A 55,737-nucleotide genomic window follows, 5' to 3' on the forward strand; every position below is an offset into this window, starting at 1 on the left:
CCCACCCCTGACCCCTCCCCGCCGCAAGCGGGGGGAGGGGACCTACCCACGCTGTCGTCTTCACCGCACCGGATCGCGATCGGATGTCACGCCATTCCCCTCCCACCGCTTGCGGCGGGGAGGGGTCAGGGGTGGGGGGAGTGCGGAGCCGCGCGTTCCGGTCGCTTGCGGCCGGTAGAGTCGTCAGTGTGACGTCGCCCTTAGCCCCGCCAGGTCCTGCGCCGGCAGCCAGAACACCTCGCCCTCGCTCTCCTCCGAATCCAGCCAGAGGAAGGGCAGGTCGAACTCCTCCTCGAGGATGTCGCGGCCCGTGCCGATCTCGCAGAGCAGGCCGCCATCCGGCGTGAGGTGGTTACCCGCTTCGCGGAGGATGCGGCGGACGATGTCCAGCCCGTCGGCGCCGCCGAGATGGGCCATGACAGGCTCGGCCTTGAACTCCGCCGGGAAGGCGTCGACCTCGCCCTGCGCCACATAGGGCGGGTTGGTGATGATGAGGTCGTAGCGTCGGCCCTTGAGCGGCGCGAAGAGGTCGCCCTGGAAGAGGGTGACGCGCTCGCCCATCTCGTGGTCGGCGACATTGAGCTTCGCCACCTCCAGCGCATCGCCCGAGAGGTCCACCGCGTCCACCGCGGATTCGGGAAAGGCCATGGCGGCGAGGATGGCGAGACAGCCCGAGCCGGTGCACAGGTCGAGGACGCGCTCCACCGCGAAGGGATCCGGCACGGGCCCCGCGCCGTCGCCGGCCAGCGCGCCGGTCATGATCATCTCGCCGAGATAGGAGCGCGGGATGATCACCCGCTCGTCGACGCGGAAGGGCACGCCCTGGATATAGGCGCGTCCCAGCAGATAGGGCGCCGGCTTGCGGGTGGTGACGCGCGCCTCGATGAGGCCGAGGAGCCTCTCGCGCTCGGGGCGCGTCAGCCGCGCCTCCAGCCAGGGCGCGAGGTCGTCGATGGGCAGTGACAGACCTTCGAGCAGGATGAAGGCAGCCTCGTCGAGCGCCGTCGTCGTGCCGTGGCCAAAAGCGATCTTCGCCGCGCCGAAGCGCGAGACGGCGTAGCGCAGGAGGTCGCGGACGGTGATGAGGTCGTCGGCGGGCGAGGCGGGCGTCGGGGCCATGGTGATCCGTCTGTGGTCCGAGGCAGCGGCCTCGCGAGGGGGTGCTAGCGGCTTCGTGCCCCTGGTTCAAGCATCGCGCCCGGCCGATCACAAGCGCGAGACCAGCCCCGTCGCCGCCGCAAAGGACGGGCAGGACGGCCACGGCCTCGCCCAAGTCCGGGGCGATGGTCGCCTTGCGGATCACCGGTTTCGGAGGCATTCTGACCCCGGTCCGCAGGCCCGTCCGGCGCGCAATCCGATGCGGCGCCCCCCTTTCCCATCGGGACACGAGAGAGCGACGAGTGAATATTCTGACCCCGATTCGCGTCGTGGCGCTCGCCGCCGGCCTTGCTCTCGCCGCGGTGTCGTCGGCCTTCGCCCAGTCCCGCAGCCAGACGTTCGAGCCGCTCGGACCGACGCCGACCTTCCGTGACGCGCTGCGCGCCTCGGTCTATGGCAATGTGCTGGCCGCCCGCCTCGCCTCCAATGTGCGCGATACGGCGACCGCCTCGGTCTACTGGCGCGCAGCGCTCCGCCAGGATCCGCGCAACAACGAGATCCTCGAGCGCGCCTTCATCACGACGCTGGCCGATGGCAATGCCGACGAGGCCATGCCGCTCGCCGAGCGGCTGATCCAGGTCGATCGCGCCCATCGCCTCGCCCGCCTCGCGCTCGCCATGCGCGCCATCAAGGCGCGGCAGTTCCAGACGGCGCGCACGCACCTGACCGCCGCGCCGCGCGCCAATGCCGACCTCACCTCGGCGCTGCTCATCGCCTGGACCCATCTCGGCTCGGGCGAGCCGCAGGCCGGCGTTGCCGCCCTCGATCGCCTCACCGGTGCCGACTGGTATGCGCTGTTCAAGAACTTCCATGCCGGCCTCATCCTCGACGCCGCCGGCCGCAGGACGGAAGCCGGCCAGCGGCTGGAAGAGGCCTACAAGCTCGACCCGACCATCCTGCGGATCGTCGATGCCTATGGCCGCTGGGCCTCGCGCGCGCGCAATGCCGATGAGGCGCGCCGCATCTTTGCGGCCTATGACAAGGTTATCCCGAGCCACCCGATCATCACCGACCTGCAGGAGAAGCTCGGCCAGCCCGGCGGCCTGCCGGTGCTGGTGCGCAACAGCCAGGCGGGTGCGGCGGAGGTCCTCTACGGGCTCGGCTCGGCCCTGTCGCGCCAGGGCGGCGAGGATCTCGCGCTGATCTATCTCCAGCTCGCGCGCTATCTCGAACCGCAGCACGAGATGGCGATCCTGTCGCTCGCCGACCTCTACGAGTTCCTCAAGCTGCCGCGCCGGGCGATCACCGCCTTCGACGACATGCCGGAGCGCTCGCCGCTCTACCGCAATGCCCAGATCCAGCGGGCGCTGAACCTCGAGCAGATCGACCGCACCGACGAGGCCCGCCAGGCCCTGTCCGAGCTGATCACCCGCAACCCGCAGGACCTCGAGGCCATCCAGGCTCTCGGCAATATCCAGCGGGCCCGCAAGCTCTTCGCCGAAGCCGCGGCGACCTATTCCAGGGCGCTGGCGCTGATCCCGACGCCGACGTCGCAGCACTGGATCTATTTCTACTTCCGCGGCATCGCCTATGAGCGCACCAAGAACTGGGACAAGGCCGAAGCGGACCTGAAGAAGGCGCTGGAGCTGATCCCCGAGAACAATGTCCGCGGCCGCGCCCAGGTGCTGAACTATCTCGGCTATTCGTGGGTCGACCAGGGCGTGAACCTCGAACAGGGCCTCGACCTCGTGAAGAAGGCGGTCGAGCTCACGCCGGAGGACGGCTACATCGTCGACAGCCTCGGCTGGGCCTATTACCGCATGGGCCGCTACGAGGAGGCGGTGGTGGAGCTTGAGCGCGCCATCGAGCTGAAGCCCGAGGATCCCGTCATCAACGACCATCTGGGCGATGCCTACTGGAAGGTCGGCCGGCAGCTCGAGGCGCGGTTCCAGTGGAACCATGCCCGCGACCTCAAGCCGGAGCCCGACGATCTCGTGCGCATCCTGGACAAGATCGCCAACGGCCTGCGCGAGATCCCGCAGGAAACGAGCCGCGCCTCCGGCGATGCCGCCCCTGCGCCCAAGCCGAACTGACGGTTGCGGTCGCCGCCATGGCTGAGGCCGCGAGCGTTGCGCGCGCGCCGGCGAAGGTGAACCTCACCCTCGTCGTCCGGCGGCGCCGCGAGGATGGCTATCACGACCTCGAAAGTCTCGTCGTCTTCGCGCGCTGCGGTGACGAATTGCGCTTTGCGCCGGGCGGCGAAGGGTTTCGCCTCGCCATGCGCGGGCGGACCGCCGCAGCAGCTGGCCCCGACAGCGACAATCTTGTGCTGCGCGCCGCCCGGGCTCTCGCCGCCACGGCACCCGTGCCCGGAGGCACTTTCACTCTCGTGAAGCGGCTGCCTGTGGCAGCCGGCCTTGGCGGCGGCTCGTCGGATGCGGCGGCCGCGCTCAGGCTGCTGGCGCGTGTGGGCGGTCTTGCCCCTGATGACGACAGGGTCCTCGCTGCGGCGCGCGCGACCGGCTCCGATGTCCCGGTCTGTCTCGATCCCCGGCCGCGATTCATGCGCGGCACCGGCCATGACCTGGGGCCACCCCTGTCGCTGCCGCGGCTGCCGGCGCTTCTGGTCAATCCGGGCGTGGCAGTCTCGACGCCGGCGGTGTTCCGCGCGCTCGGCCTTGCCGCCGGGACCGAACGCGAGGGAGACCCGGCGACGGTTCTTGAAGCCGGGCCCGCCGCGCCGCGCGCCGGCCTCCTGTCGCTCATCGCAGCCTCACGCAACGAGCTTGAAGCCCCCGCTGTGGCGCTGGCACCGGAGGTCGCCACCGCGCTCGCGGCGCTCCGGGCCGATCCCGGCTGCCTTTTTGCCCGAATGTCCGGGTCTGGAGCGACGGTGTTCGGGCTGTTCGACACCTGTCGTGCAGCGGCGCGCGCGGGGAAGGTGATCGCCGCGGCTCATCCGGGCTGGTGGGTGAAGCCGACCATGCTGGGGTGACGCGGAACGGGCGGCTTGATGCAGCCTCAGCCGCCGCGATACCGCCGCCATCCTGCGGCCCGCAGATCGCAGGCCGGGCAAGTTCCGCAGCCATGGCCCCAGTCGTGCACATGCTCGCGGTCGCCGAGATAGCAGGAATGGCTCTCCTCGCGGATGAGCTCGACCAGCCCCTCGCCGCCGAGCCGCTCGGCCAGCCGCCAGGTCTCCGCCTTGTCGATGAACATCAGCGGCGTGTGGAGCACGAAGCGGCTCTCCATGCCGAGGTTGAGGGCCACCTGCAGCGCCTTGATCGTGTCGTCGCGGCAGTCCGGATAGCCGGAATAGTCGGTCTCGCACATGCCGGCGACGATGTGCTTGAGGCCGCGGCGATAGGCGAGCGCCGCCGCGAAGGTGAGGAAGACGAGGTTGCGGCCGGGCACGAAGGTGTTGGGCAGGCCCTGGTCGGTCATGGTGATCTCGACCGACCGGGTCAGGGCCGTATCGGAGACCTCGCCAAGGGCGCCAAGGCCCAGCGTGTGGTCGGGTCCGAGGCGGGCGGCCCAGTCGCCGTTCACCCGCCCGAGGCCGTCCCGCACGGTGGCGCGGCATTCCAGCTCGACGGCGTGGCGCTGGCCATAGTCGAAGCCGAGCGTCTCGACATGGCCGAAGCGGTCCAGCGCCCAGGCGAGGCAGGTGGCGGAATCCTGGCCGCCGGAGAACAGGACGAGGGCGCCGCTATCGTCCATCGTCGCCACGGGCTCAGTGGGCCCGGGCGATGCAGAAGTCGACGGCCTGGACGAGGGCGTCCTTCATGGCGCTGTCGGGGAAGAGGGCGAGGGCGTCCTTCGCCATCTCGCCGTAGTGACGGGCCCGCTCGATCGTGTCGGTGAGGGCGCCGTGGCGGGTCATGAAGCCGATGGCGGTCTCCAGGTCCCCATCCGAGATCGCGCCGTCGACCAGCACCTTCTTCCAGAAGGCGCGCTCCTGCTCGGAGCCGCGGCGGAAGGCGAGCACCACGGGCAGGGTGATCTTGCCCTCGCGGAAATCGTCGCCGGTGTTCTTGCCGAGCTTCTGCGACTTGCCGCCATAGTCGAGCGCGTCGTCGACGAGCTGGAAGGCGATGCCGAGATTCATGCCATAGGCGCGGGCGGCGGCCTGCTCGGCCTTGGGCCGCTCGGCGATGACCGGGCCGACCTCGCAGGCCGCGGCGAAGAGCTCGGCCGTCTTGCCGCGGATCACCGCGAGATATTCGTCTTCCGTGGTCGAGGTGTTCTTGGCGGCGGCGAGCTGCATCACCTCGCCCTCGGCGATGACGGCGGCGGCGGTCGACAGGATGTCGAGGGCGCGGAGCGAGCCGACCTCCACCATCATCTTGAAGGCCTGGCCGAGCAGGAAGTCGCCGACCAGCACCGAGGCCTCATTGCCCCAGACCATGCGCGCCGCCGGCTTGCCGCGGCGCATGTCGCTCTCGTCGACGACGTCGTCATGGAGCAGCGTCGCCGTGTGCATGAACTCCACCGCCGCGGCGAGCTTCACATGGCCCTCGCCCTGGTAGCCGGCGAGGGCGGCGGTCGCGAGGGTCAGCATCGGCCGCAGGCGCTTGCCGCCGGAGGAGATGAGGTGGTTCGCCACCTCCGGGATCATGGTGACCTCGGAACCGGTGCGCGAAATGATCATCGCGTTCACCCGTTCCATGTCGGCCCTCGTGGCCCCGACCAATGCCTCGATCGAGGCCCTGTCCTTCTCGAAGGGGACGACGACTGCCACGCCATGCTCCACGAAACCCGCCCGCGCGGGAGCGCGGGTCGCCGCCCCGGGATAGGGGCGAAATGATGGCGGGACAATAGGGCGGTGGCGTGGTCTTCTCAAGCCGCGGCCGGTCACGAAACGGCGCGCAGGGGTGGCGAGAGGTCGCGGTGGCGGCCAATCGGCTGCGGCGGGCGGCGCCAGAGGAGGGACGGCTTGGAGGAGATCATCCGCACCGGCGATCCGGTCCTCGTCAGCGCCGTGGAGGCGCTGCTGACGGGCGAGGGGATCGGTTATTTCGTCGCCGACCGGCATGTTTCGGCGCTGGAGGCGCGGATTGCCGCCTTTCCCATGCGGATTCTCGTCGCCGGCGAGGACGCACCACGGGCCCGCCGCGCCATCGTCGATGCCGGCTGGGGCGACACGCTGAGGGTCGGCCCGCCCTGACACCGGGGCTCATTCCTTCGGCTTGACGTGCACGTCACGTGTTCATCCCCGCTGTATTGTATGCAACACTATGCATATGAGCGCACTCAGCGATCCGCTGCTGGACATCACGGCCGATACGGTGCTGGGCGGGCGCGTCCAGATCCACCAGCCGCGCGCCGGTCATCGCGCCGGCCACGACGCCGTGCTGCTCGCCGCTGCCGTTCCCGCCGTGCCGGGCGACCGGATCCTCGATCTTGGCGCCGGCGTCGGCACCGCCGCCTTCTGCCTCGCGGCGCGGGTGCCGCAGTGCTTCCTGACGCTGGTCGAGATCGACCCTGAACTCGGCGCCCTCGCCGAGCGCAATGCCAGCGCCAACGGCTTCGGCAACCGCAGCCGCGTCGTGGTGATGGATGCGCTGTCCCGCGGCACCTCGCGGGAGAAGGCAGGTTTGTTGGTGGGCGAGATCGACCGCGTCATCACCAATCCGCCCTTTCACGATGCGCCGCGCCACCGCGTCTCACCGGGCACGCGCCGCCGCCTCGCCCATGCCGGCGGCGACGAGGTGCTGGCGGGCTTCCTGCGAACCGCCGTGGCGGTGCTGCGGCCGGGCGGGACGGTGACGCTGATCCACCGCGCCGACCGGCCGGAGGCACTGCTGGCGGCGATGAAGGGCCGGTTCGGCGGCATCACCATCCGCCCGGTCCATCCCAAGCCCGAGGCCCCGGCGATCCGGCTGCTCGTCACCGGCACCAAGGGCTCGCGCGCGCCGGTATCGATCCTTCCCGGGCTGGTGCTGCAGGACTGCCTCGGCAAGCCGACGGCGGAGGCCGAGGCGGTGCTGCGGGGTGGGCGGGGGCTTTAGCCGCCTGCCTCAGCCCTCGATCTTCGAGAAATCGGCGACCGTCGCGGTGGCGGCGCGGAGCTGGCCGAGAATGCGCAGGCGGTTCTCGCGCAGCGCCGGGTCGTCAGCGTTCACCGTCACCTTGTCGAAGAAGGCATCGACCGCCGGGCGGAGCTCGGCGAGCGCCTTCATCGCCCCGGCATAGTCCTCGCGCGCCACCTGATCGCGGGCTTCGGCAGAGGCCAACTGGAGCTGCGAAAACAGCGCCTTCTCCTCGGGCAGGCCTTGTGTTTCGACGAGGGCGGCATCCGGCGCGCCGTCATGGGCGCGGCCGTCCTTCTTCTCCTCGATGCGCAGGATGTTGATGGCGCGCTTGGTGCCGGCGAGGAGGTTCTTCCCGTCCTCAGTGCCGAGGAGGGCAGCAAGCGCCTCGACGCGGCGGACCACCAGCAGCAGGTCGTCATTGCCCTCGCCGGAGGCCAGCACGGCATCGACGAGGTCGTGGCGCTGGCCCTGATCGCGCAGCAGGACCTTTAGACGGTCATGGAAGAAGGAGAGGAGGTCGGATGAGAAGCCGTCGATCTGACCGAGCGGGAACTTCAGGCCGTTGTCCGTCAGCAGGCGGATGACACCCAGGGCTGCGCGCCGGAGGGCGAACGGATCTTTTGAGCCAGTCGGCTTCTCGTCGATGCGCCAGAAGCCGGTGAGCACATCCAGCTTGTCCGCCAGCGCCACGGCCACGGCGACCTTGTCGGTCGGCACGCGGTCGCTCGGCCCCTGCGGCTTGTAATGGTCCTCGATGGCGGCGGCGACGCTGTCGTGCTCGCCCTGGAGGAGGGCGTATTTCCGCCCCATCAGGCCCTGCACCTCGGGGAATTCGCCGACGACCTCGGTCATGAGATCGGCCTTGGCGAGTTCCGCGGCGCGCTCGGCGAGGTCGGGATCGGCGCCGACCAGCGGCGCGATGTGGCGGGCGAGCGCCTTGATGCGGTCGACGCGCTCGCCTTGCGTGCCCAGCTTCTCGTGGAAGACGACGTTCAACGCGCGCAGCTTCGCCATGCGCTGGTCCAGCGGCTTGCCCTTGTCCTCGAAGTCGGGGAGGGCCTTCTGGTCGGTCTGCCAGAAATAGAGCGCGTCGGAGAGGCGGGCGCGGATGACGCGCTCGTTGCCGGCGATGATGGCCTTGCCGCCATCGCTCGCCTCGATATTGGCGGTGAGCACGAAGCGGTTGGCGAGGCGCCCCGTCTTCGGGTCACGCACCACGAAGCACTTCTGGTTGGCGCGGATCGTGGCGCGGATCACCTCGTCGGGAATGGCGAGGTAGCTCTCCTCGAAGGCGCCCATGAGCACGACCGGCCATTCGACGAGGCCGGCGACCTCGTTCAGTAGCCCCTCGTCCTCGACCAGCTCGAAGCCTTGAGCGAAGCAGAGATTGCACGCGTCGGCGAGGATGCGGCGCTTGCGCTCCTCCGGGTCGGCAACGACGAAGGCCTTGTCGAGGCTCGTCAGGTAATCGTCCATCCGACGGGCGCGGATGGTGGCGGGCGCCATGAAGCGGTGGCCGCGGGTCGTGTCGCCCGAGGCGATGCCGTCAACCGCGAAGGGCACCACCGCCGGCTCCTCGGTTTCGGGACCGAAGGTGCAGAGGATCGACTGGAGCGGGCGCACCCAGCGCAGCGACGAGGTCGAGGTGGAGGCGGCGCCCCAGCGCATCGATTTCGGCCAGGGGAAGGACCGGATCACCTCGGGCACGATCTCGGCGATGACGTCGGGCGTCGGCCGGCCGGGCTTCTCGATGATGGCGATGTAGCTGTCGCCCTTCTTCGGGTCGGACTGGATGACGGCCTGGTCGATGGAGGCGAGACCGGCGCTCTTCAGGAAGCCCTGGATGGCGGCCTCGGGGGCGCCGACGCGCGGGCCCTTGCGCTCTTCCTTCACGTCCGGCGAGGCGGGCGGAAGGCCATGGACGGAGAGGGCGATGCGGCGCGGCGTGACGACGACGCGGGCGCCCTCGTAGAGGCAGCCCTTCGCCACCAGCGCGTCGGTGACGGCCTTCTTCAGATGCGCGGCGGCGTCCGCCTGCATGCGGGCCGGGATCTCTTCGGAGAGGAGTTCGAGGAGAAGGTCGGGCATGTCAATCACGCATCTGCAGGAGCTGCGACAGGACCCAGGCCGGTTCATCGGAGCCGGCCACGTCGTCGATCAGCCAGCGGCCGTTCTCGAGGGCGAGGTCGAAGGTGATGGTGCGGGTCTCCGCCTCGGTCGCGAAGACCTTCACCGTCACCGCGACCTTGGCGCGCCGCTCGTCGCGGCTCACCACCCGGTAGACGTTGCGGGTGTGATAGTTGTCGTCACTGTCCTGGCAGCCGCAGGCGAAGCCGAAGTCGAGGCCCGGCATAACGTCGCCGCTGCGGCGGGAGCGGGCCTGCTGCTCGGTGTAGAGGCGGCGCAGCCGCGGGGTCAGGAAGGGATTGACCGAAGCCCGGCCGGGCTTGGCGTAGAACGCGCGCAGGGCGGCGACCGGATCGGCCGGCGGGGCAGCCTGCTGGGCGAGGGCGGGAGTCGCGGCGGCGAGCGCAGCGACCACGAGGGTGCGGCGGGTCAGGAGGGTCATGCTTGCGCTCCACCGGCTTCGGTCTTCAACCAGGCCGCGCCGCAGGCCTTGGCCAGTTCGCGGACGCGCAGGATGTAGCTCTGACGCTCGGTGACGGAGATGACGCCGCGGGCGTCCAGCAGGTTGAAGGCGTGGCCGGCCTTCAGGCACTGGTCATAGGCGGGCTGGACCATCAGGTGACGCTCGCCGCTCTCGCCCTTACCAAGCAGCGAGCGGCATTCGGCCTCGGCCTCGGCGAAGCGGCGGAACAGGGCGCTCGTGTCGGCATGTTCGAAATTGTAGCGGGAATATTCCTGCTCGGCCTGCAGGAAGACCTCGCGATAGGTGACCTTCTCGGCTCCGTCGCGGCCGTTGAAGTTCAGCTCCATGATGCTCTCGACGTTCTGCAGGTAGCAGGCGAGACGCTCGAGGCCGTAGGTCAGCTCGCCGGAAACCGGGGCGCATTCGATGCCGGCGACCTGCTGGAAGTAGGTGAACTGCGAGACCTCCATGCCATCGCACCAGCACTCCCAACCAAGACCCCAGGCGCCGAGCGTCGGGTTCTCCCAGTCGTCCTCGACGAAGCGGATGTCGTGCAGCTTCGGGTCGAGGCCGATCGCTTCCAGCGAGCCGAGATAGAGCTCCTGGAGGTTCGGCGGGTTCGGCTTCAGGATGACCTGAAACTGGTAGTAGTGCTGCAGCCGGTTGGGGTTCTCGCCGTAGCGGCCGTCCTTCGGCCGGCGCGAGGGCTGCACATAGGCGGCATTCCACGGCTTCGGCCCGAGCGAGCGCAGCATGGTGCCGGGATGGGACGTGCCGGCGCCGACCTCCATGTCGTAGGGCTGGAGGATGACGCAGCCCTTGTCCGCCCAGAACGTCTGGAGCGCCAGGATCAGGCCCTGGAACGAACGATCGGGCCGCATATGCGGCGGGAGGTCGGGTCGGGACATCGCGATGCGGCCTGTCGGGACGGTAAGCGTCGTCCCTTAAAGACCGGGTGCGAGGGGGTCAACCGCCGTCAGAACGGGCGATATTCGCCGGTCACGGGATCGCGCCGCAGGCGATGGACGGGTTTATCGACCCGCACAGGCTTCAGCTGTAGCTGGAGGGAGCGGCGGACCATCACGTAGGTCGCGATCACGATGCCTGCGACCGCGGCCGCCATCAGAACTGGAGCCATGATTCTCTCCGATCGCCCTCAATGCTGCGTCGCAGGATGACACGCCTGCATTGGGGCGAAAACGCGGCGCTTTGTCCCCCCTCACCGGCAGGTGATCACCTTGGTCGGCAGGCCCTCGAACAGACCGCGGGCCTGCGGCGAGGCATCGAGGCCGAAATCCTCCGCCGACAGGGCGCCCTTCTCGGCCAGCGGCACCACGGCGCGGCGGATGATGCTGGCCTCGGCGCGGCGCCAGAAGCCGGCATCGGCAGGGGCGGTGGTGTCGATCGGGGTGCGCGGCGCCATGAAGCCGCCGACGAAGAGGTTGATATTGGCGGCAGCGAGGTGGCGCAGGTGCCGGTCGCAGGGCGTGTAGGCGAGCGCCCTCAGGTCATTGGCGACAATGGCGGCGTGGTCATAGACCGCGTTGCCGCCGCGGCGTGGCCCGATGGGCGGGGGCAGGAGGCGGGGGCCGTCGATCTCGACATAGCCCTCGCGGCGGCGCAGCACGACCGGGCCGACCGGCGCATAGACTTGCGCCATGGCGGCGGGGCCGACCAGGGCCATGCCGGTCGCGGCGGTCGAGACCTCGCGGACGCCGGGCACCATGGACATGATCCGTGGGCCAGGTTCTGCCGGAGCGGCGGCGACGGGCGCCGGCGCACTCCGCCAGGGCGTTGCAATGGCCGGCAGGGCGGGAAGGGCGGCCGGGCCACCGATCACGCTGAAGCCCGCAAAGCCGATGGCGAGGCTCGCGCCCACCAACAGAAGAAGGGACGGGCCGCTTGCGGCCGCCGCCTCTTCGGCAGGACGGCCGCGGTTCTTCCTGAATGTCATGGCCACGTCGTCAGGCATGGTCACTCGCCGCAGAAACGGAAACTGCGGCCATCATGCCTGACCATCCGTGAGAGGTGACTTAACGTCAGCGGTTTCTTTGAAGCAAAAACCGGTGTGACGGGTAACGAGCGGTCAACGAGCCTGCCGCTTAGCCGACCGTGACCGTCGGCTGTCCGTGATCGGCGATGGCTGTCGCGACCCGGCCGCCGCAGAAGCGGGTGATGAGGGCGGCGGTATCGGCGGCCGCGGCCTCGACGTTGCCCCAGCCATTGGTCTGGACCGTGACGATCGCCCGCTGCGTCGCTGGCGTGATGATGGTGCGGGCGTCCTGCCGCCAGTTCCAGCGACGGCAGAGGACATGGCCTGCGCCGGCATAGACCACCTCGCCGTCCTTGGGCGGATCGTTCGGGTCCTCGCCGGCCTCCGCCGCCATGTCGATGAAGGTGTCGCCCTCGCGCGCGAAGCGGAAGGCGAAGGGCCCTTGCGCCTTGTCGCCATCGTCGGCACCGACGCAGGCGACGGCCGCGAGCGAGGCGGCGTTGTAGGCATCGACGAAGGCGTTGATGGCGGGCAGCGGTCGCTCGGCGAGGGCGTTCTTCATCAGGCGCTCGACCGAGCAGCGGTAGCTCGTCTTCTTGATGCCGAAGCCCTTATAGGCGGCCCGCCATGCGGCGATGCCGGGAATGGCGGCCAGATCGGTCCCGGCATAGGCCGCGCGGGCGGCGGCCTCGCGCTCGGCGATGAGTGCGTCGAGCGCCGGGGGGCGTATTGCCGGGATCGCCAGCCCCTCGCAGAGAAGCACGGCGACGCGGAAGTCGGGGAACCTGTCGGTGAGGTCTGCGATGGTGAGCGTGACGGCCATGGATCATCGCCTAGCCGCAGGCGAGGGGCGGGGCAAGTCGCGGCGCTGAACGTCGCGGCGGAGCGCCGGGCGCGCTAGGCTGCCGTCACGGATTCGCCGCAACGGCGATTACAGGATAGGTCATGACCCAGCGCGCGCCCCTCACCCTTCTCGCCCTTGCGGTTCTCGTCGGTGGCGTCCTGCCGGCCTCGGCCCAAGGACAGGGCAGCCAGCAGGGCGGCCAGCAGGGCGGCCAGCAGGGCCAGCGGCTGCGCGGCGCCGATTTCGCCGGGTTCTGGGCGGCGCAGCCGGGCGGGCGCGCCGGCGTCGAGATCCGCGTCACCGGTGCGACCATCGTGGCGCGCGAGCTGTTCCAGACCCAGGCCGCCGGCCGCTGCGGCACGGAGGGGCGCGGCCGCCTCACCGGCTTCACCTCGCGGCTCAACTTCCGCGGCCGCTGCGCCGACGGCAGCCGCACCTCGGAGACCTGGTGCTCGGTGACCCTGCAGAGCCGCGATCGCATCTCGTCGCGCTGCGGCAACGGCCACACGATGACGCTGCACCGAGTCAGGGGCTGAGGGATAGCGGCAGCTGCGGTTCCGAGTGCAGGCTGCGCCCTGCACTTGCCGGACTCCCGGCTCCAGCGGTCATCGGCTACGCCGCCTGAACCTTGCGGCCATGCCCAGGCGAGGCCCCGGCATGGCACGCTGGCCTCACATCCCCGGATAGTTCGGACCGCCGCCGCCCTCGGGCGTCACCCAGTTGATGTTCTGGGCCGGATCCTTGATGTCGCAGGTTTTGCAGTGGACGCAATTCTGCGCGTTGATCACGAATTTCGGGTCGGTCTTGGCCTCGGCATCGGCATAGACGACCTCGTAGACGCCCGCCGGGCAGTAGAGCCGCGCCGGCTCGCCGTAGGTCGGCAGGTTGTCGCGGATCGGCACCGCCGGGTCCTTCAGCGTGAGATGGACCGGCTGGTCCTCCTCGTGATTGGTGTTCGACAGGAACACGCTCGACAGCTTGTCGAAGGAGATCACCCCGTCCGGGCGCGGATAGACGATGGGCTTCACCTCGGCGAGAGGCTTGAGGGTCGCGTAATCGGCCTTGCCGTGCTTCAGCGTGCCGAAGGGCGAGGCGCCAAAGATCGAATTGATCCACATGTCGACGCCGCCGAGGATGACGCCGCCGATCGTGCCGAGCTTCGACCAGAGCGGCTTGACGTTGCGCACCGGCCAGAGGTCCTTGCCGATGGCGCTGGAGCGCCAACTCTCCTCATAGGCTGAAAGCTCGTCGTGGGAGCGGCCATCGGCGAGCGCCTTGGCCAGGTGCTCGGCCGCCAGCATCCCGGAATGGACGGCGTTGTGTGAGCCCTTGATGCGGGGAACGTTGACGAGGCCCGCCGCGCATCCGAGCAGTGCGCCGCCGGGGAAGGCGAGCTTCGGTACGGACTGCCAGCCGCCCTCGGTGATGGCGCGGGCGCCGTAGGACAGGCGCTTGCCGCCCTCCAGCGTCGGGCGGACCATCGGGTGCTGCTTGAAGCGCTGGAACTCGTCGAAGGGCGAGAGCGTCGGGTTCTCGTAGTTCAGGTGGACGACGAAGCCGACATAAACGAGGTTGTCCTCCGCGTGGTAGAGGAACGAGCCGCCGCCGGTCTTCATGTCGAGCGGCCAGCCGAAGGAATGCTGGACGAGGCCGGGCTGGTGGTTCTCCGGCTTGACCTGCCAGATTTCCTTGAGGCCGATGCCGTACTTGCCGGGCTCGCGGCCCTCGTCGAGCTTGAAGCGCTTGATGAGCTGCTTGGACAGGTGTCCGCGGGCGCCCTCGGCGAAGAGCGTGTAGCGGCCGCGCAGTTCCATGCCGCGGGTGAAGCGGTCGGTGATCTCGCCGTCGCGGGCAACGCCCATGTCGCCGGTGGCGACACCGGTGACGGCGCCCTTGTCGTCGAAGAGCACCTCGGCGGCGGCAAAGCCCGGATAGATCTCGACGCCAAGCGCTTCGGCGCGGGCGCCGAGCCACTTGGCGACATGGCCCAGCGAGCCGATGAAGTTGCCGTGGTTGTTCATCAGCTTCGGCATGCCGAAATTCGGCAGGCGCATGCCGCCGGCGGGACCGAGGAAGTAGAAGCGGTCGTCGGTGACCTCCTGCTTCAGCGGCCGGTCCGGGTCCTCGCGCCAGTCGGGCAGCAGCGCATCGAGCCCCGAGGGGTCGATGACGGCGCCGGAGAGGATGTGGGCGCCGACCTCGGAGCCCTTTTCCACAACCACGACGGACAGATTTTCGTCGATTTGTTTAAGGCGGATGGCAGCGGCGAGGCCGGCCGGGCCGGCACCGACGATCACGACGTCATAGTCCATGCCCTCGCGCTCGGGCAGGTCCATCGCTTCGGCCATCGAACATCCTCGTGACTGCGGAAAGCACAGGGCTTTCCTCGGTGTTTTGCAGGTTTCTAAAGCACGGCTTCCCGTCGAAGACAACGCGTCGAGCGGCCGAGGGGGGCCGTCCGCGATGCCGCGGCGGGAGCGTCCGTCGCACCGCGCGGCCGGCGTTAACCCTTCGGTAAGGTCCGTTAACGATGTCTTAACAACCCCTCTTGTGCCGCAAAGATTAACAGGAGATTAATGACCCCGGGTCGCAGGGCAGTCATCGTTGGTTCAGGGGTTTTCACCCATGGTTCGCTTTGCGTCCTGGTTTTTCATCGCTGCTTTTGGCATGGCCGGCATTGCCGTCGAGGCCGCCGCGCAGCAGCCGCAACAGCAGCAGCGCCGCGTCGCCTCTCTGGCCGCCGGCGCCTCCACCTCGGCGCCCATCGGCTGGGTGCAGTTCTGCAACGAGAACCCGGTGGATTGCGCCCAGCGCTCGCCGGCTGCCCGTAGCGTGACGCTCACCTCGGCCGCCTTCGCCCAGCTCGCCCGGATCAACGTCCAGGTGAACCGCGAGATCCAGCAGGTCACCGACCTCGAGCTCTTCGGCGTCGAGGAGTACTGGACCTATCCGGTGGACGGGAAGGGCGACTGCGAGGACCTGGTGCTTGAGAAGAAGCGCCGCCTCATCGCCCTCGGCGTGCCGCGCGAAGCCATGCTGATCACCGTAGTGCGCGATCTCAACGGCGACGGCCACGCCATCCTGACCGTCGTCACCGATCGCGGCGACTATGTGCTCGACAACTTCACCAACGAGGTGAAGCTCTGGCACGAGACCGGCTACCGCTTCATCAAGCGCCAGTCGCAGACCGATCCCAACCAGTGGGTCTCGCTGAACGGCGGCGCCGCCGGCCCGCAGCTGGTCGCCAATCCGCGCCGCTGAGTTTCCTCATCACAGCGTCATCTCCCCGGCGGTCGCAGCGGGTGGAGAGGCAAGGCCGGAGCGGGTCGCAGCGCTCCGGCCTTTCGCCTATGATGGGCCCATGACCCTGTCGCTCACCCCTGATGAGATCGAGGCGCTGCTCGTCTTCTACCGCGACGCCGGCGTCGACGTCGCGCTCTCGGAAGAGGCGGTGGACCGTTTCGCCGAGGCGGATGCCGAGCTTGCCCGCCGCCGCGAGGCCGCCGCCGCCCGCGCCGCGGAGATGGCGGCGCCGGCTGTCGCGCGTCCCCGACCGGTGAGCGCCGAGGGCGCGCCGCCCTCGCCCGATTCGGCGGTGGCCGCGGCGCGCGACGCGGCGCGGAATGCCACCAGCCTCGACGCGCTGAAGGCCATCGTCGAAACCTTCGACGGCTGCGCTTTGAAGACCACCGCCTCGAAAACGGTGTTCGAGGACGGCGCCCGTGATGCCCGCATCATGTTCGTCGGCGAGGCGCCGGGCCGCGAGGAAGATCTGGAGGGCAAGCCCTTCGTCGGGCGGTCGGGTCAGCTGCTCGACCGGATGCTCGCCTCCGTCGGCCTCGACCGGGCGACCAATGCCTATATCGCCAACATCATCCCCTGGCGGCCGCCCGGCAACCGCACGCCGACGCCGCAGGAGATCGCCATCTGCGAGCCCTTCATCCGCCGGCAGATCACGCTGAAGGCGCCGGAGCTCTTGGTCTGCGTCGGGGCGCCGTCGACCGAGACGCTGCTGGGCCTCAAGGGCATCATGAAGGCGCGCGGCCGGCTGATGCCCTTCACGCTGGAGGATGGGCGGGAAATCCAGGCCATAGCCACGCTCCATCCGGCCTATCTGCTGCGCAGCCCGATCGCCAAGCGTCAGACCTGGCGGGACATGCTGACCATCCGCAAGGCGCTGGGGATGTGAGGGGGATGGGGCGCCTTGCATCATGCAGGCCCTAGTCCTCCCTGATCTTTTTCAGCGAGCCGAAGGTCATGCGGTGGTGCGGCGAGGGGCCGTGGGCCTTCAGCGCATCGCGATGGACCTTGGTGCCGTAGCCCTTGTGCAGGTCGAAACGCCAGTGCGGGAAGGCGCCATGGACCTCCCGCATCAGCCGGTCGCGATGGACCTTGGCGAGGATCGAGGCCGCGGCAATGGAGAGAACCAGCGCGTCGCCGTCGACGATGGCCTCGCCCGAGACACCGAGAGGCAGGGGCGGCACGTCCCGGCCGTCGACCAGCACGTGGCGGGCGGGGAAGGCGAGGGCCGTCACCGCCCGGCTCATGGCGTGGAGCGTCGCCTTGCGGATGTCGGTCGCGTCGATCCGCGCGGGGCCGGAGGAGGCGATGGCGCAGGCGAGCGCCGAGCGCGTCACCGCCTCGTAGAGCGCCTCGCGGGCCGGTTCGTCGAGCACCTTGGAATCGGCGAGCCCCTCGGGGATCGCCTGCGGGTCCAGGATCACCGCGGCCGCCACGACCGGGCCGGCGAGCGGGCCGCGCCCCGCCTCGTCGACGCCGGCCACCGGCGCGAAGCCCTGGGCGAGAGCGCGGGCCTCGAGGCTGAAGGTGGGAATCAGGACGGCCATGTCCCTGTCTCGCCGAAGGGGCGCGGGGCGGCAAGACGGGCTTGTCGTTCCGATTCAACCTGCGGGGTGAAAGGCTAGTTCACCCAAGGGGTTGGTCGCAGGCGTGAAGAGCGAGAGTCCGGCGGTTGAGACGGTGAATCAAGCGCCTCACCTGGCGATTCAGGCCGCCGGCGGGTCTGGCGGCAGTTCCAGTGAGCCGTCCGGCCTGAGCGTGATGAAGGGGTTCCACGCGATCTCGATCGGGTGGCCGTCAGGGTCAGCCACATAGCTGGAATAGCCGCCCCAGAAGGCGTCGTGCGGGTCCTTCAGGGCTGTCGCGCCAGCGGCGAGTGCGGTGGCGAAGGCGGCATCCACCGCCTCCCGCGAGGGCAGGGTCCGTGCGAGCGTGATGCCGCCGAAGGGCGCGCGGGGCTCTGCCGGCAGCCCGGCATCCTCGGCGAGGGCGCCATGGCCATAGAGCGCGAGCACCGTGCCACCGGCGGCGAAGAAGCTGATGCTCGGCCGGCTCAGCGCCGCCGAGCGGCGGAAGCCGATGGCTTCATAGAAGGCGGTGGCGCGGGCGATGTCCGCGACCCCGAGGGTGATGATGGCGATGGCGGCGGACATGCGGGTCGCTCCAGGGTGGGGTTCGGCCGCGCGCGGCCCGTGACGTCAGAACAGGCTGAGCTGCTCGGCCGCCGCAAGCCCCTTGCGCGGAGGCGGCTTGAAGTGGCGCGTCTCGAGGCGCAGCGAGCGACGGTTGAAGCCGAGGCGCTCGCGGGCGATCTCGAAGCGGCGCCCGATCATCCAGGCGAAGGGACCGGTGCCCTTCTGCCTGAGGTGGAAGGTCGCGTCATAGTCCTTGCCGCCGCGGGTGTCCTGGATCAGCGAGAGGACGTGGCGGGCGGCATCCGGCCGGTTGGCGACAAGCCATTCGCGGAACAGGTCGCGGATCTCGTGGGGCAGGCGCAGCAGCACATAGCCGGCCTCGCGGGCGCCCATATGCCAGGCAGCGTCAAGGATGCGCTCCATCTCCGCGTCGTTCACCACCGGAATGATCGGCGCCACCAGCACCGCCGTCGGCACGCCAGCCTCGGCGAGCAGGCGGATCGCTTCCAGCCGCTTCGGCGGGGTGGAGGCGCGCGGCTCCAGCGAGCGCGCGAGCTTCGGATCGAGCGTCGTCACGGAGATCGCCACCTTGGCGAGGCCCTTCTGCGCCATGCGCGCGAGGATATCGATGTCGCGGGTGACCAGATGGTTCTTGGTGACGATGCCGACGGGGTGGTTCGCCGCCTCCAGCACTTCGAGGATGCGGCGGGTCAGCGTCCATTGCCGCTCGATGGGCTGGTAGGGGTCGGTATTGGTGCCGATGGCGATGGTGCGCGGCTGGTAGCCTGGCGCCGCCAGCTCCTTTTCGAGAAGCTCCGGCGCATTGGGTTTGGCGAAGAGCAGGGTCTCGAAATCGAGGCCGGGGGAGAGCCCCATATAGGCGTGGCTCGGCCGGGCGAAGCAGTAGGTGCAGCCGTGCTCGCAGCCGCGATAGGGGTTGATCGAGCGGTCGAAGTTGAGATCGGGCGACTCGTTGCGCGTGATGATCCGCTTCGCCTTCTCCTCGGTCACCGTGGTCGCGAGCGGGGGGAGGTCCTCGAGGCTGTTCCAGCCGTCATCCACCGCCTCGCGGCTCTCGCGCTCGAAACGGCCGGAGGGGTTGGTCAAAGTGCCGCGGCCGCGGCGGCGGTCCTGGGCGATGCCGCTGCCGCCGGTCACATCGAGTGAGCGAGCGGTGTGCAGCCCGAAGATTCGCGCTGCGGCGGCCTCCATTCCGGTGCCGTTCATCAGCTCGGGATCAGGATCGGGACGCGTCGAGGGGGCGGGGCGCGGCATGGCCGGACGCTAGCAGCGGGCGGCCCGAGTCTCAAGAACAAAGGCGGAACAAAACAAAGTGCACGTGGGGATCAGGTCCGAGAGGCTCTTGCGTTTGGCGATGAGCGGGCATAAAGATATCTTTATATGTGAGTGAATGATGTGACGACCCCTGCCACCACGACAGCCCGCGCGATCCAGCCCGGCTACGGTTTCGACGACGCGGTCGCGGTTCTCCGGGCCGTCGGCGAGCCGACGCGCCTGCGCCTGATCGCCCTGCTGGTCGAGGCGGAACTGACCGTCACCGACATGGTCGACATTCTCGGCCAGTCGCAGCCGCGCATCTCCCGCCATCTCAAGCTTCTGCTGGAGGCCGGTCTCGTCGAACGGGTGAAGGAGGGCTCCTGGGCCTTTTTCCGGGGCGCGGGTGAGGGGCCGGGCGCCCGCACGGTCGATGCGCTCGCCGCCCTGGTCGATCCTGCCGACGCGATCCTTGCCAGCGACCGCGACCGCCTCGCAGCGGTGCGCGCCAAGCGTTCGGCCGAGGCACAGGCCTTCTTCAGCCGCCATGCCGCGGACTGGGGCCGGTTGCGGGCCCTGCACGTGCCGGAGGAGCGCGTCGAACGCGCCGTGCGCGAGGCGCTTGCCGGTGGTCCGCTGCGCTCGCTGCTCGATCTTGGCACCGGAACGGGGCGGATGCTGGAGCTCTTCGCCCCGGAGATCGAGCGCGGCCTTGGCATTGATGCCAGCCCCGAAATGCTGACGCTCGCCCGCGCTGCCCTCGACCGCGCCGGCATCCGCCATTGTTCGGTGCGCACCGGCGATATCTATTCGCTGGCGCTGCCGCGCGACGCCTATGACGCAGTGATCATCCACCAGGTCCTGCACTTCCTCGACGACGGCGCCCGCGCCATCCGCGAGGCGGCGCGGGTCCTTCGCCCCGGTGGGCGCCTGGTGGTGGTCGACTTCGCACCGCACGAGCAGGAGTTCCTGCGCGAGGCCCATGCCCATCGCCGCCTCGGCTTCGCCCGCGACGTGATCGAGGGCTGGATGGCCGCCGCCGGGCTCACCCCCACCCGCTTCCAGAACCTCGTTCCCGACGAGGCCGGTAGCGGCAAGCTCACCGTTTCCGTCTGGGTCGGCCGCGACCCCCGCATTCTCACCGATGCCCCGGTTCCCCCGGCGGCCAAAGCCATCGAGGTCGTCTGATGTCCTCCGCCTACAAGCCGAGCCGCTATGTCTCGCGCTCCCGTCTGAAGGTCTCCTTCGAATTCTTCCCGCCGAAGACCGAGGAGATGGAGCAGACTCTGTGGGAATCGATCGAACGGCTCGCCCCGCTTGAGCCCTCCTTCGTCTCGGTGACCTATGGCGCCGGCGGCTCGACCCGCGAGCGCACCCACGCGACCGTCTCGCGCATCATCAAGGAGACGGCGCTGAAGCCGGCGGCGCACCTGACCTGCGTCGCCGCCACCAAGGCCCAGGTGGACGAGGTCATCCGCGACTATTGGGCGGCCGGCGTGCGCCATATCGTGGCACTGCGCGGCGACCCCGTGGGCGGCGTCGGCACGGCCTATGAGAGCCATCCCGGCGGCTACGAGGGCTCGCCCGAGCTCATCGCCGGCATCCGCGCCATCGGTGATTTCGAGGTGTCGGTCTCGGCCTATCCGGAGAAGCACCCCGAGAGCCCCTCGCTCGACACCGACATCGACATGCTGAAGCGCAAGGTCGATGCGGGTGCGACGCGGGCCATCACCCAGTTCTTCTTCGACAATGACGTCTATCTCCGCTACCTCGACCGCGTCCGCGCCGCCGGGATCACCATTCCGATCGTGCCGGGCATCGTGCCGGTGCAGAACTTCAAGCAGACCGCGGGCTTTGCCGCCCGCACGGGGGCCAGCGTGCCGGACTGGCTCGCCAAGCGCTTCGAGGGCCTGGAGAACGATCCGGCGACCCGCAAGCTCATCGCCGCGGCAGTGGCGGCCGAGCAGGCGCTCGATCTCGTCGATCGCGGCGTGACCGAGTTCCACTTCTACACGATGAACCGGGCGGACCTCGTCTATGCGGTCTGCCACCTCCTCGGCCTCCGGCCGAACGAGGCGGTCCCGAGCGCTGTTGCGGCTTGAGACGGAACGCGAAACCTCTGGAGCCTGCCCGATGACCCAGTTCCCGCACCACCACGCCGATGGCGCCGAGGTCCTCGCTGCCCTGACCAAGGCCGCGAAGGAGCGCATCCTGGTGCTCGACGGCGCCATGGGCACGATGATCCAGCGCTACAAGTTCTCTGAGGCCGATTTCCGCGGCGAGCGTTTCGCCCACTGGACCCACGACCTCAAGGGCAACAACGACCTGCTGATCCTCACCCGTCCCGATGTGGTCGAGGCGATCCATCTCGAATATTTCGAGGCGGGCTCGGACATGGTCGAGACCAACACCTTCTCCTCCACCTCCATCGCCCAGGCCGATTACGGCATGGAGTCCCTTGCCTATGAGCTGAACTACGAGGGCGCGCGCCTCGCCAAAAACGCCGCGCGCCGCGCCGAGGCCAAGGACGGCCGCCGCCGCTTCGTCGCCGGCGCCTTCGGGCCGACCAACCGCACCGCCTCCATCTCGCCGGACGTCAACAATCCCGGCTTCCGCGCCATCACCTTCGACCAGCTGCGCGAGGCCTATGCCGAGGAGGCCCGGGGCCTCATCGATGGCGGCTCCGACATCATGCTCGTCGAGACGATCTTCGACACGCTCAACGCCAAGGCGGCGCTGGTGGCGATCGAGGAGGTCTTCGAGGAGCGCAAGGTGCACCTGCCGGTGATGATCTCCGGCACCATCACCGACCTCTCGGGGCGCACCCTCTCGGGCCAGACGCCGGAAGCCTTCTGGTACTCGCTGCGCCACGCCAAGCCCTTCTCGATCGGGCTCAATTGCGCGCTCGGCGCCAAGGAGATGCGCGCCCATATCGCCGCCATCTCCAAGGTCGCGGACACGCTGGTCTGCGCCTATCCCAATGCCGGACTGCCCAACGAGTTCGGCCTTTACGACGAGAGCCCGGAGGCCATGGCGGGCATGGTCGGCGAGTTCGCCACGGCGGGTCTCGTCAATGTCGTCGGCGGCTGCTGCGGCTCGACCCCGGACCACATCGCCGCCATCGCCAAGGCGGTGGCCGGCGTGAAGCCGCGGCCGATCCCCACCCTCGAGACCAAGCTGCGCCTGTCCGGTCTCGAAGCCTTCGAGTTCGCGGCGTGATGCGTCGCGCTCCCCTTTCTCCTGCCCTGAGTGCCCGATGACCACCCCCGTCGCGTCCTTCATCAACATCGGCGAGCGAACCAATGTCACCGGCTCGGCGAAGTTCAGGAAGCTGATCACCAACGGCGACTATGCGGCCGCGCTCGACGTCGCGCGCGAGCAGGTCGAGAACGGCGCCCAGGTCCTTGACGTCAACATGGACGAGGGCCTGCTCGATTCCGAGAAGGCCATGGTGACCTTCCTCAACCTCATGGCCGCCGAGCCCGACATCGCGCGCGTGCCGGTCATGGTCGACAGCTCCAAGTGGGAGGTGATCGAGGCCGGCCTGAAATGCGTGCAGGGCAAGGCCATCGTCAATTCGATCTCCATGAAGGAGGGCGAGGAGAAGTTCATCGAGCAGGCGAAGAAGGTCCGCCGCTACGGCGCGGCCGTCGTCGTCATGGCCTTCGACGAGGTCGGCCAGGCCGACACGTTCCAGCGCAAGATCGAGATCTGCGAGCGCGCCTATCGCATCCTCGTCGACCAGGTCGGCTTTCCGCCCGAGGATATCATCTTCGATCCCAACGTCTTCGCGGTGGCGACCGGCATCGAGGAGCACAACAATTACGGCGTCGACTTCATCGAGGCGACCAAATGGATCCGGCAGAACCTGCCGCACGCCCATGTCTCCGGCGGCGTTTCGAACCTGTCCTTCGCCTTCCGCGGCAACGAGCCGGTGCGCGCGGCGATGCACTCGGTCTTCCTGTTCCACGCCATCCGCGTTGGCATGGATATGGGCATCGTCAATGCCGGCGCCCTGCCGGTCTATGACCAGATCGACCCGGAGCTGCGCGAACTCTGCGAGGATGTCATCCTCAACCGCCGTCCCGACTCCACCGAGCGGATGGTGGATGCCGCCGCTCGCTTCAAGGGCGATGGTTCGGCCCAGCAGGACAACAAGAAGGACATGTCCTGGCGCGAGAAGCCGGTCGGCGAGCGCCTGACCCATTCGCTCGTCCACGGCATCACCGAGTTCATCGAGCAGGATACCGAGGAGGCCCGCCAGCAGGCGGTGCGCCCCCTCCACGTCATCGAAGGCCCGCTGATGGACGGCATGAACCATGTCGGCGACCTGTTCGGAGCCGGCAAGATGTTCCTGCCGCAGGTGGTGAAGTCTGCCCGCGTGATGAAGCAGGCAGTGGCCTATCTCCAGCCGTTCCTCGAGCAGGAAAAGCGCGACATGGGGCTGGTGGACAAGCCGGCCGCCGGCAAGATCCTCATGGCGACGGTCAAGGGCGACGTCCACGATATCGGCAAGAACATCGTCGGCGTCGTGCTCCAGTGCAACAATTACGAGGTCATCGACCTGGGCGTCATGGTGCCGGCCCAGCGCATCCTCGACGAGGCGCGCAAGCACGAGGTCGACATGATCGGCCTGTCGGGCCTCATCACCCCCTCGCTCGACGAGATGGTGCATGTCGCCTCCGAGATGGAGCGCGAGGGCTTCAACATTCCGCTGCTGATCGGCGGGGCCACCACCTCGCGCGTCCACACCGCGGTGAAGATCCACCCGAACTATTCGCGCGGCCAGACCGTCTATGTGCTCGACGCCTCGCGCGCGGTGGGCGTTGCCTCGGCGCTGCTGTCCGAGGAGCAGAGGGGCGGCTACATCGCCGACATCCGCACCGAATATGCCAAGATCGCCGAGGCGCATCTGCGCGGCGAGCAGACCAAGCAGCGCCTGCCGCTGGCGGATGCCCGCGCCAATGCGCTGAAGCTCGATTTCGAGGCCTACAATCCGCCGAAGCCGCGCTTCACCGGCACCCGCGTCTTCGAGGATTACGACCTCGCCGACCTCGTCTCCTGCATCGACTGGACGCCGTTCTTCCAGACCTGGGAGCTGAAGGGCCGCTATCCCGTCATCCTCGACGACGACACCTATGGCGAGGCCGCGCGCAACCTCTTCAAGGACGCGCAGGTCATGCTGCAGCGGATCGTCGGCGAAAAGTGGCTGACGGCGAAGGCCGTGGTCGGCTTCTGGCCGGCCAACCGCGCCGGCGACGACATGGTGCTCTATGCCGACGAGACCCGCCGCAAGGAGATCGCCCGGCTGCACAGCCTGCGCCAGCAGATCGCCCGGCGCGAGGGTCGCGACCGCGCCCATATGGCGCTGGCGGACTACGTGGCGCCGGCCGGCAAGGCCGACTGGATCGGCGGTTTCGTCGTCACCGCCGGCATCGGCGAGGAGGCGATCTCGAAACGGTTCGAGGACCAGAAGGACGATTATTCGTCCATCCTCGCCAAGGCGCTGGCCGACCGCCTCGCCGAGGCCTTCGCCGAGCGGATGCACCAGCTCGTCCGCAAGGAGCTGTGGGGCTATGCCACCGACGAGGTGCTGTCGAACGAGGAGCTGATCCTCGAGCAGTATCGCGGCATCCGCCCGGCGCCGGGCTATCCGGCACAGCCCGACCACACCGAGAAGGACACGCTGTTCCGCCTGCTCGATGCCGAGCGCGCCATCGGCGTCCGCCTCACCGAGAGCCGCGCCATGTGGCCGGGCTCCTCGGTCTCCGGCCTCTACTTCTCCCATCCGGACAGCGAGTATTTCGGTGTCGGCCGGGTCGAGCGCGATCAGGTCGAGGACTATGCCGCCCGCAAGGGCTGGACGGTGGAGGAGGCCGAGCGCTGGCTCGCCCCAGTGCTGAACTACGATCCGGCCCTGCTGCGCAATCTCAGCCAGGCCGCGGAGTGAAGCGGTGACGGCCGGTTCCACCCCCGGCCGTCGCTTGGCATCCCCGGTGGCCCGTGCTTTGGCCCGCGATGCGTGGCGCAGCGGCCAGGCCCTTGCGCGTAGCGTCCGATCAAGCCGCTCAGCGAAGCGCCGCCGCTTCCCGGGCTCGAGCCGTTGAAGCGCCTCTGGCCGCCGGCGGGCTTCCCACCGCGGCCCTGACCCGCCTCAGATCGTCACCTGCGTGCCGACCTCGACCACCCGTCCTGTCGGCAGGTGGAAATAGTCCGAGGCCGAATTGGCGTTCACTGCCATGCCGATGAAGATGTAGTCCTGCCACAGCGGCATGCCGAGCTTGCCCGAGGCCTTGAGGTGCCGGCGCGACAGGAAGAACGAGGTCGACATCATGTCGAACTTCAGCCCCAGCTTCTTGCAGGCGATGAGCGCCTTCGGCACGTGCGGCGTCTCCATGTAGCCGAAGCGCACGGTGAGGCGGGAGAAGCGGTCGTTGATCTTCTCGTAGCTGACGCGCTCGCTGTCGGGCACGCGCGGCGTGTCGACGCTCTTCACGGCGAGGAAGACGTTGTGCTCGTGCAGCACCTTGTTGTGCTTGAGGTTGTGCAGCAGCGAGGCCGGCGCATAGGACTGGTCGGAGGTGAGGAACACCGCGGTGCCCGCGACCTGGTGCGGTGGCCGCTTGTCGAAGCTCTTCAGCAGGTCGACCAGCGGCACCTCGATGCGGCGCGTCTTCTCGGCGAGGATTTCGGTGCCCTTCCGCCAGGTCAGCATCAGGAACATGATCACCGCGCCTATGACGAGCGGCACCCAGCCGCCGTCCACAAGCTTCAGCATATTGGCGCCGAAGAAGATGAAGTGGATGACGATGAGCGGTACCATGATGGTGATAGCCAGCGCCATGTTCCACTTCCACAGCTGCCGGACGACGAACCAGGCCAGTACGGCAGTGATGAACATGGTCGCAGTGACGGCGATGCCATAGGCCGAGGCAAGGCTCGACGAGGATTTGAACAGCAGCACCAGCGCCAGCACACCGATCAGCAGGCCCCAGTTCACCGCGGGCATGTAGATCTGGCCGGAATGTTCCTCGGAAGTGTGGCGGATCGCCATGCGCGGCAGCAGGCCGAGCTGGATCGCCTGCCGCGTCAGCGAGAAGGCGCCGGTGATGACGGCCTGGCTGGCGATGATGGTGGCGAGGGTGGCGAGCACCACCATCGGCAGCAGTGCCCATGAGGGAGCGAGGAGATAGAACGGGTTGGCGAGCTTTGTTGGATCGGCCAGAACCATGGCGCCCTGGCCCAGATAGTTCAGCGTCAGCGCCGGGAAAACGAGGCAGAACCAGGCCCACTGGATCGGCTTGCGGCCGAAATGGCCCATGTCGGTGTAAAGCGCCTCGCCGCCGGTCACTGCCAGGAACACAGCGCCAAGGGCGAGCAGGCCGATCGTGCCGTGATTGGCAAGGAAGACGATGCCGTAATAGGGGTTGAAGGCGAGGAAGACGCCAAAGTCATCGGCGATGTGGATGAGCCCGATAAGAGCCATCGCCACGAACCAGACGACGCAGATCGGCCCGAAGAAGCGGGCGACGCTCGCAGTTCCGTGGCTCTGGACGGCGAAGAGGCCGACGATGATCACCACGGTGAGGGGCAGGATGTAGGGCTCGAAGACGGGGGTGACGAGCTTCAGGCCCTCGAGCGCCGAGAGCACAGAGATGGCCGGGGTGATGGCCGCGTCGCCGTAGAACAGGGCGGCACCCGCCATGCCGAGCAGCGCAACCGCATAGCTTCGCTTGCCGATGGCGCGCTGGGCGAGCGCCACCAGGGTGAGGATGCCGCCCTCGCCCTTGTCGTCGGCGCGCAGGAGCAGAAGGACATATTTGCCGGTGATGATGAGGATCAGCGACCAGAGGATCAGCGACAGGACGCCGAGGACGATCTCGCGGCTCGGTGCCCCCGCACCATGTCCCGTGGCTGCCATCACCGCCTCGCGGAAGGCGTAGAGCGGGCTGGTGCCGATGTCGCCATAGACGACGCCGATGGAGCCGACGAGCAGGCCCCAGAAGCTCGCCTGCGTGTGGGCCGGGCCGCCATTGTGGCCATTGGCATCGACGGCATGCGGCGCGTCGCCGGCGACCGGCGCCTTCGCTGCTGCTTCACCGCCCTGTTCGACCGGCGCGGAACCGGTCGTCCTGTCGTGTGCCATTGGTGTGAAACCTTGTAGGATCGGTCGCTTTACCGGTCATGCGTCGAAGGTGGGACCGAACCACCGGGTTCGGCAAGTCTTGGCCCCGCGGCGAACGGGACTAGTCTCCGGATTTCGCATCGACGGCGGATTGTGGCGGTGCCCCCTGGCCATGCCACGCCCCTGCGGTCAGGGCGCAGGCTTCTACCGCAGCGGCGGGTCACGATCAATGGGTGGCATCGACGCGGCACGACGGAGTCAGGGCAGCGCTGCGCTGCGGCTCTGGCTGATGTCGATCACCCTGACCGGAGCGTTGCTGGCCGGCGTCACCGGGATGGAGACGGGGGAGGGCGGCGACACCGTGCCGGCATCGGCAGAACGGGCTGGAAAGCGGGTCGAACCGCTCGTGGCGAGCCCTGCCTCGATCTCATCGACCCGGCGGCGCAGGTCGGCAGGAAGGCGCCCATAGGCGCGCGCCGAGACGAAATCCTGGGCTCTATAGGGGAAGCGAGCGCCGCCGCGAAACACGCGCGCGCCCTCCTCGGTGACGACGACGTCGCCGGGGCGCAGCGTCGGGTCGTGTGTGACGGGCAGGCGGGCAAGGCCGCTGGTCGCCATGCTCTGGCAGGAACAGGAGCGCTCGATGCTCTGGCGGAAGCGGAAGGCAGTGCGCAGCGCCGCATAAGGCTGGCCGCGGGCATTGGTCGCTTCCTCGATCGTGCCCTGCCGCGCGACCGAATAGAGCACCGTCTCGGCGCCGGGACACATGGCATTGCAGCTTGCCTGCTGGGTATCGCGCGCGGCGCCGGAGGTCGCCGGACCCATGGGGAAGAAGAAGCCGTCGCAGGTGCGCACGCAGTAGGCGCGCGGACCGCCGACATTCTCGCCGGTATCGCTGCGCGACTGTTCTGCATTGTCGCGCGGGCGCTGGTCGCGCCCCTCGCGGGGGCGGACGATGATTTCGGGCGTCTCGCGGCGTCCGCCACCGCCGAAAAGGCCGAACGGGTTGAAGCCACCGGAGGGCGTGGCGGCGACGGGGCGCCTGCCGCTCTCGCCGCGGGCGATGCGGTAGAACTCGTCGCTGTCCTGTGCGCCCGCCGGACCCGTCCCGGTGAGGACGCCGCCAAGGGCGAGGACTGCCAGGGCCATGCCGGCCCTTGCGGAGATGAAGGCGATCATCGGCCGATCCTCCCGTGGATCGCCGATGGGACTACCCGGCCACCATTGCACGCCGATGTCGCGGCGTGGCCTGCGACCGGAAACATCCGGCATGGTGAATGAGATGATGAGCGGGTGACGCGACAGGCTCGGCGGCGCGGGCCGCCCATGCGCAATGCGGTGGAGGCCGGGACCGGCCTATGAGATGTCCGGGTCAGAACGCTCCCAGGACGATGGCGCCGACGAAGGCGAATGCGGCGCACGCGGCAACGATGTTGACGTGACGCACGTAAACCACGGCTGACCTCCCTTTCAGGAACCGGGAAATGAAGCGTAAGGCCGGACTCCGGTGCCGGCCAAGCGGAATCGTCGTTTCCACAGGCCCCCATGACCGAATGCCGCGCCACGCCGCTGCTCCCATTTGACAGGATTGATGAATCCTCGCTGGTCAACGCCAGCCGACGGGTGAGGGTTCCTGACCTTTCGCCGGCGCAGGGCCATGTGACGCGTGCCTTGACGCGGCGGTGTGAAAATGTCACGGATCTTCACATCATGGCATCCGAACCCGACAAGACCCTCGCCGAGCGGCGCGGCTACCATCACGGCAACCTGCGCGAGGTGCTCCTCGAGGCGGCGCGGCGGCTCATCGCCGAACGCGGACCGGCGGGCTTCACGCTCTCCGATGCGGCCAAGCTCGCGGGCGTCTCGCCGGCGGCGCCCTACCGCCACTTCAAGGACCGTCAGGCGCTGCTGCGCGAGGTGGCCTTGCAGGGCTTCGGCGAACTCGGCCGCAGGCTTGGTGCTGCGGCGGCCGCGGGCGGCAAGGATGGCTTTCTATCGATGGGGCGGGCCTATCTCGCCTTCGCCCGCGAGGAACCGGCCTACTACGCCGCCATGTTCAATACCGGCCATCCCGGTTCCACGCCGAGCGGGGACGACCCCGGTTTCGCGGCGCTGGAGCGGGCCGTCGGCCAGTATCTGGGCAGCACGGATCCGGCGAAGGTCCGGTCGGCGGCGCTGCTGGTCTTCGCGCTGACCCATGGGCTTGCCTCGCTGTCGTCGCCGGATTCGATCGCGACACCGGGCGGCCTCGCCGAGCCGGAGCATCTGCTCGATATCGGCGTGACGGCGCTGCTGCGCGGCCTCTCGACCCTCACCTGACCGCCGGCCGCCTGAGGCCGCCCTTCAGGCTGCGAGCCGCATCAGGCCGATGATCCCGCTCACGGCACCGCTGGCAACAGCGGTGCCGAATTTCAGGGCGGTGAGCCAGGGCAGCACCGGCGCCATGTCGGCGAGGCCGGCATAGGCGACGGCCAGCGCGAGGTTTTCGAGAAGGTCCGCCGCCGCATAGGCCAGCGGGATGCCGACGAGGAGCGCTTCCGTGCGCTCGCCCAGAGGGATGCCGCGGCGGGCGAGCCCGGCGCCACAGAGCAGCGCGGCCGTCACGGCGGCGATCAGCGGCAGGTCGGCAAGCACCCCGAGAAGGGCCCTGTGCCGCAGGCCCCAGACGGCATCAAGATAGAGGCGGAAATCGGCGGCGCCGTAGCCGCCATGGCGGGTGTCGGGCCGGGTCGGGCGCAGGCAGTCGAGGCCGGCGCAGGCGCCATCGCGGATCGCCGCCTCGATCGGGGCATGGACAAGAGCGACGAGCGCATAGGCGGCGAGGACGGCCAGCAGCGACAGGGCGAGCCGGGCCGGCGTCGCCGCCGCCGCGAAACGATCCGCTGCGGCCAGCGGCCCCGTCACAGGCCCCGCGCCTCGAGGAAACCGACGATCCGCCCGGTCAGCCGCTTCGCGATGGGGATGGCGATATAGGCGGCGACCGCTGCAGCGGGCCAGGCGATGACGAAGGCCGTCAGCCATTTGCGCAGGTAGTCCGGCGGAAAGCCGAGGTTCAGCCAGGTGATCAGCGCGGTCATCAGAAAGGCCATGACGGCGGCCATGAGGATCGGCTGGATGATGGCGGCTTTGGAGGGCATCACAGGCTCCGCGGGACGGCTCGATGAGGTCCCATCCCCCGGCGCGGTGCAAGAGGCAAGCCGGCCGCCGGCATGGCAGGGCGGCTGTGCGTCAGTCCTGCTCGTTGAGGCGGCGCAGCAGCTTGCGGTTCTGCAGTTCGAGCAGGCGCAGCTTCTCGGTGAGGCTGTCGGCCGCCGTTCCGGTGGCGGCGACAAAGGCGACGCCGATCTCCGGGAGGCGACGCCAGATCACCTGGCACGGGAAGGTCTCGCCCTTCTGCGGGATTTTCAGGTCGAAATGGTCGGGAATGTCGCCAACGCCGCCGCAGTCGAGCCGGGCGCCCTGGGTCGTGAAATTGCGCACCGTGCATTCGGTCGAGCGCAGGCCGCCGGGGAACAGGATTGTTCCCTTCCAGAAGGTGCGCGACCGCTGGACGGTGCGTCGTTCCGGGGTGGCGGCGGTATTCACGTAGGCTCCGCGGATGGAGGGCGAACCGCGACAGCCTAGCCTGCCGGCCTTAACCGTCCGTTGCGACCGCAGCCGGGGCGAACATGCCGCGATAGGCCTTGGGCCGCGGCGGGGCATAGCCGCAGGCCTTGGAGGTCTTCAGGCCAAGGGCATGGAGGCTCTCGGCGAGCTTCACCGCCGCCGCCACGCCGTCGATGACGGGAATGCCGTGTTCGGCGGAGAGCCGCGCGGCGAGATCGGCCATGCCGGCGCAGCCCAGCACGATGGCCTCGGCGCGATCCTCCGTCTTGGCGCGGGAGATCTCGGCGGAGATCAGTCCGTAGGCGCCGGAGGCAGGATCCTCGAGCTCGAGCACCGGCACCTCGCAGGAGCGGACGCGGCCGCAGCGATGGGAGAAGCCGTATTTGTGGACGTTGTGCTCCAGCGCCGGCACCGAGACGGCGAGGGTGGTCACCACCGAGAATCGTCCGGCAACGAGGGTCGCGAGGTGCATCGCCGCCTCGCCGATGCCGATGACCGGGGCGTCCATGAGGGAGCGTGCGGCCTCAAGCCCCGTGTCGTCGAAACAGGCGATGACAAAGGCGTCGGCGCCCGGCCGCGCCCGCATCTCCGCGAGCATGCCAGGAATGGCATGGACCTCGTCGTAATAGCCCTCGATGGAGGCCGGCCCGTGCTCGGGATTGACCGCCTCGATCACGGTTCCCGGCGCTGCGACCGCGCGGGCGGCCTCGCCAATGGTGTGGGTCATGGAGGCGGTGGTGTTCGGGTTGACGATGGTCAGGTGCATGGGGCTCGAGGCTCGGCGGGTGATCACACATGCTGCCACGCCGCAGCCGACGTAATGAAGCGGAAACGCTCCGCATCCAGAACCAGATCATCGCAACCCATCCGGGAGTTCGCGGGCGTGCGCATTCCGATCATCGTCGCTTTCTGTTGTCTGCCCATTGCCGCCCTGGCGGAACCGGCGGAAGGCGACTGCCGCTCCGAGGTCTTCACCGCACAGGCGGGGCTGGAGGCCGCGCTGGTGCGCAACGAGGGCGCCCGTCTCAACTTCCTGAAGAACGCGACCGACCAGGCGGGTTGCCCGTCATCGGAAGAGGCCTGCCGCGAGCGCGCCTATCTGGTGCCCGGCAATGGCGTCATTGCCGGCCGCCGCCACGAGGCCTTCCGCTGCGCCATGTACCTCGCCTCCAACGGCCAGGCGCGCACCGGCTGGTTGCCCGAGGCCGGGCTCATCACCCTGCCGCCGGCCAATGATCCGGACTTCGTCGGCAAGTGGCGGTCCGGGCCTGAACAGTCCATCGCCATCCGCCGCGACGGCGCCAACTGGCAATTGGACGGGCAGGCGACCTATGGCGCCCAGGACCCGGAGCGGCTGCGGCGCGGGGCGGTGAATATCGGCGACTTCTCGGCGACGGTGCCGCGCACGGGGAGCGACGGGCCAACACGGCTCGCCTTTACCGAGGGAGCGGACGGCACGCTGCCCTATGACAAGGGCGAGGAGACCGCCTGCAAGATGCGGATGCAGCTCGTCGGTCCCTGGCTGCTGGTCAGCGACAACCTGCGCTGTGGCGGTGCCAACGTCACCTTCTCTGGCATCTACCGGCGCACGCCCTAGCCGACGCGCGCGTGCGAGAGTCGCTGCGACGATCCGCGGCGGGGCGCGCCGCCCTCCATCTGGCATGGTCCGCACCGGTTTGAGCGGAGGATGGCTGGCATGCCGAAGATTCAGTATCGCGGCGGCTGTCTGTGCGGCGACGTCCGCTTCGAGGCGACGGGGACCGCGCTCAATCCGCATACCTGTTCGTGCCGCATGTGCCAGCGGCACACCGGCGCCTTGACCGTCTGCTGGGTGGAGTTCCCCCGCGAGGCGATCGCCTGGACCGGACCGGCCGGCCCGCCGGCGACGTTCCGGTCCTCAGCCGGCTCCAGCCGAGCCTTTTGCCGGACCTGTGGCAGCACGCTCGGAGCCATCGACGACAAGCCGACGGTCGCCCTGCTGCTCGGCGTCTTCGACAAGCCGACCGCGAGGGGGTTGCGACCCACCGGTCATTCCTATCGCGGCGGCCGGCCGCGTTGGTGGCACGTCGACATTGAAGGGGCGCGGGACGGCGAGGCCCGTTGAGGCCGCGTGTCCAAAACCTCAGGCCGGCACCGGCGCCGTCGCCTCGGTGCGGAAGCACCGGGCCATGTGGCCGGAGCCGACCTCGACGGGATCGGGCGTCGACTCGCTGCAGGCGGGCAGAGCCAGCTTGCAGCGCGGCGCGAAGGAACAGCCCGGCGGCAGGTTGGCGAGGTCCGGCGGCGAGCCGGGAATGGCGTCGAGCCGCTGGCCCTTGGTCATGGCGCCGTGGGCGCGGCTCTTCAAAAGGCCGATCGTGTAGGGGTGGCGCGGCGCGTTGAGGATGTCGCGGATCGGCCCCGTCTCGACGATGCGGCCGCCATACATGACCGCCACCCGGTCGGCGACCTCGACGGCGACGCCGATATCGTGGGTGACGAACATCACGGCGATGCCGAACTCGCGCTGCAGCTCGCGCACCAGCAGCAGGATCTGGATCTGCACCGTCGCATCGAGCGCCGTCGTCGGCTCGTCGGCCAGCAGGACCTTCGGATTGCAGGCGAGGGCGAGCGCGATCATGGCCCGCTGGCGCATGCCGCCCGACATCTCGTGCGGATAGTTGTCGAGGCGCCGCTCGGGCGAGGGGATGCGGACGCGCTCGAACAGGTCGAGGGCGCGCTTGCGGGCATCGTCCCAGGACCCGCCGTCATGCTTGACGATGGTCTCGGCGATCTGATGGCCGAGCGTATAGACCGGATCGAGGGCGAGCGCCGGCTCCTGGAAGATCATCGAGACGTCGCGGCCGCGGAAGGCCTGCAGGTCCTTGGAGCCGAGGGCGAGCACGTCCTTGCCGCCGACGGTGATGGAGCCTTCGACCTTGGTGCGCTTCTCGGGGTTGAGGCGCAGCATGGCGCGCAGCGTCACCGACTTGCCCGAGCCGGATTCACCGAGGATGGCGAGGGTCTCACCGCGCTCGAGGCTCAGATCGACGCCGTTGATGGCGCGGATCGGCTTCGGACCGCCGGTGAAGGTGACGTGCAGGTCGCGGATATCGACGAGGGGAGGAATGGCCATGATGTCTCCTCACGCGGCCACGGCGGGCGCGGCGCTGTGGCCGGAGCCGGGTTCGGAGCGCAGGCAGGCGACGTCGTGCAGTTCCGCGGCGCGGGTCAGCACCGGCTCGCGCTGGGCGCAGACGCCTTCGGCCAGCGAACAGCGGGTGTGGAAGCGGCAGCCCGGCGGCGGATCGATGGGGTTCGGCGGATCGCCAAAGAGCGGTGCCTCGTTGGTGCGGTTGTCCGGGTCCATGGTCGGCATGGAGCGGGTGAGCGCCGCCGAATAGGGATGGAAGGGGTCGTCGAAGATCGCCTCCGACGGGCCGATCTCCGCGACCTTGCCGAGATACATCACCATGACCCGGTCCGACATGTAGCGGACCACGTGGAGGTCGTGGGAGATGAAGACATAGGTGAGCTTGAACTCGTCTTTGAGATCGAGGAGCAGGTTCAACACCTGCGCTTCCACCGACTTGTCCAGCGCCGAGACCGCCTCGTCGAGGATGACGATCTTCGGCCGCAGCGCGAGCGCCCGGGCGATGTTGATGCGCTGGCGCTGGCCGCCGGAGAGCTCGTGCGGATAGCGGCCGGCGAAGCGCGAGGGCTCGAGGCCGACCTTGGCGAGGAGGTCGCGGGCGCGCTCGATGGCTTCGCGCTGCGGCACGCCATGGACCTGCGGTCCGAAGGCGATGGAGCTCTCGATGGTCAGGCGCGGGTTCAGCGAGGCGTAGCTGTCCTGGAAGACCATCTGCACCTGGCGGCGATACTCCGTCAGCGACAGATCGGGCGTGCCGACCTTGGCGCCGTCAAAGAGGATCTCGCCGGCGGTGGGGTCCATCAGGTGCATGAGCAGGCGGGCGGTGGTCGACTTGCCGCAGCCGGACTCGCCGACGATGCCGAGCGTCTCGCCATCCATGACGTCGAAGGCGATGTCATCGACGGCGCGCACCACCTTCTTCGGGCCGAAGAGCCCGCCGGCAATGGGGAAGTGCTTGACCAGGCCGCGGACCGTGAGCAGGGGCTTCGTCATACCTTGACATCCATGGCGTTTCGCAGGCCATCGGCCAGGACGTTGAAGGAGATGGAGGTGATGAAGATCATCATGCCGGGCAAGGCCGCGACCAGCGGCTGGTTGTAGATGGCGGTGCGCAGCGTGTTGAGCATCAGGCCCCATTCAGGCTCGGGCGGGCGGACGCCGAGGCCGAGGAAGGACAGGCCCGAGGCAAGGATCATCGACACGGAGATGAGGCCGGTCGCATAGACGAAGATGGGGCCGAGCACGTTGCCGAGGACGTGGACGCGGATGATGGTCAGCGCCTTCGCACCCGAGGCGCGCGCCGCCTCGACATAGTCGCGGTTGCGCACCTGCGTGGTCACCGCCTCCGCCACGCGGGCGATGGGCGGGATGAAGACGACGGTCAGCGAGACCAGGGCGTTCTGGATGCCGGCCCCGAGCGCGCCGGAGAGCGCCACGGCCAGCAGCACCGAGGGGAAGGCGTAGAACACGTCGATGGTGCGCATGATCGCCGTGTTGGTCTTGCCGCCGACATAGCCGGCAATGATGCCGATGAGGCTGCCGATGCCAAAGGCCATGATGACCGGCGCCACGCCCATCATCAGGGAGTAGCGGGCGCCGTAGATGAGGCGCGAGAGCATGTCGCGGCCGAGTTCGTCGGTGCCGAGCGGGAAGCCATCGGTGCCGACAGGGCGCAGGCGGCGGATGGTGCGGCCGGCATAGGGGTCCATCGGCGCGAGCAGCGGCGCGAAGACGGCGATGAGCAAGAGGATGAGCACGACGATGCCGGCGGCGATGGCAAGCTTGTCCTTGCCGAAGCGGCGGATGACGCCGGCCCAGTAGCCCGGCGATTTCTCGATCGGGGCGATGGTCTTCGCCGGGTCCTGCGGCATGAGCGAGGAGAGGGACGTCATGGCTCAGCTCCTCTGGATGCGGGGATCGATCGCCGTCTGCACGACGTCGACGATGAGATTGAGGAGCACGAAGAACAGAGCGAGGACGAGGATTGTCCCCTGCAGCAGCGGCAGGTCGCGCTGGAAGATGGCGGCGTTGAGCAGGAAGCCGGTGCCCGGCCAGGAGAACACCGTCTCGATGAGGATCGAGCCGCCGAGGAGATAGCCGAGCTGCAGGCCCATGACGGCCAGGGCGGTCGGCGCGGCATTCTTCACCACATGGCCGAAGATGCCGAGTTCGGAGAGGCCTTTCGCCCGCAGCGCCGGCACGAAGTCCTGGCTGAGGATGTCGGCGACGAGGGCGCGGATGGTGCGCGCGACGATGCCCATGGGAATGACGCTCATGGTCACGGCGGGCAGGATCAGGTGGCGGAAATGCGCCCAGTCAGGCCGCCATTCCGCCGAGCCGCCGGGGCCGGCTCCGGTGGGGGGAAGCCAGTTGAGCTGGGCGGAGAAGATGATGACCAGCACCATGCCGAGCCAGTAATGCGGCACGGAGACGCCGATGACCGAGAGGATCGAGGCGATCTTGTCGATGGCGCTGTTGCGGAAATAGCCGGCGACGAAGCCGAAGAGCAGGCCGAAGAAGAAGCCGATGAAGGTGGCGACGACCGCCAGCAGCAGGGTGTTGCGCACGGCCCGCATCACCTCGCTCGCGACGGCGCGGCCGGTGGCGATGGAGGTGCCGAGATCACCCTGGATGGCGCGCCAGCACCACAGGAGGAACTGCTCGTAATAGGGCCGGTCGAAGCCGTAGGCCTTCATCATCTGCTGCTTGAGCTGCTCGGAGGCGTCCGGCGGCAGCACGGAGACGAGCGGATCGCCCGGCGCGATATGCACCAGCGCGAAGCAGACGATCGACACGCCGATGACGATCGGGATCGTGTAGACGAGCCGTTTGCCCAGATAGATCAGCATGCATCAAGCCTTGCGGTCGGCGTCATCCGAGGGTGACCTGGACGATGTCCTGGTACCAGTTCTGTGCCTGCACGAAGCCCTTCACGCGGGGTGAGAGGGCGCGGGGCGCGACGTCGTGGGCGACGAAGAGGAAGAGGGCCTCGTCGACGATCTTCTCATGGGCCCGCTGGATGGCGGCGAGCTGGGCGGCCGGATCGAAGGCGGCGCGGATGGCGGCGAAGCGCGCATCCATGTCGGCATCGAGATAGTAGCCCCAGTTGGTGCCGGCGGGCGGAACCAGCGTGGTGTCGAGGTGGCGGATCAGCGCGGTGAAGGGGTCCTGGCTGAAATAGGAGGAGTTGGTGGAATGGGCGCCGCGCGAGGAGGCGTGCTTCGCGCCGGCCCGCCAGGAACTCACCAATGCGTTCCAGTCCATCACCTCGAACTCGACCTTGATGCCGATCTCCTGGAGGTTCTGCTGGATGAGCTCGTTCATGGCGAGCGGCTGCATCTGGCCGGACCCCGAGGGCGAGATAATCGCCTTCACCGAGAGCGGCTTCGCCGGGCTGTAGCCTGCCTCCGCCATCAGCTTGAGGGCGGCGGGGATGTCGGTCTTGGCCTCGAAGGAGGGCTTGCCGAACCACGGGCTCTGCGGCGGCACGAGGCCGCGGGCGGGGAGCATCATGCCGCCGAGCAGCTCGACCATGCCGGCGCGGTCCACGGCAAGGTTCGCCGCCTTGCGCACGCGGATGTCGTTCCAGGGCGATCCCTCCACCCGGGAGAAATGCCAGGTCCAGTTGTGCGGATAGACGTTCGAGGTGATCTGCATCCCGCGGGCGCGCAACTGCTGCAGCGCGTCCGGCGCCGGGGCCTCGATCCAGTCGACCTGGCCGGCGAGCAGGGCGGCGGTGCGGGCGTTCGGCTCGGGCATGGGCACCAGCACGACACGGTCGAGCTTCGGCCGCCGCGCCGGGTTCCAGTAGGCCGTATTCGGGGTGAGCTCGAGGCGCTCGCGCGGTGTGTAGCGATCGACCTTCCAGGGACCGGTCCCGGACGGGCTCCTCAGGAAATTGTCCCAGTTGCGGCCGACCTTCTCCCACTGGGCGGGGGAGGACATCAGGATCCAGGAGATCTCGTAGGGAAAGAGCGCATTCGGCGCCGCGGACACGAACTCGACCGTCATCGGGTCGATGGCGCGGTAGCTCTTCACCGAGGGGATGCGGGTCCGGCCCTGTCCGGCCTGGCGCGGGTCGTGCTGGGGGGAATCGGCCTTGAGGATCTTGTCGAAGTTCCAGACGACCGCCGCCGCGTCGAAGGCCGAGCCGTCATGGAAGGTGACGCCGGGGCGCAGGGTGAAGATCCACCGGGTCGGGTCGGAGGGGTCCACGCGCCATGCCGTGGCAAGGCCCGGCACGAGGCCGCCTGGCGCGTCGGCCTTTGTCAGGTCCCAGAGAATGAGGCTGTCGAAGACATTGTAACCGACGAAGCGCATGCCCTCGGCGCCCTGGTCGGTCTGGCCGTTCGGCAAGGGGATGTCCGACGCGGTCATCGCGATCCGCAGCGTGCCGGAGCCCTGGGCCCGGAGCCCCGTCAGGTCGAGGGTTGAGGCCGCGGCGGTGCCGAGCATGCCGGACATCATCGTCCGGCGGTCGAGCAGAACCATGTGAGCCTCGCTGTTCGGGGGAATGGAACCGGGCGGCGGCGAGCCGCCGCCCGGTCGATCATGTCGCTCGGGATCAGGACCCCGGACGGATGTCCATCGTGGTGATGTCGATAAACCAGGAGCGCGGCTGGACCACGCCGGTGACGCGGGCCGACATGGCGCGCGGGCCGACGTCATGGGCGACCCAGAGGAACGGCGCCTCTTCGACGATCCGCTTGTGGAGCGCGGCGAGCGCCCGGTCGCGGCCGGCATCGTCGAAGGTCGAGCGTGCGGTCGCGGCGAGCTGGTCGAACTCGTCGAAGTTGAAGAAGCCCCAGTTGTTGGAGGCCGGCGGGTTCGCCTGACGCGTCACGAAACGCATCATGCCGAAGAACGGGTCCATCGCAGAGAAGGTGACGTTCGTGGCATTGGCGCCGCGCGAGCCGGGCGAGCCAGCACCCTCACGCCAGTTGTTGAAGACCGCATTCCACTCGGCGACTTCGAGTTCGACGTTGAAGAAGCACTCCTTCAGCGCCTGCTGCAGCCACTCGTTCATCACGATGGGCTGCATCTGGCCGGAGCCCGATGCAGAGGTCAGCACCTTCACATTGACCGGGCGCTGGGCGGAGTAGCCAGCTTCGGTCATCAGGCGACGGGCGGTGGCGAGGTCATACTTGATCTCGAAGGTCGGGTTGCCCCACCACGGATGGCCCGGCGGGTAGGTACCGCGCGGCACCTCCATCAGACCGCTCAGCAGAGTCTTCAGCTCATCGCGGTTGATGCAGAGATTGGCGGCATGGCGCACGCGGCGATCGACGAAGGGCGAGCCCTCGCGGAAGGAGAACTGCCAGGGCCAGACGTGCGGCTGGGCGTTGGTGTACATCTTGAAGCCGCGCGACGTGATCTGCGCCACGGCGTCAGGCGCCGGAGCCTCGATCCAGTCGACCTGGCCGGAGAGCAGCGCCGCGGTGCGGGCATTGGCCTCGGGGAGCGGCAGCAGCACCACACGGTCCACCTTCGGGCGGCGCGCCGTGTCCCAGTACTCCTTGTTGGCGACCATCTCGAAACGCTCGCGCGGCACGAGACGCACGCCGCGGAACGGGCCGGTGCCCGACGGCGTGCCGGCGAACGCCGTCCAGGCCGCGGCGGCGCGGGCCTTCGGGTCGGTCACCGAGGCGGGGACCTCGCCGAGCAGCTTCTGCCAGTGGGCGGGCGACGCCATGAACAGGTTGGTCAGGTTGATGGGGAGGAACGAATCCGGGTTGCGCGTCGTCAGCTCGACGGTGAGGTCGTCGATGGCGCGGGCCGAGAGGAGGTTCGGCATGCGCGAGACCGTGACGCCGACCTGGCTCTGGTCGAAATGGGCGGCGTTCTGGTCCAGGACCTTCTGGACGTTCCAGACCACGGCAGCCGCATTGAAGGCCGAGCCGTCATGGAACTTCACGCCCGGACGAAGCTTGAAAACCCACTTGTTCTTGTCGGTCGCATCGACCTCCCAGGAGAGGGCGAGGCCGGGAATGATGACGGAGGGGCCATCGGTCTTGGACAGGTCCCAGTTGACCAGCCCGTCATACATCGGGATGCCGGTGAACCGGTTGCCCTCGAAGCCCTGGTCGGGCTGGCCGTGTGTGCGCGGAATATCGGCGGCAGTCATGCCGATCCGCAGGACCTTCTCCTGGGCCATGAGCGACGTGGTCGTCATGAGTGCGCCGGCGATGGCGAGCGCACCGGCCAACAGGACGGGGCGGAACATGGTTCGCATACGAAGTCTCCCTGATGCTTCCTTGACGGATGCTGGCAAGCCACATGCCAGCCGACCCGTACGGCCGGTTGGTCCGGCCTTCATGCTCCTGCCTCAGCGTCGCACTGGCTTTGTTGCCGGAGCGTCGGGCAGAATGCTTAATCCTTGAGCAGAAACGCACGGGGTTCAAGGTGCCACGGCAAAGCCTCGGTGGAGAACCTCGTTCTCCCCGGGGCGCCAATGGGCAAACTGGTGCGAAAGGCGTCAGACGGGCAGGGGAAGCGGTCCGCCAGCAGCCTTTTCGGCAGCGCGGGCGATGCGCAGGGCGCGTGCGTCACAATAGCGTGGGGTGACGACCTGGTAGCTGATGGGCAGACCCGCAGCGGTCTTGCCCACGGGCACCGAGACGCCGCACCATTCGAGATAGTTCACGAAGCGGGTGAGGATGCCGGGCAGGCCGGCCTCGTCGATCGCGGTGAGGGGCTGGGCGGCAATGGGCGTCGTCGGCAGCACCAGCGCGTCGATGCCGCCTTCGGCCAGCAGCGCGTTGGCGGCCGCCGTCCGGGCGCTGCGCGTCTCCACGCCTGCGAAATAGCGTGTCGCCGGAATGTCGAAGCCGCCGCCGATGCGCTTCGCCGCCCAAGGGCTGAGGCGCAGCGGATTTTCGCGCGCCAGCGCGCCGTGGCGATGGGCGCCCTCGACCATCATCAGCTCGCCGCAGTCGGTGGTGTAGGTCGCGAGCGTCTCCGGCAGCCGTACCGTGACGAGCCGCGCGCCGGCCTTTTCCAGCGCCGCATGGGTCCTCGCGATCGCTGCCGCCACCTCCGGATCGACCGCGATGGACGCGTCGAGCTCGACGACGCCGAGGGTGAGGCCGGCAACGCCCGCCTCGAGGCCGGCGAGGAGGTCGAGGCCCGGTGCGCCGGTGGTCGAGGGGTCGGCGGGATCGGAGCCGAGCATGACCTGGCTCATCACCGCGGCGTCAGCGACGGTGCGGGCGAGCGGCCCGATCGTGTCGAAATGCAGGGCGAGCGGCACGACGCCGGCGCGGCTGACGAGGCCCATGGAGGTCTTGTGGCCGACCGTGCCGCACCAGGAGGCTGGCAGGCGCACCGAACCGCCCGTATCGGTGCCGAAGCCGATGGGAACGAGCCCGGCGCCGACCGCGACGCCCGTGCCGGAGGAGGAGCCACCGGGATTGCGCGGCGTCGCGCGGTCGTGGGGGTTCACCGGCGTGCCGGCGATCGGGTTCGTGCCCCAGCCGCCGAAGGCATATTCCACCGTGTGGGTCTTGCCGACGACGATGGCGCCGGCCGCGCGCAGCCGCGTGACGCACCAGGCATCCGCCGTCACCGCGGGGAGGTGGTCGCGGGTGACCGAGCCGGCGCGGGTCTTCTGGCCGGCGACATCGATGATGTCCTTCACGCCCACCGGCACGCCGTGGAGGGGCCCGCGGCTCTGGCCGCGCGCCTGGACGGCGTCGAGCATGTCGGCCTCGGCGCGGGCCTCGTCGGCCATGACGGCGATGAAGGCGTGAAGCCGGTCGTTCTCGGCGGCGATGCGGGCGAGCGTCGTCTCGACGACCGCCCGGGCGCTGGTCCGGCCCTCCCGGATGGCGGCGGCGGTGGCGAGAGCGCCCTCGGCGAGAACGGCAGCGGCGTCAGTCATGGCACGGTCTCCAGGGCGGGCAGGTCGAGGCGGCTTGCGACGAGGTCGGCGATGGCGAGGGAGGCGGTGAGGCCGGGGCTCTCGATCCCCAGGAGGTTCACGAGACCCGCCGTGCCATGCAGCTGAGGCCCGTCGATGCGGAAGTCGGGCATCGGCGTGCCGGGTCCGTGGAGCTTCGGGCGGATGCCGGCATAATCGGGCTGGAGGGCATCGTCCGGCAGGCCCGGCCAATAGGCGCGGATCGCGGCGTAGAAGCCCTCCGAGCGGCGCGGATCGACGACGAGGTCGCTCTCGCTCTCCACCCATTCGACATCCGGCCCGAAGCGGCAGCGGCCCTGCAGGTCGACGGTCGCATGAACGCCGAGGCCGGCCGTGTCGGGCATGGGATAGACGAGGCGGGAGAAGGGCTGGCGACCCACCAGCGAGAAGTAATTGCCCTTGGCGTACCATTGCTTCGGCACATGCGCGGCGGGAAAGCCGTCGAGGCCCGACAGGAACTTCGGGGCGAAATGGCCGGCGGCATTGACGACGATGCGGGCCTCGATCTCCGCCGGCTCCGCGCCGCCGGTGACGATGCGGATGCCGGTCGGGGTGACGGCGGCGGAGACGACGGGGGCCTCGAAGGCGACCATGCCGCCGGCCTCCTCGAGGTCGCCCTGCAGCGCCAGCATGACACCGTGGCTGTCGACGATGCCGGTGGTGGCCGAGAAGAAGGCCTTCACGCAAGCGACCTCGGGCTCCATGGCCCGCACCTCGTCTGGCGTCATCCAGGTCAGGCCGGTCACGCCGTTGACATGGGCCTGGTCCCAGATGGCCTGAAGCTTCGGCAACTGGTCGTCGGAGGTCGCCACCATCAGCTTGCCACAGGCCAGCGCCTTGACGCCGCGCGAGGCGCAGTAGCGGTACAGCAGGTCCTTGCCCCTCAGGCAGGCCGTCGCCTTGATGGAGCCTGTCGGATAGTAGAGCCCGGCATGGATGACCTCGCTGTTGCGCGAGGAGGTGCCGGTGCCGATGGCGTCCGCCGCCTCGATGACGAGGGTCTCGAGCCCCGCCAGCGCCAGCCGTCGCGCTGTGGCGAGGCCGACAACGCCCGCTCCGATGACTACGGCGTCGATGGACCAGGTCATGCGGCGGTTCGGGGATCCATCGGTGGACAGGGTGCGGCGATCTGCAAAGTCATAAGGCGAGGCGCCTGCTTCGCCTAGCCGCGCCGCGGGGCGGCATGGCGCCCATGCGCGGGGTCGTCAGCGGATGAGGACGATGACCGATCCGGCAAGGCTCCAGAGCCCGACGCTCGTCAGCAGCGCATAGCGCCACATGCCGCTGACCGGCGGTGCGGCCTGCATGGGCAGTGTGACCCTCGCCGAGGATTGTCGAATGCGCGGCACCAGCATGATGGAATCAGTCCCCCATGCCAAAGGTAATCAGGGACCAGCACGCGGCGCCATAGGCCTTACCGCCAGCGGCGATGCAGCCACAGCCATTGCTCGGGATGCTCGCGCACCCAGCCCTCGACGACGTCGGTCATCATCTGCATGGCGCCCTTCACGTCGATGCGGCCTTCCGCGTCGCGGGGCAGGTCGAGCGCCTCCGTCGCCTCCAGGCGGAAGCGGTTGCCGGGCAGGCGGATGACGCGCACGCCATGGACCGGGCAGTCGAATTCGCGGGCAAGGCGCGCCGCGGTGGGGTTCGCCTTGGCCGGGCGTCCGAAGAAGGTGACATCGACGCCGCGGTGAAGGTGCTGGTCGATGAGCATGCCGACATGGTTGCTGGCCTCGAGCTCGCGGGCGAGCTGGAGGACGCCGCCCCCGCCGGAGGCGACGAGCTTGCCCATGGTGCGGCCGCGGATGCGCTGGATGGCGCGGGCGACGAAGCGGTTGTTGGGCATGCGGTAGAGCGAGGTCGTGTCCAGCCCGTGGGCCGCGGCGGCCACCGCCGGCATCTCCCAGTTGGCGAGATGGGCGGCGAAGAAGATGGCGGGCTTGCCGTCGTCGCGGAGGCGCTCGTAGAGCGGCACGTCGTCGGTGACGATGCGGCCCTGGTTCGGACGGGCGGGGTCATAGTCCCACAGGTCGTCCATGCAGGCATATTCGAAGGACGTGCGGCCGAGATTTGCCCAGACGCCGCGCAGGATGGCGCGGATCTCGGCCTCCGGCTTATCGGGATAGGCAGCCTTCAGATTGGCATAACCGGTGCGGTTGGCGCCGATCAGCGGGGCGAGCCGCGGCAGGATCCAGGCGCCGATGTCGCTGGCGCGGTCGGGCCCGAGCGCGCGGATGCCGGCCATGGCGCCGAGCACCAGCATGCCGATGATCCAATCGAACGGCACCATGAGTGCCGGGACACGATGGCGAATCCAGCGGACCAATGACCCGGCCTCAGATGTGCACGAGGATCTTGCCGAAGACCTTTCGGCTCTCCAGCCGCTCCAGGGCCTCGGCGAAGCGGGCCACCGGCAGTTCGGTGTCGATGACCGGCGAGACGCCCGCCTCGATGCGCTTCAGGCCGTCGGCAATGGCGCGGATGGGGGCGCCGAAGGAGCCGAAGATCTTGTACTGCTGCTGGAACAGCTGCATCAGGTTCATGGAGATGGTGGCGCCCGAGGTGGCGCCGCAGGTCGCGAGGCGGCCGCCGCGCCGCAGGCAGAACAGCGACTGGTTGAAAGTGTCGGCGCCGGTGTGCTCGAAGACCACGTCGACGCCCATCTTCTTGGTGATCTTGCGGACGACGCCCTCGAAGCGCTCGGTGCGGTAGTTGATCGCATGGTCGGCGCCGATGGCCAGCGCCTTGGCCGCCTTGTCGTCGTCGCCCACCGTGGTGATGACGGTGCAGCCCATGGACTTCGCCAGCTTGATGGCGATGGTGCCGATGCCTGAGCCGCCGGCCTGGACGAGGACGGTCTCGCCGGGCTCGAGGCGGCAATTGTCGATGAGCATGTGCTCGACGGTGGAATAGGTGATGGGGGCGGTGGCGGCATCGCGCAGCGACACGCCGGCCGGCACCTTGAGCACGTGGCGGGCTTCCATGGTGACGTGCTCGCAGGCGAAGCCGTCGATGTGGAAGCCCATAATGCCCTGCACGTCGGTGCACAGGTTGTCCTGGCCACGCAGGCAGAACCGGCAGGTGCCGCAGGTCTTGGCGCCGAACATCACGACATGGTCGCCGGGGGCGAAGGCGGTGACGCCCTCGCCGATGCTCTCGATGGTGCCGGAGGCCTCGGCGCCGACGACGAGGGGCATCTTGCGCTTGGCGAAGGCCATGCCGCGGAAGCCCCAGACATCGATATGGTTCAGCGCCACGGCGGCGACGCGGATGCGCACCTCGCCCGGACCGGGGGCGGGGGCATCCTCGATCTCCTCGATGCGGAGGTCACGATCACCGTGAAGACGCAGGGCGCGCATGGCACGATCCTCAGGTTAAGGGGCGGGGGCGACATAGCCCCGCGGCCGGCCCTGTCAGCGGGCGGCCGAATGGAACCGCAGAGCGCCGCTGCCTAAAGGCCCCGGGCGGGATCGTCAAATCCGGCCCTGGTCCGCCGGGAGCGCGACGGTTGGTCGATCCTCCACAGGGTTGATGAGCCGGGCCTCGTCATCTATAGCAGCAGCGACCATTCGAGGCGCCCGCCGCGGGCGATGGCCTTGTCTTGCGCCACCGGTCATGAGCCGGCGGCCGCTCAGGAGTTAGCGCTACCATGTCGTCCACCTTCGAAACCGTCTCGAAGATCATCTCGGAAACCTGCGACATCCCGCTGGAGAAGATCACCCCCGAGAGCCACGCGATCGACGATCTCGGCATCGATTCGCTCGATTTCCTCGACATCGCCTTCGCCATCGACAAGGCCTTTGGCATCAAGCTGCCGCTCGAGAAGTGGACGCAGGAGGTCAACGAGGGCAAGGCGAAGACGGAGGACTACTTCGTTCTCGGCGCGCTCTGCGGCAAGATCGACGAACTGGTCGCCGCCAAGGGCGCGTGATCCGGCGCGTGAATCAGCGGGTGAATGGCCGCCGCAACGGCAGCCGTCTTCAGCTCCAGTCTGCATGACCGGCCGGGCCCCCCGGCCGGTTTCGTCTTCAAAAAACACCTCACAAAAGGCCCCGCACCCCTCGCGGCGCGGCAGAGAACGCCTCCGATGCGGCTCGAATATTTCCAGATGATCACCCGCGTCGTGGAGTTCGACGCCGAGAAGAAGACCCTCGTTGCCGCCGCCGACGTGCCGGCGGAGAGCCCGGTCTTCGAGGGCCATTTCCCCGGCTATCCGCTGCTGCCGGGGGTGCTGATGATCGAGGCCATGGCGCAGACCTCGGGCTGGCTCATCCTCGGCCTCAACCGGCTCACGGCGATGCCGTTCCTCGTCGGCACCAACACCACGAAGATGCGCGACTTCGTGAAGCCCTCGACGCCGCTCATGGTCCATGCCGAGCTCATCGGCGACGGCTCGGGCTATGCGGTCACCAAGGCTTTCATTACCCGTGAGGGCAAGCGCGTCGCGGAAGCCGAAATCAAGTTCGCGGTGAAGACCTTCCCCGATCCGAAATTCGCCGCGATGATCCGGGAATGGGGGGAACGCCTCCAGTTCCCGTTCGAGAAGCTGGATGCGGCCTGAAGGGAGTGCATGATGGCGATTGCCAGGGAACGTGAGGCCTGGATCACCGGGATCGGCCTCGTCTCGGCGCTCGGCGAGGGGCTCGACGCCCACTGGACCGCGCTCAACGGCGATCGCGACGCCTGGCTGAAGCTCGATTCGACCACCTATGCGCCCTACCAGGTCCACCCGGCCGTGCCGCTGGACCTCGCCAAGCAGATCCCCGACCGCGGCGACCGCCGTCAGATGGAGGGCTGGCAGCGCCTCGGCACCTATGCCGCGGGCCTCGCCCTCGACAATGCCGGTGTGAAGGGCGCTGACGACATCCTCAAGCGCATGCACATGATCGTCGCGGCCGGCGGCGGAGAGCGCGATTATGCCGTCGACGGGCAGGTCCTCTCGGGCCTTGCGGGTGCCAACGAGCCCGGCAAGTTCCTCAACGAGCGGCTGATGAACGATCTGCGTCCGACGCTGTTCCTCGCCCAGCTGTCGAACCTGCTCGCCGGCAACATCTCCATCGTCCACGGCGTCGTCGGCTCCTCCCGCACCTTCATGGGCGAGGAGATGGCAGGCGTCGACGCGGTGCGCGTGGCGCTCAACCGCTGCCATGCCGGCCAGGGCGACATCTTCCTCGTCGGCGGCGCCTATTCCGCGGAGCGGCCCGACACGATCCTGTATTTCGAACTCGGCCACATGAACTGGACCAAGCCCTGGGCTCCGGTCTGGGAGCGGCCGAAGGACGGCGGCGGCACGATTCTCGGGTCGGTCGGTGCCTTCCTCGTCATCGAGGCGCGCGAACATGCCGAGGCGCGCGGCGCCACGCCCATTGCACGGCTGTCGAAGGTCTCCTCCGACCGCACCCGCCGCAAGGACGGCGATGCCGAGCATACATTGGCGGTGCAGTGGAACGAGATCTCGCCCGGCCTCATCCCCGGCGCGACCGTGGTCGTCTCAGGCGCCACCGGTGTCTCCGAGGCCGTCGCCATCGAGCGTGACATTCTCGACCAGCGCCGCGTGCCGACGCGGGCCACCGGCTCGGTCATCGGCCACAGCGTCGAGGCGACCTTCCCGGCCAATGTTGCGCTGGCGGCCATGATGGTCCAGCGCGGCGAGGCCGTGCCGCCGGTCGGCGGATCGAAGGACGAAGCGAAGATGGCGCGCAAGGTGAAGCAGGCCGTGGTCACCTCGGTTGGCCACTGGCGCGGCGAGGGCATGGCCCTCGTCGAGGCGATCTGAGGAGGCGGACATGACCCAGATGAAGGACCGTCACGGCCGTCCCGTCGTCGTCGTCACTGGCATGGGCGTCGTCACCTCGCTCGGCCAGGGCAAGCAGGAGAACTGGGCGAAGCTGACCGCCGGCCAGTCGGGCATCCACACGATCACCCGCTTCCCCATCGAGGGCCTCAGGACCACCATCGCCGGCACGGTCGATTTCGTCCCCTTCGAGAACGCGCCCGACCTCACCACCAAGATGGCGGCGCTGGCCGGCGACGAGGCGGTGGCGGAAGCCGGCATCGCGCTTGGCGCCTTCCCCGGGCCGCTCTTCCTCGGCATGCCGCCGGTGGAGCTGGAATGGCCGCAGCGCCAGGCCATTGCTGCGGCCTCCGGCAAGACCGCCGACATCACATACACGGACATTCTGAAGGGCGCGGCGGCGAAGGATTTCTCCGCCATGCAGACGCGCTTCCTGTTCGGCTCGGTCTCCGACCAGCTGGCCGACCGCTTCGGCACCAAGGGCGCGCCGATCTCGATCTCCACCGCCTGCGCCACCGGCGCAACCGCCATCCAGCTCGCCGTCGAGGCCATCCGCCGCGGCGAGACCGGGGCGGCGCTGGTGGTCAGCGCCGACGGCTCGGCCAACCAGGAATCGCTGGTGCGCTTCTCGCTGCTCTCGGCGCTCTCCACCCGCAACGATGATCCGACCGGCGCGGCCCGGCCCTTCTCCAAGGACCGTGACGGCTTCGTCATGGCCGAGGGCGCCGGCGCGCTGGTGCTGGAATCCTACGAGCACGCCAAGGCGCGCGGCGCCACCATCCTCGGCGTTGTCGAGGGCTGCGGCGAGATGGCCGACAGCTTCCACCGCACCCGCTCCAGCCCGGACGGCGCGCCGATCATCGGCTGCATCCAGAACGCGCTCGAGGATGCCGGCGTGACGCCTGCCGACGTGCAGTATGTCAACGCCCATGGCACCTCGACGCCCGAGAACGACAAGATGGAATATGTCGGCCTCGCCGCCGTCTTCGGCGAACATCTCGCCGGCATCGCGGTGTCGTCGAACAAGTCGATGATCGGCCACACGCTGTCGGCCGCCGGCGCCATCGAGGCGGTGTTCACGCTGATGACGATCAACAGCGGCGTCATCCCGCCGACCATCAATCACACGGAAGCCGACCCGGCGATCAAGCTCGACCTGGTGCCGAACACGGCGCGCAAGGCCAAGGTGACGCGGGCCATCTCCAGTTCCTTCGGCTTCGGCGGGCAGAATGTCTGCCTCGTTCTCGCCGCGGAGCCGACTTGATGGGACGCGTCCTCGTCACCGGCGGCGCCAAGGGCATGGGCGCCGCTATCGTCCGGGCGGTGGTGGCCGCCGGCCATGACGTCACCTTCACGGTGCGCTCCTCGGGCGATGCGGCCAATGCCCTTGTCGCCGAGCTCAAGGCGGCTCATCCGGACCGCGACGTGGCGGTGGCGACCCTCGACCTTGCCGACAAGGCGGCGGTCGATGCCTTCTGCGCCGAGCTCGAGAAGAGCGAGGCGCTCTATGGCCTCGTCCATAATGCCGGCCAGCCCTATGACCAGCTCGCCGCGGTCATGGACCAGGCCAAGGCCGAGGCGGTCATGCAGATCAACTTCTTCGCCTTCACGCGGCTGGTGAACGCCGCGGTGCGGCCGATGATGCGGGCCCGCACCGGCCGTATCGTTGCCATCGGCTCGGTGACGGCGGAGCGCTCCAACCAGGGCAATGCCGCCTATGGCGCCTCCAAGGCGGCGCTTGCGGCCTATTGCCGGACGCTGGCCATCGAGAGCGCCAAACGCGGCGTGTCGGTCAATGTCGTGGCGCCGGGCTTCGTCGACACCGACATGATGGCGAAATATGCCGACTACCGCGAGACGATGGAGAAGCAGATCCCCGCTGGCCGCTTCGCGCGGCCTGAGGAGATCGGCGGCCTTGTCGCCTATCTCCTGTCGCCGCTCGCCGGCTACCTGACGGGCGCGACCATCAGCATGGACGGAGGCCTGACCGCCTCGATGGGTCTGCAACGCTGAGCGCGGGGGCGGGGGTGTCATGAGCACGGCCTCGACACCGCCCGCGCCGCGGCGCCACTCGCTTCTGTCGGGCGCCTGGGCCTGGCTCCTCGCCACCATCAACGACATCAACCGGCCGGCCTGGCTCTACCTCCCGGTCCTCGGCTTCCTGCCGATGACCTTCGGCAGCACCGCCACCTTCTTCTGGTTCGGCGCCTGCATCTATGTCGGCCTGGTCTTTCTGGCCCGCCGCATCACCTGGGTCTGGCCGCCGACCACGGCCTTCGCCTGCCTCGTGGCGCTCGGCTATTTCGCCGTGACGATCATCTCGCCGCTGGCCTTCGCCAATCCTGTTGCCGGCTGGATGGATGTCGGCACGGCCCTGCATTTCCTCACCGTGGTGATGCTGATCGGAACGCTGGTCCAGACGCCGAAGGTCGATGTCTTCGCCCTCTTCCTCAACGGCATCCGGGCCGCCTGCATCGTCGCCCTCGGCCATGCGCTGGTTCAGGTCTTCCTGTTCGGCCATCCCCGCGCCACCGCCGGCATGGCCAATGCCATCCCCTTCGGTGACACGGCGATGATGAGCGCCGGCCTCGCCATGGTGGGCTTCCAGCGCCTGTCCCGCCCGATGCGGGTCTTCGCGCTGGCCGCCTTCGCCTCGGGCATCGCCGCCACGCTGCTCTCCCAGACCCGCGGCGCGCTGGTGGCGCTGCCGCTGGTCGTCCTCGTCGTCACGGTCCATCTCTGGCCGATGATCCGCAGGCGGCTGTGGCAGGCCGGGCTCGTCGCGGCGGTTCTCGTTGCCGCTCTCTTCGTCTTCGCCGTTCAGATGAAGGTGCCGCAGCGGATCGACCAGGTGCGTGCTGCCCTCGAGGCCGAGGACATCATCCGCCACCGGGACGCCTCCACCGCCCATCGCGTTATCCTCTGGAGCTACGGCCTCGACGTCTTCCTCGACAATCCGGTGATCGGCGTCGGCAGCCAGAACGCCGTCGAGGAGGTGCGCCGGCGCGCCGCCGCGGACGGCTACCGCGTGCCGCCCTACCGCCATCTGCACAACGAGTTCATCTCGACGGCTGTCGGCCGCGGGGTGATCGGCCTCATCGTGCTTCTCGCGCTGCTCGCGGCACCGATCATCATCGCGGTGGAATCGGCGCGGGACGAGAGGCGCGCCGACCGCGTCGCCTTCGCCATCCTGTTGTCCGGCTCCTATGCGCTGTTCGGGCTGACCAACCTGCTGTTCAGCCATGACCAGACCAACACGGTCTTCGTCGCCTGCTACCTGATCCTCGCGGCGGCAGCTCACCAGTCGCGGGTGGGGCTCACCCGCTTCGAGCGGCCGTTCCTCGGGGTGCCGCCGCGCGGCTGAACCGCGGCGTTGACCATGCCGAGCGAAGGTTGTGGCGCGCCGTGCCGCCAGCGGCTAGGTCAAGGGCGTCCATGCTGAGCGTAGTGTGAAGGATTTGCGTCCAATGGCGAAGCAAAGGCTGATCGTTCCGGTGATCCTGTCGGGCGGTGCCGGTACCCGCCTGTGGCCCGCGTCGCGCGAGGCCTATCCGAAGCAGTTCCTGCCGCTGCTGGGCGCCCGCTCGACCTTCGAGGAGACGCTGGCGCGCGTCGCCGACCGCACCATCTTCGCTGACCCGATCATCGTCACCGGCGAGGATTTCCGCTTCCTCGTCGCTGACCAGCTCTCCCGCGCCGGCACGGCCGGCCGCATCGTGCTGGAGCCGATGCGCCGCGATTCCGGCCCGGCCATCGCGGTGGCCGCGGAACTCGCCGCCGCCGCCGATCCGGAGGCCGTGCTGCTGGTGCTCGCCGCCGACCATCTCGTCACCGATGCGGGGGCCTTCGCCGCCACCGCCGCCGCCGGCCTTGCGGCCGCGGAAGCCGGCGCGCTCGTCACCTTCGGCATCACGCCGTCCCATCCAGCGACCGGCTACGGCTATATCCGGCCGGGCGACCTCATGGACGGCCGCGTGCGCATGGTCGCCGCCTTCGTGGAGAAGCCGGACGACGAGACCGCGACGCGGTTCCTCGCCGAGGGCTATCTCTGGAATTCCGGCAATTTCCTCTTCCGCGCCGATGTGTTCCTCGCCGAGCTCGCGGGCTTCGAGCCCGCCATCGCCGCGGCCGCCAAGGCGGTCGCCTCGACCATCGCGGTCGACCAGGTCGGCAATCTCTCCTTCGAGCGGATCGATCGCGACGCCTTCGCCGCTTCGCCCGCCAAGTCGGTGGACTATGCCGTGATGGAGCGGACCGACCGCGCCGCCGTCATCGCTGCCGACTATGCCTGGTCCGATCTCGGTTCCTGGGACGCGCTCTGGGCCATGGCCGAGAAGGACGAGGCCGGCAATGCCGTGCGCGGCGCCGTGTCCCTCGCCGGCACGCGCAATTCCTATGTCGCCAGCGACGACGTCCACACCGCGGTGATCGGACTCGAGGATGTCGCGGTGGTCGCCACCAAGGATGCCGTGCTGGTCGCCAGGCGCTCGGTTGCGGGTGAGCTCAAGACCCTGGTCGCGGACCTTCGCGCTTCCGATGACACCCGCCGTCTCGCCGACGAGCATCGCAAGGTGCTGCGCCCCTGGGGCTCCTATGAGAGCGTCGATCGCGGCGAGCGTTTCCAGGTGAAGCGCATCGTGGTGAAGCCCGGCGCGCGCCTGTCGCTGCAGAAGCATTTCCACCGCGCCGAGCACTGGATCGTGGTGAAGGGCACCGCCACCGTCGAGGTGGATGCGGAAACGAAGATCGTGCGCGAGAACGAGAACGTCTACATCCCGCTCGGCGCCTGGCACCGCCTCGCCAACGAGGGCAAGATCCCGCTGGAGCTGATCGAGGTCCAGTCGGGCGGCTATCTCGGCGAGGACGACATCGTCCGCAGCCAGGACGATTACAAGCGCGTCTGATCGCCGGCGGCGAGGACGAGGCGCGCCAGGCCGTCGCCCGAGGGCTCCACCGGCCTCCAGCCGAGGGCGCGCAGCGCGCCATCGTCGACGATGAGATCCCCGGCGAGCTGACGGGCCATGCCGGGCGCCAGCGTTGCGAGCAGCCTCGTCGCGAAGGGCAGGGCGAACAGGCCCGGCGGCCGGCCGAGCGCAGCCCGCATGGCCGTGACCATGTCCCCCACCGTCAAAGGCGCCCCATCGGCCAGATGGAAGGCACGGCCCTTCGCATCCGGATGATCGATGAGACAGACGACGGCCGCGGCCAGGTTCACGTCCGAAACGACGGAGCGACGTCCCGCGAGACCGGCCAGCGGCAGCGGGACCGGCCAGCGCGCCGCGCGGGCGAGGCGGGCCATATTGCCTCTGGCGCCGGCGCCATGGACGACCGGCGGACGCAGGATCATGGCGCCGGGGAAGGCCGCGGCGACCTCGTCTTCCCCCGCACGTTTCGACCGGCCATAGGCGTCGGTGGGCGTGGCGGCGATATCCTCGGCAAGGGGTGCGGGCGCTGAGGCCCCGGAAATGGCGCGGATCGAGGAGACGAGCAGGAAGGCGCTGACACCGCGGGCCCGCGCCGCCGCGGCGAGGCGCGCTGCGCCCGTGGCGTTGACCGCCATCAGCGCGGCCTCGTCGAGGCCGGCCGGCTGATGGGCAAGGCCTGCGGCGTGGACGATGACCTCCATGCCGGCGCAGAGCGGCCCGAAATCGGACGGTCCTGAGAGATCCGGCAGGGCAGCCGGTTCGACCTTGCCCAGCAGGCTGCGCGGCAGCGGTCCGCGCGCCGCGGCGCGCACCGCATGGCCCTCAGCCGCCAGTCGCGTTGCGATGGCCGCGCCGACGAAGCCGCTGGCGCCGGTGACGAGCACCTTCATGGGCGAGGCGTCCGGCGCAGCCAGCCGATGACCGGCGCCAGCACCCAGGCAAGGCCGATGGCGAGGCAGCCGACGCTGACGATCGCCTGGTCGGCGAGGATGGCGGTGACGGCCAGCACGGCGCAGGCGAGCGAGACCAGCGCCACCGTCAGCGCGACGCGGGGTGCGGTCATGCCCGTATCGACCGCGCGCTGATAGGCATGGTCGCGATGCGGTTCGGTGAGGCGGCGGCCAGCAAGCCAGCGGCGGATCAGCGTCAGCCCGCCATCGGTGAGCGGATAGAGCACCATGAGCAGTGCCGCCGACGGATGGCCGGCCAGGGCGATGAGGATCGCGAGCCAGCCGAGGGCGAGGCCAAGCGGCAGGGCGCCGGCATCGCCGAGGAAGATGCGGGCGGGGTGGCGATTCGACGGCCAGAAGCCAAGCGTCGCGCCGAGCAGGGCGGCGGCGAGCAACGCGACCACAGGGCCGAGCGGCAGGAGCAGCCCTGCGATCAGCGCCACGGCTAGTCCCGGCACAGCGTGTGCGACGGTGATCTCGTCGATGCCGTCGACAAAGTTCACGACATTGACCATGGCGACGAGGGCGAACAGCGCCGCGGCGCGCTCGGCCCAGAACAGCGCCGGGAGCGCGAGGCTCGCGCTCGTGGGAAGTGCTGCGACGGCGATCGCCGCGGCGACGACCTGGCCCGCAAGCTTCGCTCGCCAGGGCAGGGGGGCCATGTCGTCCCAGAGCCCGAGCAGGCAGGCCATGGCAAGGGCGAGGGCGGGAAGGACAAGGGGCGACAGCGGCAGCGCCGTCAGAGCAGAGGCCACGAGGGCCGTCGCGAGGGCTGCCACCACCACCGCCAGCCCGGCGCCCTGCGGCGTCGGCACCCGGTGCGATGAGCGGGCCTCGGCGAAAGCGAGGGCCCGGTGCCGCAGCCATGGCATCAGCGCGGCGATGCCCGCGGCGCTGAGCAGGGCGGCAGCGGCGAGGATCGCCGCAAGGAGGAGCAAGGATGGAGAAATCGCCGATCGTCCCGTCGCTGCGTCGATCCTGCGATTAGAGCATTTCGGCGCGGGATTGAATGCCCCCGTGGGGTCGTCTGTTGTGGGCGGGCCATCCGACGGCCACGAAGGGTCCTTAACCAACTCGCAGGGCGCAGCGTGTTAAAAAGGGGATGCTGGCTGTGCAAGTAGGGGCCGTCGCCCGGCCTGAGCGTGATGGAATGACCATGGCCGACGTGTCCTCCCAAGCAGCAGCCGGCGCTTTCAGACGTCGCGGGTTTTTCGTGCTCGGCATGCACCGCAGCGGAACGTCCGTTGCCGCCGGAGTTCTGTCGCTGCTCGGGATCACACCGCCGTCGACGCCGATGCCGTCGACCCCCGACAATCCCAAGGGCTATTTCGAGTCGCGCAAGCTCCAGCGCTTCCACGACCTCGTGCTCGCCGATCTCGGCTCCCGCTGGGACGACTGGCGCAGTATCGATGAGGCACGCAGCCACTCCCCCGGTGCTGACGACATTTTCGCTCGTGCTGTCGAACTGCTGAAGAGCGAGTTCCTGCACGCCCATGCCTTCGTGCTCAAGGATCCGCGCGTCTGCCGAATTCCGGGTCTTTGGCTGGAGGTCTTCCAGGCCTGCGCAGTGGCGCCGTACGTGATCCTGCCCTTCCGCCATCCCGAGGAGGTCGCGGGCTCGCTGGCCCGGCGCGACGGCATGGCGATGGACAAGGCGCTGCTGATCTGGCTGCGCCATGTGATCGATGCGGAGCGCTTGTCGCGCGGCTGCCTGCGTGCCGCCCTCGACATGGACGAAGTGTTGGCCGACTGGCGCGGCGCCTTCGCTCGTATCGGCGAGCAGTTGAGCGCTGACTGGAACCAAGAGATGGCCGCCGCGGGTGCCGCCATCGACGCCTTCGTCGATCCGGTGCTGCGCAGCGTCCGGCGAGCGCCCGAGGCCCAGCCGGGCCTGCTCCTGGGGCTGGCGCGAGACGCTTATGCTGCCATGGTGGCGCTGCGGAGCGATCCCCAGGATGTCGCTGCCATCATAGCGTTGGACGGCATCGGATCGCGCCTCGACAGCCTCGCGGC

General features: G+C 69.0%; 52 protein-coding genes and 1 pseudogene (1 of these 53 only partly in view). 21 read left to right on the forward strand and 32 right to left on the reverse strand.

The genetic code is table 11. The features are described 5' to 3' along the window. Positions 1-183: 183 nt before the first annotated feature. The gene (gene prmB, locus O9344_RS17315) at positions 184-1,119 is read right to left on the reverse strand and encodes a 50S ribosomal protein L3 N(5)-glutamine methyltransferase (protein ID WP_298480259.1); all 936 of its coding nucleotides are present in this window, start codon (positions 1,117-1,119) and stop codon (positions 184-186) included. A gap of 281 nt (positions 1,120-1,400) precedes the next feature. Here prmB and O9344_RS17320 point away from each other — a divergent pair, with 281 nt between their 5' ends. Together O9344_RS17320 and O9344_RS17325 are read left to right on the forward strand one after the other, a co-directional pair. Then, complete coding sequence (locus O9344_RS17320) at positions 1,401-3,191, forward strand: tetratricopeptide repeat protein (RefSeq protein WP_298480262.1); 1,791 nt, start codon at positions 1,401-1,403, stop codon at positions 3,189-3,191. Between the two features lie 17 nt (positions 3,192-3,208). Continuing rightward, positions 3,209-4,093 (forward strand): 4-(cytidine 5'-diphospho)-2-C-methyl-D-erythritol kinase, encoded by an 885-nt coding sequence (locus O9344_RS17325; RefSeq protein WP_298480264.1) that lies wholly within the window; start codon positions 3,209-3,211, stop codon positions 4,091-4,093. Positions 4,094-4,119: 26 nt separating this feature from the next. Here O9344_RS17325 and queC read toward each other — a convergent pair whose 3' ends face one another. Continuing rightward, positions 4,120-4,818 carry a 7-cyano-7-deazaguanine synthase QueC gene (queC, locus tag O9344_RS17330; RefSeq protein ID WP_298480402.1) on the reverse strand — a complete coding sequence of 233 codons (699 nt, stop codon included), beginning with the start codon at positions 4,816-4,818 and terminating at the stop codon, positions 4,120-4,122. A 13-nt stretch (positions 4,819-4,831) separates the two neighbouring features. After that, the gene (locus O9344_RS17335) at positions 4,832-5,839 is read right to left on the reverse strand and encodes a polyprenyl synthetase family protein (RefSeq protein ID WP_298480267.1); all 1,008 of its coding nucleotides are present in this window, start codon (positions 5,837-5,839) and stop codon (positions 4,832-4,834) included. 195 nt (positions 5,840-6,034) lie between these two features. Between O9344_RS17335 and O9344_RS17340 the strand changes: the two genes are divergently transcribed. Both O9344_RS17340 and O9344_RS17345 read left to right on the forward strand, forming a co-directional pair. Further along, the gene (locus tag O9344_RS17340; protein WP_298480270.1) at positions 6,035-6,265 is read left to right on the forward strand and encodes a DUF2007 domain-containing protein; all 231 of its coding nucleotides are present in this window, start codon (positions 6,035-6,037) and stop codon (positions 6,263-6,265) included. A gap of 76 nt (positions 6,266-6,341) precedes the next feature. After that, entirely contained in the window at positions 6,342-7,109 is a 768-nt protein-coding gene (locus O9344_RS17345; RefSeq protein ID WP_298480273.1) for a methyltransferase, read from the forward strand. A 9-nt stretch (positions 7,110-7,118) separates the two neighbouring features. Here the strand turns inward: O9344_RS17345 and glyS are convergent, their stop codons facing one another. From glyS to O9344_RS17375, 6 genes are all read right to left on the reverse strand, one after another. Next, positions 7,119-9,221 carry a glycine--tRNA ligase subunit beta gene (gene glyS / locus O9344_RS17350; RefSeq protein ID WP_298480276.1) on the reverse strand — a complete coding sequence of 701 codons (2,103 nt, stop codon included), beginning with the start codon at positions 9,219-9,221 and terminating at the stop codon, positions 7,119-7,121. Between the two features lies 1 nt (position 9,222). Next, complete coding sequence (locus O9344_RS17355) at positions 9,223-9,702, reverse strand: DUF3828 domain-containing protein (protein WP_298480279.1); 480 nt, start codon at positions 9,700-9,702, stop codon at positions 9,223-9,225. Further along, positions 9,699-10,631 (reverse strand): glycine--tRNA ligase subunit alpha, encoded by a 933-nt coding sequence (locus O9344_RS17360; protein WP_298480282.1) that lies wholly within the window; start codon positions 10,629-10,631, stop codon positions 9,699-9,701. Before O9344_RS17360 ends, O9344_RS17355 begins: the two co-directional genes overlap by 4 nt. Before the next feature lie 68 nt (positions 10,632-10,699). Next, positions 10,700-10,861 (reverse strand): hypothetical protein, encoded by a 162-nt coding sequence (locus O9344_RS17365; protein ID WP_298480285.1) that lies wholly within the window; start codon positions 10,859-10,861, stop codon positions 10,700-10,702. Positions 10,862-10,942: 81 nt separating this feature from the next. Next, on the reverse strand, positions 10,943-11,677 hold the full coding sequence (locus O9344_RS17370) for a hypothetical protein (RefSeq protein WP_298480286.1): 735 nt from the start codon (positions 11,675-11,677) through the stop codon (positions 10,943-10,945). Between the two features lie 148 nt (positions 11,678-11,825). Next, positions 11,826-12,539, reverse strand: a complete 714-nt coding sequence (locus O9344_RS17375) for a phenylalanine--tRNA ligase beta subunit-related protein (protein WP_298480289.1) — start codon at positions 12,537-12,539, stop codon at positions 11,826-11,828. A 122-nt stretch (positions 12,540-12,661) separates the two neighbouring features. Between O9344_RS17375 and O9344_RS17380 the strand changes: the two genes are divergently transcribed. Further along, on the forward strand, positions 12,662-13,096 hold the full coding sequence (locus O9344_RS17380) for a hypothetical protein (protein WP_298480292.1): 435 nt from the start codon (positions 12,662-12,664) through the stop codon (positions 13,094-13,096). Positions 13,097-13,231: 135 nt separating this feature from the next. Here O9344_RS17380 and O9344_RS17385 read toward each other — a convergent pair whose 3' ends face one another. Then, complete coding sequence (locus O9344_RS17385) at positions 13,232-14,908, reverse strand: electron transfer flavoprotein-ubiquinone oxidoreductase (RefSeq protein WP_298480295.1); 1,677 nt, start codon at positions 14,906-14,908, stop codon at positions 13,232-13,234. A gap of 277 nt (positions 14,909-15,185) precedes the next feature. On the opposite strand from O9344_RS17385, the gene O9344_RS17390 reads away from it, so the two are divergent. Then, the gene (locus tag O9344_RS17390) at positions 15,186-15,821 is read left to right on the forward strand and encodes a transglutaminase-like cysteine peptidase (protein WP_298480298.1); all 636 of its coding nucleotides are present in this window, start codon (positions 15,186-15,188) and stop codon (positions 15,819-15,821) included. A 100-nt stretch (positions 15,822-15,921) separates the two neighbouring features. Beyond that, entirely contained in the window at positions 15,922-16,749 is an 828-nt protein-coding gene (locus O9344_RS17395) for a uracil-DNA glycosylase (protein WP_298480300.1), read from the forward strand. Between the two features lie 31 nt (positions 16,750-16,780). On the opposite strand, the gene O9344_RS17400 is transcribed toward O9344_RS17395, so the two are convergent. From O9344_RS17400 to O9344_RS17410, 3 genes are all read right to left on the reverse strand, one after another. Continuing rightward, positions 16,781-17,407 carry a ribonuclease HII gene (locus tag O9344_RS17400; protein WP_298480303.1) on the reverse strand — a complete coding sequence of 209 codons (627 nt, stop codon included), beginning with the start codon at positions 17,405-17,407 and terminating at the stop codon, positions 16,781-16,783. A 159-nt stretch (positions 17,408-17,566) separates the two neighbouring features. Beyond that, the gene (locus O9344_RS17405) at positions 17,567-18,013 is read right to left on the reverse strand and encodes a VOC family protein (protein WP_298480306.1); all 447 of its coding nucleotides are present in this window, start codon (positions 18,011-18,013) and stop codon (positions 17,567-17,569) included. A gap of 45 nt (positions 18,014-18,058) precedes the next feature. Beyond that, positions 18,059-19,222 (reverse strand): PA0069 family radical SAM protein, encoded by a 1,164-nt coding sequence (locus O9344_RS17410; protein ID WP_298480405.1) that lies wholly within the window; start codon positions 19,220-19,222, stop codon positions 18,059-18,061. Positions 19,223-19,444: 222 nt separating this feature from the next. Here O9344_RS17410 and O9344_RS17415 point away from each other — a divergent pair, with 222 nt between their 5' ends. The 3 genes and pseudogenes from O9344_RS17415 to metH all read left to right on the forward strand — a co-directional run bounded on the left by O9344_RS17415 (position 19,445) and on the right by metH (position 25,220). Next, entirely contained in the window at positions 19,445-20,458 is a 1,014-nt protein-coding gene (locus O9344_RS17415; protein ID WP_298480408.1) for a metalloregulator ArsR/SmtB family transcription factor, read from the forward strand. Continuing rightward, on the forward strand, positions 20,458-21,372 hold the full coding sequence (gene metF / locus O9344_RS17420; protein ID WP_298480309.1) for a methylenetetrahydrofolate reductase [NAD(P)H]: 915 nt from the start codon (positions 20,458-20,460) through the stop codon (positions 21,370-21,372). The genes O9344_RS17415 and metF overlap by 1 nt, the downstream gene beginning before the upstream one ends. A gap of 31 nt (positions 21,373-21,403) precedes the next feature. After that, positions 21,404-25,220 (forward strand): annotated as a pseudogene (gene metH / locus O9344_RS17425) (methionine synthase). 204 nt (positions 25,221-25,424) lie between these two features. On the opposite strand, the gene O9344_RS17430 reads toward metH, so the two are convergent. After that, positions 25,425-27,416: a potassium transporter Kup gene (locus tag O9344_RS17430; RefSeq protein ID WP_298480312.1), complete on the reverse strand. Its 1,992-nt coding sequence runs from the start codon at positions 27,414-27,416 to the stop codon at positions 25,425-25,427. A 237-nt stretch (positions 27,417-27,653) separates the two neighbouring features. Next, a complete protein-coding gene (locus O9344_RS17435) occupies positions 27,654-28,574 on the reverse strand; it encodes a DUF2865 domain-containing protein (RefSeq protein ID WP_298480314.1) in 921 nt (306 codons plus the stop codon). Positions 28,575-29,105: 531 nt separating this feature from the next. Between O9344_RS17435 and O9344_RS17440 the strand changes: the two genes are divergently transcribed. Next, on the forward strand, positions 29,106-29,714 hold the full coding sequence (locus tag O9344_RS17440; protein ID WP_298480317.1) for a TetR/AcrR family transcriptional regulator: 609 nt from the start codon (positions 29,106-29,108) through the stop codon (positions 29,712-29,714). 24 nt (positions 29,715-29,738) lie between these two features. On the opposite strand, the gene O9344_RS17445 is transcribed toward O9344_RS17440, so the two are convergent. From O9344_RS17445 to O9344_RS17460, 4 genes are all read right to left on the reverse strand, one after another. Further along, entirely contained in the window at positions 29,739-30,299 is a 561-nt protein-coding gene (locus O9344_RS17445) for a hypothetical protein (protein WP_298480320.1), read from the reverse strand. Beyond that, positions 30,296-30,532 (reverse strand): DUF2798 domain-containing protein, encoded by a 237-nt coding sequence (locus O9344_RS17450; protein ID WP_298480323.1) that lies wholly within the window; start codon positions 30,530-30,532, stop codon positions 30,296-30,298. The genes O9344_RS17445 and O9344_RS17450 overlap by 4 nt, the downstream gene beginning before the upstream one ends. Positions 30,533-30,623: 91 nt before the next feature. Beyond that, entirely contained in the window at positions 30,624-30,980 is a 357-nt protein-coding gene (locus tag O9344_RS17455) for a PilZ domain-containing protein (protein WP_298480325.1), read from the reverse strand. Positions 30,981-31,029: 49 nt separating this feature from the next. Next, entirely contained in the window at positions 31,030-31,767 is a 738-nt protein-coding gene (locus O9344_RS17460) for an aspartate/glutamate racemase family protein (RefSeq protein ID WP_298480327.1), read from the reverse strand. A 117-nt stretch (positions 31,768-31,884) separates the two neighbouring features. Here O9344_RS17460 and O9344_RS17465 point away from each other — a divergent pair, with 117 nt between their 5' ends. Next, positions 31,885-32,598, forward strand: coding sequence for a hypothetical protein (locus O9344_RS17465; protein WP_298480330.1), 714 nt, complete (start codon positions 31,885-31,887; stop codon positions 32,596-32,598). A 99-nt stretch (positions 32,599-32,697) separates the two neighbouring features. Next, on the forward strand, positions 32,698-33,105 hold the full coding sequence (locus tag O9344_RS17470; protein WP_298480333.1) for a GFA family protein: 408 nt from the start codon (positions 32,698-32,700) through the stop codon (positions 33,103-33,105). Positions 33,106-33,123: 18 nt separating this feature from the next. Here O9344_RS17470 and O9344_RS17475 read toward each other — a convergent pair whose 3' ends face one another. From O9344_RS17475 to O9344_RS17525, 11 genes are all read right to left on the reverse strand, one after another. Next, a complete protein-coding gene (locus O9344_RS17475) occupies positions 33,124-34,116 on the reverse strand; it encodes an ABC transporter ATP-binding protein (protein ID WP_298480336.1) in 993 nt (330 codons plus the stop codon). Positions 34,117-34,125: 9 nt separating this feature from the next. After that, positions 34,126-35,127, reverse strand: a complete 1,002-nt coding sequence (locus O9344_RS17480; protein WP_298480339.1) for an oligopeptide/dipeptide ABC transporter ATP-binding protein — start codon at positions 35,125-35,127, stop codon at positions 34,126-34,128. After that, a complete protein-coding gene (locus tag O9344_RS17485; RefSeq protein WP_298480342.1) occupies positions 35,124-36,026 on the reverse strand; it encodes an ABC transporter permease in 903 nt (300 codons plus the stop codon). The genes O9344_RS17480 and O9344_RS17485 overlap by 4 nt, the downstream gene beginning before the upstream one ends. A 3-nt stretch (positions 36,027-36,029) precedes the next feature. Continuing rightward, positions 36,030-36,983: an ABC transporter permease gene (locus O9344_RS17490; protein ID WP_298480345.1), complete on the reverse strand. Its 954-nt coding sequence runs from the start codon at positions 36,981-36,983 to the stop codon at positions 36,030-36,032. A 22-nt stretch (positions 36,984-37,005) separates the two neighbouring features. Next, entirely contained in the window at positions 37,006-38,589 is a 1,584-nt protein-coding gene (locus tag O9344_RS17495; RefSeq protein ID WP_298480411.1) for an ABC transporter substrate-binding protein, read from the reverse strand. A 109-nt stretch (positions 38,590-38,698) separates the two neighbouring features. Next, complete coding sequence (locus O9344_RS17500; protein WP_298480414.1) at positions 38,699-40,306, reverse strand: ABC transporter substrate-binding protein; 1,608 nt, start codon at positions 40,304-40,306, stop codon at positions 38,699-38,701. A 303-nt stretch (positions 40,307-40,609) separates the two neighbouring features. After that, entirely contained in the window at positions 40,610-42,013 is a 1,404-nt protein-coding gene (locus O9344_RS17505) for an amidase (RefSeq protein ID WP_298480368.1), read from the reverse strand. Continuing rightward, entirely contained in the window at positions 42,010-43,140 is a 1,131-nt protein-coding gene (locus tag O9344_RS17510; RefSeq protein WP_298480370.1) for an NAD(P)/FAD-dependent oxidoreductase, read from the reverse strand. The genes O9344_RS17505 and O9344_RS17510 overlap by 4 nt, the downstream gene beginning before the upstream one ends. A 117-nt stretch (positions 43,141-43,257) precedes the next feature. Beyond that, on the reverse strand, positions 43,258-43,407 hold the full coding sequence (locus O9344_RS17515; RefSeq protein ID WP_298480372.1) for a hypothetical protein: 150 nt from the start codon (positions 43,405-43,407) through the stop codon (positions 43,258-43,260). Between the two features lie 59 nt (positions 43,408-43,466). After that, complete coding sequence (locus O9344_RS17520; protein WP_298480374.1) at positions 43,467-44,345, reverse strand: lipid A biosynthesis lauroyl acyltransferase; 879 nt, start codon at positions 44,343-44,345, stop codon at positions 43,467-43,469. A 46-nt stretch (positions 44,346-44,391) separates the two neighbouring features. Beyond that, positions 44,392-45,414, reverse strand: a complete 1,023-nt coding sequence (locus O9344_RS17525; RefSeq protein WP_298480376.1) for a zinc-binding dehydrogenase — start codon at positions 45,412-45,414, stop codon at positions 44,392-44,394. A 290-nt stretch (positions 45,415-45,704) separates the two neighbouring features. Here O9344_RS17525 and O9344_RS17530 point away from each other — a divergent pair, with 290 nt between their 5' ends. The 7 genes from O9344_RS17530 to O9344_RS17560 all read left to right on the forward strand — a co-directional run bounded on the left by O9344_RS17530 (position 45,705) and on the right by O9344_RS17560 (position 52,753). Further along, positions 45,705-45,986 (forward strand): acyl carrier protein, encoded by a 282-nt coding sequence (locus O9344_RS17530; protein ID WP_106748888.1) that lies wholly within the window; start codon positions 45,705-45,707, stop codon positions 45,984-45,986. Positions 45,987-46,142: 156 nt separating this feature from the next. Continuing rightward, complete coding sequence (locus O9344_RS17535) at positions 46,143-46,616, forward strand: 3-hydroxyacyl-ACP dehydratase FabZ family protein (RefSeq protein ID WP_298480379.1); 474 nt, start codon at positions 46,143-46,145, stop codon at positions 46,614-46,616. 12 nt (positions 46,617-46,628) lie between these two features. Further along, complete coding sequence (locus O9344_RS17540) at positions 46,629-47,831, forward strand: beta-ketoacyl-ACP synthase (RefSeq protein ID WP_298480381.1); 1,203 nt, start codon at positions 46,629-46,631, stop codon at positions 47,829-47,831. Positions 47,832-47,841: 10 nt separating this feature from the next. Next, entirely contained in the window at positions 47,842-49,113 is a 1,272-nt protein-coding gene (locus tag O9344_RS17545; protein WP_298480383.1) for a beta-ketoacyl-ACP synthase, read from the forward strand. Then, positions 49,113-49,862, forward strand: coding sequence for an SDR family NAD(P)-dependent oxidoreductase (locus O9344_RS17550; protein WP_298480385.1), 750 nt, complete (start codon positions 49,113-49,115; stop codon positions 49,860-49,862). Before O9344_RS17545 ends, O9344_RS17550 begins: the two co-directional genes overlap by 1 nt. 19 nt (positions 49,863-49,881) lie before the next feature. Beyond that, entirely contained in the window at positions 49,882-51,213 is a 1,332-nt protein-coding gene (locus tag O9344_RS17555) for an O-antigen ligase family protein (RefSeq protein ID WP_298480387.1), read from the forward strand. A gap of 103 nt (positions 51,214-51,316) precedes the next feature. Next, positions 51,317-52,753 carry a mannose-1-phosphate guanylyltransferase/mannose-6-phosphate isomerase gene (locus O9344_RS17560; protein WP_298480389.1) on the forward strand — a complete coding sequence of 479 codons (1,437 nt, stop codon included), beginning with the start codon at positions 51,317-51,319 and terminating at the stop codon, positions 52,751-52,753. Here O9344_RS17560 and O9344_RS17565 read toward each other — a convergent pair. Together O9344_RS17565 and O9344_RS17570 are read right to left on the reverse strand one after the other, a co-directional pair. After that, a complete protein-coding gene (locus O9344_RS17565) occupies positions 52,738-53,664 on the reverse strand; it encodes an NAD-dependent epimerase/dehydratase family protein (RefSeq protein ID WP_298480392.1) in 927 nt (308 codons plus the stop codon). The genes O9344_RS17560 and O9344_RS17565 overlap by 16 nt on opposite strands. After that, entirely contained in the window at positions 53,661-54,662 is a 1,002-nt protein-coding gene (locus O9344_RS17570) for a glycosyl transferase (RefSeq protein WP_298480394.1), read from the reverse strand. Before O9344_RS17570 ends, O9344_RS17565 begins: the two co-directional genes overlap by 4 nt. A gap of 218 nt (positions 54,663-54,880) precedes the next feature. On the opposite strand from O9344_RS17570, the gene O9344_RS17575 reads away from it, so the two are divergent. Continuing rightward, positions 54,881-55,737, forward strand: partial view of a hypothetical protein gene (locus tag O9344_RS17575; protein ID WP_298480396.1) — the 5' portion only. Its footprint extends 529 nt past the window's final position; only the first 857 of its 1,386 coding nucleotides appear in the window; the start codon lies at positions 54,881-54,883; the stop codon falls past the right edge of the window.

Source organism: Phreatobacter sp. (genome assembly GCF_027532945.1).
Lineage (GTDB): Bacteria > Pseudomonadota > Alphaproteobacteria > Rhizobiales > Phreatobacteraceae > Phreatobacter.

Bases quoted from the DNA above. Each gene is read 5' to 3' on its own strand.
- O9344_RS17540 (WP_298480381.1), top strand. From the start codon at position 46,629: ATGGCGATTGCCAGGGAACGTGAGGCCTGGATCACCGGGATCGGCCTC.
- O9344_RS17560 (WP_298480389.1), top strand. From the start codon at position 51,317: ATGGCGAAGCAAAGGCTGATCGTTCCGGTGATCCTGTCGGGCGGTGCC.
- O9344_RS17370 (WP_298480286.1), bottom strand. From the start codon at position 11,677: ATGACATTCAGGAAGAACCGCGGCCGTCCTGCCGAAGAGGCGGCGGCC.
- O9344_RS17360 (WP_298480282.1), bottom strand. From the start codon at position 10,631: ATGTCCCGACCCGACCTCCCGCCGCATATGCGGCCCGATCGTTCGTTC.
- O9344_RS17385 (WP_298480295.1), bottom strand. From the start codon at position 14,908: ATGGCCGAAGCGATGGACCTGCCCGAGCGCGAGGGCATGGACTATGAC.
- O9344_RS17520 (WP_298480374.1), bottom strand. From the start codon at position 44,345: ATGGTGCCGTTCGATTGGATCATCGGCATGCTGGTGCTCGGCGCCATG.
- O9344_RS17530 (WP_106748888.1), top strand. From the start codon at position 45,705: ATGTCGTCCACCTTCGAAACCGTCTCGAAGATCATCTCGGAAACCTGC.
- O9344_RS17405 (WP_298480306.1), bottom strand. From the start codon at position 18,013: ATGTCCGCCGCCATCGCCATCATCACCCTCGGGGTCGCGGACATCGCC.
- O9344_RS17410 (WP_298480405.1), bottom strand. From the start codon at position 19,222: ATGAACGGCACCGGAATGGAGGCCGCCGCAGCGCGAATCTTCGGGCTG.
- O9344_RS17440 (WP_298480317.1), top strand. From the start codon at position 29,106: ATGGCATCCGAACCCGACAAGACCCTCGCCGAGCGGCGCGGCTACCAT.
- O9344_RS17525 (WP_298480376.1), bottom strand. From the start codon at position 45,414: ATGCGCGCCCTGCGTCTTCACGGTGATCGTGACCTCCGCATCGAGGAG.
- O9344_RS17500 (WP_298480414.1), bottom strand. From the start codon at position 40,306: ATGACGACCACGTCGCTCATGGCCCAGGAGAAGGTCCTGCGGATCGGC.
- O9344_RS17395 (WP_298480300.1), top strand. From the start codon at position 15,922: ATGACCCTGTCGCTCACCCCTGATGAGATCGAGGCGCTGCTCGTCTTC.
- O9344_RS17355 (WP_298480279.1), bottom strand. From the start codon at position 9,702: ATGACCCTCCTGACCCGCCGCACCCTCGTGGTCGCTGCGCTCGCCGCC.
- O9344_RS17365 (WP_298480285.1), bottom strand. From the start codon at position 10,861: ATGGCTCCAGTTCTGATGGCGGCCGCGGTCGCAGGCATCGTGATCGCG.
- O9344_RS17435 (WP_298480314.1), bottom strand. From the start codon at position 28,574: ATGATCGCCTTCATCTCCGCAAGGGCCGGCATGGCCCTGGCAGTCCTC.
- O9344_RS17480 (WP_298480339.1), bottom strand. From the start codon at position 35,127: ATGACGAAGCCCCTGCTCACGGTCCGCGGCCTGGTCAAGCACTTCCCC.
- O9344_RS17430 (WP_298480312.1), bottom strand. From the start codon at position 27,416: ATGGCACACGACAGGACGACCGGTTCCGCGCCGGTCGAACAGGGCGGT.
- O9344_RS17555 (WP_298480387.1), top strand. From the start codon at position 49,882: ATGAGCACGGCCTCGACACCGCCCGCGCCGCGGCGCCACTCGCTTCTG.
- queC (WP_298480402.1), bottom strand. From the start codon at position 4,818: ATGGACGATAGCGGCGCCCTCGTCCTGTTCTCCGGCGGCCAGGATTCC.
- O9344_RS17450 (WP_298480323.1), bottom strand. From the start codon at position 30,532: ATGCCCTCCAAAGCCGCCATCATCCAGCCGATCCTCATGGCCGCCGTC.
- O9344_RS17505 (WP_298480368.1), bottom strand. From the start codon at position 42,013: ATGACTGACGCCGCTGCCGTTCTCGCCGAGGGCGCTCTCGCCACCGCC.
- O9344_RS17510 (WP_298480370.1), bottom strand. From the start codon at position 43,140: ATGACCTGGTCCATCGACGCCGTAGTCATCGGAGCGGGCGTTGTCGGC.
- O9344_RS17380 (WP_298480292.1), top strand. From the start codon at position 12,662: ATGACCCAGCGCGCGCCCCTCACCCTTCTCGCCCTTGCGGTTCTCGTC.
- O9344_RS17515 (WP_298480372.1), bottom strand. From the start codon at position 43,407: ATGCTGGTGCCGCGCATTCGACAATCCTCGGCGAGGGTCACACTGCCC.
- O9344_RS17475 (WP_298480336.1), bottom strand. From the start codon at position 34,116: ATGGCCATTCCTCCCCTCGTCGATATCCGCGACCTGCACGTCACCTTC.
- O9344_RS17390 (WP_298480298.1), top strand. From the start codon at position 15,186: ATGGTTCGCTTTGCGTCCTGGTTTTTCATCGCTGCTTTTGGCATGGCC.
- O9344_RS17545 (WP_298480383.1), top strand. From the start codon at position 47,842: ATGACCCAGATGAAGGACCGTCACGGCCGTCCCGTCGTCGTCGTCACT.
- O9344_RS17375 (WP_298480289.1), bottom strand. From the start codon at position 12,539: ATGGCCGTCACGCTCACCATCGCAGACCTCACCGACAGGTTCCCCGAC.
- O9344_RS17325 (WP_298480264.1), top strand. From the start codon at position 3,209: ATGGCTGAGGCCGCGAGCGTTGCGCGCGCGCCGGCGAAGGTGAACCTC.
- O9344_RS17470 (WP_298480333.1), top strand. From the start codon at position 32,698: ATGCCGAAGATTCAGTATCGCGGCGGCTGTCTGTGCGGCGACGTCCGC.
- O9344_RS17495 (WP_298480411.1), bottom strand. From the start codon at position 38,589: ATGCTCGGCACCGCCGCGGCCTCAACCCTCGACCTGACGGGGCTCCGG.
- O9344_RS17490 (WP_298480345.1), bottom strand. From the start codon at position 36,983: ATGCTGATCTATCTGGGCAAACGGCTCGTCTACACGATCCCGATCGTC.
- metF (WP_298480309.1), top strand. From the start codon at position 20,458: ATGTCCTCCGCCTACAAGCCGAGCCGCTATGTCTCGCGCTCCCGTCTG.
- O9344_RS17345 (WP_298480273.1), top strand. From the start codon at position 6,342: ATGAGCGCACTCAGCGATCCGCTGCTGGACATCACGGCCGATACGGTG.
- O9344_RS17460 (WP_298480327.1), bottom strand. From the start codon at position 31,767: ATGCACCTGACCATCGTCAACCCGAACACCACCGCCTCCATGACCCAC.
- O9344_RS17550 (WP_298480385.1), top strand. From the start codon at position 49,113: ATGGGACGCGTCCTCGTCACCGGCGGCGCCAAGGGCATGGGCGCCGCT.
- O9344_RS17565 (WP_298480392.1), bottom strand. From the start codon at position 53,664: ATGAAGGTGCTCGTCACCGGCGCCAGCGGCTTCGTCGGCGCGGCCATC.
- prmB (WP_298480259.1), bottom strand. From the start codon at position 1,119: ATGGCCCCGACGCCCGCCTCGCCCGCCGACGACCTCATCACCGTCCGC.
- O9344_RS17400 (WP_298480303.1), bottom strand. From the start codon at position 17,407: ATGGCCGTCCTGATTCCCACCTTCAGCCTCGAGGCCCGCGCTCTCGCC.
- O9344_RS17535 (WP_298480379.1), top strand. From the start codon at position 46,143: ATGCGGCTCGAATATTTCCAGATGATCACCCGCGTCGTGGAGTTCGAC.
- glyS (WP_298480276.1), bottom strand. From the start codon at position 9,221: ATGCCCGACCTTCTCCTCGAACTCCTCTCCGAAGAGATCCCGGCCCGC.
- O9344_RS17485 (WP_298480342.1), bottom strand. From the start codon at position 36,026: ATGACGTCCCTCTCCTCGCTCATGCCGCAGGACCCGGCGAAGACCATC.